Raw genomic sequence first — 56,118 nt, 5'->3', positions numbered from 1 at the left:
CGCTGATCTTGACCGTCAGCATCCGGCGCTTGCCAAAACTGATGGCGTTATGCAGCACTTCGCCCTGCACCGTCAGGTGCTGTCCGGGCTTCACTTCGGCAATCGGCCAGATCCGGGTGCGGTCTTCATAACGCAGCGGCAGGTGGAACAGCAGATCCTGTACGGTGTGAAGGCCGATTTTGCTCAGTTTCTCCGCCATTTTGGCGCCGACGCCTGACAGTTCTGTCAGGGCGATGGTGTCTAGCATCTGTCCGCTCATGCCTGCTTACTCTGTGTTCTGTCCGTTCAGGGTTATTTGTTGCGCCGGGGCTTATCCCTGGCTTGTATCGCCTGCCACCAGGCGTCATCTGCCACTATCTGGCCGGCGTCATCCAGCGGCGGGTAAGGCAGCTGTTTACGTTTGGCCACTTTCGCCAGTACAGGGTGGCCGCGTTCAAACAAGATGCGGTGCACTGTGTCTGCCGGCAGCGGGGTGGTTTCTCTGTCATACATACCGGCTAGCTGGCGTTGGCGCTGCGCTTCATACAGGATCAGCGCACTGGCCACCGAGACATTGAGTGACTGTACCATACCCACCATAGGAATGATGATATCCTGATCAGCCAGTGACAGCGCTTCGGCAGTGATCCCGTTTTTTTCGCCGCCCAGAATAATGGCGGTGGGTCTGGTGTAATCAATCTCGCGAAAATCCACCGCGCGATCAGACAGATGGGTCGCCAGTACCTGCATGCCTTGCTGTTTCAGCTGGCCGATAGCCTCCGGCGTGCTGGTGTGGGTTTCCAGCTCGACCCAGTTGCGTGCGCCGGCGGACGTGTGGGCAAGCACCCGCATTTTTTCCGGCCACACCGCGTGGACCTTGTGCACGCCAACGGCGTCGGCGGTGCGGATAATGGCGGAGACGTTATTGGGTTTGTGCACTTCTTCCAGGCACAGGGTTAAATCTGGCTGGCGGGTAGCCAGCACTGACTGGATCCTCTGGTAACGTTCTGGCGTCATGATTCTTGTCTTGTTTCAGTTCTGGCTGAACGGCTTACAATTCAGCACTCGGGAAAGCACAAACGCCCGGGACGGGCGTTTGAGTGGTCAGTGCTGCCGGGGTACGCAGGCACCTTAGTTCTTCTGCCGGGCAACCCGGACAACGTTCGGCATCACCCGGATCCGGCGCATGATGTTGGCCAGATGGACACGGCCTTTGGTCGTCAGGCGCACCGTAATGGTATACAGACGGCCGTCTTTCTCTTCCGTCGACAATCCCTGGATGTTGGACCCGGTATTGGCGATGGTGTTGGTGAGATCGGCCAGTGCCCCCTGGTGGTTCTGCATATCCACTTTGAGGTTGGTGACAAACTCCTGCTCGAAGTCACGGCTCCATTCGACCGGCATGTATTTGTCCGATTCTTTCTGGTAGCCGCGGATATTGGCGCATTCTTCGCGGTGAATGACCAGCCCTTTGCCCGGACTGACATAGGCCATGATCGGGTCACCGTGAATAGGATGACAGCAGTTGGCGAAGGTCAGCAGAATGCCGTCGGCACCCCGGATAGGCATGCGGCGTTTGTCATCCGCCTGGGTTTCTTCATCCAGCGTGCCCAGCAGGCGACGGGCAACCACCACACTCATCAGCTCACCCAGGCCAATGGCCGCCAGCAGCGAATCGACGTCCTTCAGACGCAGATCTTTGAGCACTTTGTCCAGCGTTACCGGTTCAATCTGACCGATGTTCAGCTCGCCCAGGGCATGATTGAGCAGACGTCGGCCCAGGGTGATCGACTCGGTACGGCGCATGGTTTTCAGTACCTGGCGGATCTTGGTGCGGGCCCGCGAGGTCACCACATAGTTGAGCCAGGCGGCGTTCGGACGGGCACCCGGCGCGCTGATGATGTCGACCGTCTGGCCGTTTTTCAGCGGCTTGCTCAGCGGATAAGGCTGGCGGTCAATTTTCGCCCCGACGCAGGTGTTGCCGACATCGGTATGAACGGCATAGGCGAAGTCGACCGCGGTCGCGCCGACCGGCAGTTCGACAATCCGGCCTTTGGGGGTGAAAACGTAAATCTCATCCGGGAACAGATCGGATTTCACGTTCTCAATGAATTCAAACGAGTTACCGGCGCTTTGCTGCAGCTCGATCAGGCTTTGCATCCAGCGCTGGGCCTTGACCTGTGCTGTAGTGCCTGAGCTTTCACCGTCTTTGTAGGCCCAGTGCGCCGCGACCCCTTTGTCAGCCATCTGATCCATGTCTTCGGTGCGGATCTGCACTTCCACCGGCACACCGTGCGGGCCGACCAGTGAGGTATGCAGCGACTGATAGCCGTTGGCTTTCGGGATGGCGATATAGTCTTTCATCCGGCTCGGACGAGGCTTGTACAGGTTGTGTACCTGACCCAGTACCCGATAGCAGGTATCCAGGTTATCGACCAGCACCCGGAACGCGTAGATATCCATGATGGAATGAAAACGCTGTTCTTTGTTCTTCATCTTGTTGTAGATGGAGTACAGGTTTTTCTCGCGGCCAAGCACCTGGCCGTTGATCCCCGCATCATGAAGGCGGCCTTCAATCTCGGCGTGGATGCGGTTGATCATTTCTTTACGGTTACCGCGGGCGGCAGCCACCACTTCTTTCAGCACCCGGTAGCGGTTCGGATACAAGGCCTCGAAACCCAGCTCTTCGAGCTCGGTCTTGATGTTGTGAATACCCAGACGGTGGGCCAGGGGCGAGAAGATTTCCAGCGTTTCGCGGGCAATGCGGCGACGTTTGTCAGGACGCAGCGCACCCAGGGTTCGCATGTTGTGGGTCCGGTCGGCCAGTTTGATCAGGATAACCCGGATGTCATTGGCCATGGCCATGATCATCTTGCGGAAGTTTTCCGCCTGAGCTTCCTTGCGGTCGCGGAACTTGAGTTTGTCCAGTTTGGACACGCCGTCCACCAACTCTGCCACGGTCGAGCCGAAACGACTGTCGAGGTCGTCTTTGGTGACATCGGTATCTTCGATCACGTCGTGGAGCAGGGCGGCCATCAGGGTCTCAAAGTCCAGGCGCATTTCGGCCAGGATTCGGGCAACGGCAATCGGGTGGATGATGTAAGGCTCGCCGCTGGAACGCGTCTGGCCTTCGTGGGCGTCTCTTGCTACCAAATAGGCCTGCCTGAGCGCCTCAATCTGAGTCTCAGGCAGGTATTCAATTACAACTTCTTTCAGGCTATCAAAGAGATACAAATTGCCCGCTTCCTTGAATTAGCGCTGGTTACCTGCAATAGCACTGACCGCCGCCAGTTCTGCGGCTTCCTGCTCTTGCATTTCCTGACGCTCACGTGCATCCAGAATGTCTTTCGTGATCAGGCCTTCTTCGATCTCGCGCAGTGCGATCACTGTGTACTTGTCATTCTCTTCAGGAACCAATGGATCCTTACCGCCAGTCTGCATTTGACGTGCACGGCGAGAAGCAATTTGGATCAGGTCGAAACGGTTGCCGATTTTATCAACAGCATCTTGAACAGTTACACGTGCCATCGAGGACTCCAGTGGGTTTAATAAAAAGACGGAAAATTGTACAAAATTACTTACTGTTGCGCCAGTAGCGCAGTCAACATGCTGCTATATTTAGCAGCTTGCTTGTCTTGCTTCAATCGCTCAGCGCGGATGATCGCTTTAAAATCGATTAATGCGACATCAAAATCGTCATTGACGATCACATAGTCGTACTCTGTGAAATGCGAGATTTCAGAGCGTGCTTCATCCATGCGTCTGGCGATAACGGCTTCGCTGTCCTGACCGCGGGCGTTCAGACGACGCTCCAGCTCATCTTTGGACGGCGGCAGTATAAAAATACTTTTGGCTGCTGGCATCAGCTGGCGGATCTGCTGTGCGCCCTGCCAGTCGATGTCGAGAAACACATCGATGCCTTTGTTCAGCTGCTGTTCGATCCACAGGCGTGACGTGCCATAGAAATTCCCGAACACTTCGGCATGTTCCAGAAAAGCACCCTGTTCAGCCAGCTCTTTAAATTCTTCCACGCCGATAAAATTGTAATGCACACCATGAACTTCACCCGGACGCATACCGCGTGTGGTGTGGGATACGGAGACTTTCATGTCATAGGTCGGATTGGTTTCCAGCAGGGCGTTGATCAGGCTGGATTTGCCTGCGCCGCTGGGGGCCGAAACTATGTATAGCGTGCCTTTGCTCATTACCATTGTCACTCAAGTGGAAGAAAGGGCGCGCAGGGTATCACGAACTGCGGCTAAATTGAATCGGCACGTGTAAGTTTCGCCTTCGGACCAAAAACCGCGTTCATCACCCTGCTCTTATAAAAAATAGCAGCTTGTTGCCGGGTTAGCGGATCGGGGCAGTGAGGCGGGTGAAATTCTCCAGCATGTTCTGGAAGCTGTAGTGCTGGCGGGCCTTCTGGCAATTGGCGGCGCCAATCGCTTGCCAGTGCCTGGGCTCAGACAGTATCCGGCGAAACGCGCTGGCGTAGTGAGCGGGCGGCACCACAAAAGGGGTGTTTTCCGCGGCCACTATGGTTTTTACATCGCCGACATCGGTGGCGACGACCGGCAGGGCGGCGGCCATGGCTTCCAGCACAGATAGCGGCATCTGCTCGGTATCGGATGACAGGCAAAAGATGTCGCCCTGGGCCAGAAACCCCCAGACATCCTCAATGCGTCCGGCCAGCCTGACACTGTTGGTCAGATTGAGGCTATCTATGTAAGTCTCCAGCTCGGTCAGCATTGGGCCATCGCCGCCAATCAGTAAGCGGCTGTGGGTGGCTTGGCTGGCAAAGGTGTCGATCAGGCGGTGCAGGTTTTTCTCGGCGCGCAAGCTCGCCAGGGTGATCAGTGTGGTGACCGCGGAAGGCGGCCTTTTGCAGATCGCCTCCGGCATGGCAATACCATTGGGGAAATAGTGCAGCCGCTGCGCGGGGATCTGCCAGTGCTGGCGGGCAATGGCCATTAAGGTGCGGGACGGCACCACGACCTGAGTCTGACCGCTGAGCGCATGGCGGCGGAACAGATTGCGGCGCCGGTACAGTCGGCTGGCTTCATCCGGGCTGAAGCCGTCTTCCCAGTGAATGCCGCGACACAGGCGCAGCAGGCGATTGCAAAACGCCCATTCTATCGCGCCCCAGTTGTAGGTCATCAGAATATCGGACTGATGATGGCTGAGCGTGCGGTGAATGGCATGCAACCGCTTCGGTAGGCTCATGGCTTTCAGTGTCGGCATCGGCAGGAACTCGGCCTGCACATCGGTTGCCAGCCGGGACATCGCCTGGCTGGCGCCGTCCAGCGAGATAATGGTGTGGTGATATTGGCCGGACAGGGCATTGGCCAGCTGTGCGAAGCGGATCTGCGGGCCGCCAACGGCAAAGGTTGAAAACACATGCAGTATGCGGGTCATTCTGATGCCACCTTGTCAGCTTGCATAGCGAGCGGGATGGGTTTTTCATTACGGGGGGCTTCTGCGGCTGGCATAGTCGCCGGCGGCGTTCTGTGAACCAGAATCGCGCGTTGATAGAAGCAGTCCCAGTCGCTGACCGGCTGCCAGTTCAGTAAACGCTTTTCGACACTGGTATCAAAACGCGCATTCAGGGCGCGGGAGCGCAGATCCCGCAGGGCGGGCAGCGTGGTGTTGCGGCCGGACAGGCGCTTGATGGCCCACTTACCCAGCTCCTGCAGATACAGCCAGAAGGTGAATTGCGGCACATAGCGGTAGGGACGGCCCAGTCCTTTGCTGATCATGGCCACATATTCGCGCGCGCTGGGGCGCACGTCGCCGACCAGATTCAGTGCTCTGCCGGCAATGCCCGGTGCTGTGAGGGCGGAAACCGTGGCGCTGGCGACATCCTCGGCCAGGACAAAAGGCAGGGGATTGTGGCCCAAGTTCCAGCCGATAAAGTACTGGTTGTTATTAAAAAAGCCGACACCTGTGTGATTGACCGGCCCGCCCTGGCCGACCACAATACCGGGCCGGAGTACGACCAGATCTTGCCCTTTGCTTTCATGCAGCAGCAGGTGATCGGCCATGGCTTTGGCGCGGGCGTAATGTGCCCGTTGATCAGCGGCGGGATCCGGCGGAGTGTCGCTGTGAATCATCGTTCTGTCGCGGCCGAGATAGAGCGAGGCGATGGAGCCCAGATGTACCAGCCGGGTGATCTGGTGTGTCTGGCAGGCCTGGGCAATCTCACGGGCCGAATCAACCATGGCGTGCTTGATCGCCTCCCAGTCACCGCTGGCGCCGCCGTGGGCCAGGTTGATGACGTAAGTGGCACGCTGCACCGCGGCATCCAGGGCGGCAGGGTCGCACACATCCCCCTGGATAAGCTGAACGGCCGGCTGGTGATAAAAAGCAGCTAAAGCCTGGATATTACGCGCCATGACACCCACTGAATAGTGCTTGGCCAGCAATTGCGCCACCACATGACGACCGATAAAGCCGGTGCCGCCAATCACCAGCACATCGAATGGCTGGTTGCTGTCTGGCTTAGCAGTGTGATTGACCGGCGGTGTGGGGGCTGTCAGCCGATCTGCGCCCTGGCTTTGGCTGGCCAGATGGTGACACAGGGCCACCAGATCGCGGCCGAACTCCCCATCATGCAGTAAGGGCTGCCCGGTAGCGATAGCCTGATAGAACTGGCCGATACTGGTTTTCATCGACAGCAAAAAAGGGTCCTGCGAGGCTTTGAGGCCGGCTGTGGCCAAGGCATAGTTGGTGAACTGCCGCAGCCCTTGCGACAGCAGGCTGCCTGCCTGGGCGCAGGCGGTCACCGCGGTATCGAGCGCCGGCAGAAAACGACTGCGGCTTTGCACTATGGCTTGCTGGCGGACAAAATCCAGCCTCAGGCAGCCGTCTTCGCCGGTGATCTGCATTTCCCACACCGGAAAGTCCTGGCCCATCGCAAAAGCAAAATGCACCGGGATGTCCAACTCGCCAATGGCATCCAGGCGCTGAATAAAAGGCTGGCCATGACTGAGCTGCTGGATCTGACTTAGCTTACCCAGCATCTTATTAGCCATCGGCTGTGCTGTCGGGCGTCCGAACAGGCTCATCAGCTGTGACAGCGGATGCACGGCCTGCTCCAGCAGTAAATTGACGGGCTGGCGGAACATCCAGTGGCTGAACTGACCGGCCGTCAGCTGGCGTAACGGCATTTCATAGCGCAGGGAAACCGATTTGACCGGGCCAATGTCATTATTGGCCAGATGCTGCTTTGCCCGCTCCATCACAGGGTGAAAGATGAAGTTCTGGTTAACGGCCAGGGTGACGCCCTGTTGCTGAGCCAGGCTGATCAGCGCCTCGCATTCCTCTTCGGTTTCTGCCAGCGGTTTCTCGACCAGTACATGTTTGCCGTGGCGGAGCAACTGGCTGGCCAGCGCATAATGCAGATTGGGCGGGGTCAGCACATGGGCGGCGGTAAATTCGGTTTCAGCCAGCGCCTGCTCCACAGTGCTGAAGTACAACGAAATGTGATGACGCTCCGCCAGTGCCTGCGCGGCAGAGAGATTGGGATCGACAACAGCACAGAGCCGGATACCGTCCAGCGACCGGATCGCCGCAGCGTGAATATCCGATATGTAACCCGCACCTATCAGGATGACTTTATTGTCTTTTTTTGCTGTCATGCTTTTGCCCTTCTGCATTATCCCTTGAAAATCAGTGGCTAGCTGCGGCTTTTAATTGAACTTTTATGCTACACTTTCGCCGCTATTGTTAACTATAGTCAGTGCAGGCAGGTACTGAGCGGCGACGTAGTAAATCATGCAAAAGTTGAGATAAGAAGACGAAAACAGCGGGAAGACGCGAGGAAAACTGCCCCGGCCTGATCGGGTTTGAGTCGGATCTGCTAACCTGATTATCAGGCTTATCTGTGATTTATTGCCGGGTTAGGTGGCCAGCACTCTTCATCATATTGTTATACGGAGTCCATCAAGATGCCGATTCGCCCCTTGTTGTTTTGTCTGCTCTTGCTGTTAACCGGATGCGGCAGCACTGGAGCCGGTCCATCGGGTCCAGCCAGCTACCATTACAGCAATGCGTGGTGGTACGACGATTACCTCTATTACTGGCACCATTATTATCCAAACTGCTGTCAGGGTGAGGGTGAATACAAAGAGGTGGTGACAGACTGGTGGCAAAGTCTGGATCCGGACAAGCAGCAGGAAATTAAAGATAAGTTCGACAACTGGCAGGGTGATCGTGCTGATATTGCCGACAACCTGCCGGCGGTCAAAGCTCAGCTTGATCAGAAATGGCAGAGTCTGCCGCCGGAGACGCAACAGCGCGTCCGGCAGCAACTGCAAACCCGCCGCGAGCAGGGGCCTGTCAACCGCTCAGCCATTCACGCGAACCGTCCGGCTGTTCAGCGCGGCATGATGAGCCACCCCCACATAGGCGCGGGTCAGCTGCGCGGTATGGGCGGTGGCGGACTGCGGGGCAGGATGTAACCCGGTCGTACTGTCTGTCCGGGTCATACAAGCCCTGCCTGTATCCATGCGATCCCTACAGCTGAGTGACAAATGTGCCCTCTGGCGTGACGGGTAGGTATGTGCGGTAGAAATCCAGATAAGCCTGCTCAGGGTTAAGATCGCTGAACAGTTCTGGGTACAGGGCTTTGGCATAAAACTGGATCATCGCGCCATCCATAATCGTTCTGCATGCCCCGTGGTAGGCGGCGTACATACGATTGTTCCGGACGGCGGAAATAGACCTCCAGCCAAGGCGGTTTTTAAAGCCGGCTAAACGTTGTCTGGCGAGCGCCGCTTGCACACCTTGTCCCATCACCATGGCGTCATCAACACTGCCTGATTCATAACCTGTCAGGACAATGACGTCTGGGTTCGCGGCAATGATCTGCTCCGGATTCAGTTTGCCCCACCACTCAACATAAGGCGCGGAAATGTTGTCGCCGCCTGCCATGGTGGCAATGGCGCCCCACATGTTTTTACCGAATGTGTAGCCAACTTCATTGATACCCGCCGCGCCGTATTCTGTATAGACTTTGGGTTTTGCCAGGTTGGCCGAAGCCAGGCGCGCATTGATCAGTTCGATATTACGGCGGTATTCACCGGCGATTTTTTCGGCTCTTTCTTCCTGACCGGTAATCACGCCTATCAGTTGGGTGCTTTGGGTGTGGCGTTCAATCGTCTGGGCGTTGTAATCGACCACAATCACCGGGATACCGGCGCTTTCGATGCGCGCTATTTCTGCGCCTAATGCTTTGTATTGCCAGTCTGCCAGCATCAGTAAGTCAGGCTTGAGACTAATCACTTTTTCAACGGAAAACGTATTGGTATCAACCCGGCCAATGGCCGGAATGTCCTGTAGCGAAGGGCGATGTTTGACATACAGCTCCCAGTTCGCTGAACGTGCCTGCCAGATATATTTAGACATGCCGACAACATGGTCATACGCCGCTTCTGTGCCGATTGCCATGTAATCTTCCGGGTAAAACCCGACAATGGCTCTTTTCGCAGGAGCGTCAAACGTGACTTCTCTGCCCAGTACATCCGTGACTGTGGTGATTTCTGCAAGCGTCGATGCACTGAACATCAGCGCAGCAATACTGAGTAACTTTTTATACATCAATGAGAACCCTGATTTTTGTTATCCATATCGGCCAGCACCGCCTGGTGCTTACTTAGCCAGCAATCATAATTCGTTAAATAACACTTATGCAAACTATTATCATTTCTGTTAATGTGCGTACGGAATAAAACCAGCCAGTCAGCCTGATCATGGCAGGCGCCTGGTCGCAATTGTTAACAAATCAAACACAGAATCGGGTAATGTCAGATGCAATCTGCAGCAGTATTACAAGCCATTGAGATACAAAGAAAACACGAATATCGTCGCATGATTGTGCTCATCATGTTTTGTCTTGTTTTGATGGCATCCTTTGTGCTCGACATTATGAGTGGCCCCTCCATGCTGGATGCCACGCGCGTCTTGCATGCCATCTTTCAGTTTGTCGGCTTACCTTTTCAGGTAGACAGCTCGACACAGATCATAGTCACTGATTTACGACTACCGATTGCATTGATGGCGATTGTGGTTGGCGGCGCTTTGGGGGTCGGCGGGGCGGAGATGCAGACCCTGCTCAACAACAATATGGCCAGCCCGTATACGCTGGGGATGGCGGCGGCGGCCGGGTTTGGCGCGGCGATTACGCTTTACTTCGGCTCATTGGGCATAGACAGCGACTACGCCGTCCCGATTGGGGCGTTCGTCTGTTGCATGTTGGCGGCCTGTTTCCTGTTCGCTCTGGCCTCTATGCGGCATATCAGTTCCGGCCAGCTCATCTTAGCGGGTATCGCCTTACTGTTCCTTTTCCAGTCTCTGCTTTCATTGGTGCAGTTTGTCTCGTCGCCGGAACTTAGCCAGCAGATCTTATTCTGGCTGTTTGGCAGCCTGTCAAAAGCGACCTGGGGCAATCTGATGATTACTGCTGCTGTGGTGATCTCGGGATTCTGCTTTTTAATGAAAGATTCCTGGAAACTCACTGCGTTACGTTTAGGCGAGGAGCGTGCGAAAAGCGTCGGGGTGAACGTGAAGCAGCTGCGTCTTAAAACACTGTTTATCGTCGCTCTGATGACGGCAACGATCACCAGCTTTGTGGGGATCATTGGGTTTGTGGGGATTGTTGCGCCCAATATCGCCAAAATTCTGGTGGGGGAAGATCAGCGATTTTTTCTACCGCTCTCTTTTTTGATTGGCGCCTTTCTGCTGTCTACGGCTTCGGTGCTGTCTAAAGTGATTGTGCCCGGCGCTTTGTTTCCTATCGGCATCGTTACCGCCATTATTGGGGTGCCTTTTTTCTTTTGGCTAATCATCGCTAAGCGGGGCTAATGCATGTTGATTGTCGACAAAGTAAATATTCAGCTCGGCTCACTGACCTTAGCTCGCGATATGCGCTTTGAGTTAAAGCCGGGGCAGATTACCGCGATTCTCGGCCCCAACGGCACCGGCAAAAGCACCCTGCTGAAGACATTATTTGGTGAGATTAAACTGAGTAGCGGAGAGATCCGCTACAGCGGTAATCTCTTGTCCTATAAGTCGCTGGCACAGTGGCGCAATAAGTTTGGTTACATGCCGCAGGATATTAATCTGGATGTCAATTTAACTGTCATTGAAGTGATCCTGCTGGGGCGACTGGACGCCCTGAGTCTGCGGGTCGACGACAGAACGCTCAATCAAGCGCTGCATATTCTCGATAATATCGGGATTTCTCATCTGGCAAACCGCAGCGTTAATACCCTCAGTGGCGGTCAGTGCCAGATGGTGCTGTTTGCGCAAGCTTTAATGCGTGATCCGGCGATCATGATGCTGGATGAACCTGTCAGTGCGCTGGATCTGCATCATCAGCACGTCTTGCTGGAGCATCTGGTCAGTCAGACCCGGGAGAAGCAATGCATCACTCTGATGGTCTTGCACGATCTCAACCTGGCCGCGCAGTATGCTGATAACTTGTTGGTGCTCAAGCAGGGCGAACTTGTGGCGAGCGGGCATCCTAAACAGATTCTGACATCAGAGCTGGTCCAGGACATTTATAATGTGGAAGCTCAGGTGATCACTGATGACAGCGGCGTACCTTTTGTGCGCACCCTGCGTTCGATAAAGGCGGCTTAAGTGAGGTGGCACCATCTCATCAGTGACTGGCGGCTGCTGTCGGCCGCCGGCCGCGTTCTGGTGTTTAACAGTTTCAGCTTTAATCTCGGCTTTTACATGCTGCTGCCGTATCTGGCTGAGCATTTGCAGTCGCTGGGATTTGACGGCTGGTATATTGGATTGATCATCGGCCTGCGTGTGCTCAGCCAGCAGGGCTTGTTTTTAGTCGGCGGCACCTTAGGCGACAGGTTTGGCTATAAACCTATGATACTGTGGGGCTGCGCCGTACGTATTGTGGGCTTCCTCCTGCTGGGGATCAGTGACAGCTTTGCCGCGATTATCCTGGGGGCCTTCTGCACCGGGTTTGCCGGTGCGCTGTTCACCCCGAGCAGTCAGGCGTATTTGTCGTCCGAGTACCCCAATGCGAGCGATCGTCATCGAGTCTTTGCCTTGCAGAACCTGGCCAAAGAAGCGGGCATGCTGCTCGGGCCGCTGATGGGGCTGACACTGTTTTACGTCAGTTTCAGCTGGGTCGGGTTGTCTGCCGCCAGCGTGTTTGGTCTTTTGTTTGTGCTTCAGTGGCGCTACCTGCCCAGAGATGCCCGGATTTCGGCCCGCATGGAGAAACAGGGGTTTCTGCTCGACTGGTGGTTAATGCTGAAACATAAAGCCTTTATGCACTTCGTGCTGGCCGCCAGTGTCTACCAGGTTCTGTTTCATCAGCTTTATCTCTCCATTCCTCATCAGGCGAAAGTGCAAACAGGTGTACCGTCCGTTATCACCTGGGTGTTTATGGTATCGTCCTTCATGGGAGTGCTGTTGCAATTGCCCGTCAGTCACTGGGTGAATAAAACACTCGGTGTTGCCAAAGGTATGGGCATTGGGATGGCGCTGATGGGCAGTGCCTTTCTGGCCCTGAATCTGCACTTTGAACCCTGGTTGCCACTGCCGTTTGTGCTGTGTGCCATGCTGCTCAGTGCCGGCTCTATGATGGTTTACCCGCTGATTGGCGCTTATGTGCCGCGCTTTGCTGATCCGGCCAAACTGGCGAGCTATTACGGCCTGCATTCCTGTATCGGTGGATTGTTTGCGTTTGCAGGGAACTGGGGCGCAGGCTGGTTGCTGGACTTACCTGAGTTTCACTCTGGCTGGCTGTGGCTGACGTTCGCAATACTCGGCGCACTCTCCGGCATCGGTTTGTTTGTGCAGGTCAGCAAGCAGGAGAGAAGCGAGCAGCAAGCGCTGGGTGTGTCTTGATTTTCTCGATCGGCGTTACTTACTGACAAAACCAAAACCAGAACAAGTCGCGCTTCTGTGCCAATCAGCATTGATTAAGTGCTCAAAGATGAGTATTAAAAGGTGTGAGAAAACACGCTCCAAGAACGATAGTTGAATGACGCACCGGCTTTGTTCTATCAGGTGAGCGAAGGTAACAGTAAAAAAGAGTGAATAATCATGAAACCAGGACGAAACGAGCCTTGCCCTTGTGGCAGTGGTAAAAAGTACAAGCATTGTTGTATGAACAACGTGTCAAAACCGCATGCTGAAGTGTTTGATGATATTGAATCCATGATGGCCATGAATCCTGATTTGACGCTTGATGAGCTCAATGTGGTGATGCAGCATAAAATGCAGGAGCGCAACAATCGCCCTCATTCAGATTTTTGCGGCTTATCACCCACGCAAATGGCCAATTGGCTTTATGCACCGTTTGATGAATTAAATTGGGTGACTATCAGTACGCCAGATGATTTATCTGGCAGCCCTGTGATGTGTTATCTAGCGCTCATTTTAGACGAAGCGATGCAAAATGACGGCGCGTTTAAAGCCACCAGTAAAGGTAATTTGCCGGCTAAGTTGGTCAAGCAGGCCAGTGATTTATTGCCTGAGTTTGCTGTGTCACAGTTTGAACGCCACATTAGCATCAGTGAATTTGCCGGCAGTAATGAAGATAAATTCAATGCCTTGCACTATGCCCGTATTTTGGCAGAAACCGCCGGTATTATTTATCGCCGTAGTGGTCGGTTCCATGTGAAAAAGGCCGCACAGAAGTTGTACCAAACACAAGGTGTTCAGGCGTTCTTTAAACCTATGCTCGAAACCGTTATCACCAGATATAACTGGGGCTATTTTGATGCCTTTAAGCAAGATGTCGATTTACGCGCCTTCTGGCTCTTTATGTTGTGGCGCTTGCAAAGCCATGCCAGCCCGGATCAATTAATTGATGATATCGTCACGGCCTTCCCTGATTTATTGCGCCAGCTCGAGCCAGACGATTACTACTCGCCAGAAAAAAGGCTTGGCGTGTTAATTGAATCGCGCTTTATTGAACGCTTTTTACAGTTTTGGGGATTTGTCACTGTCGATCCTAAACGGTTTGCTGCAGAAGATCGCAAACCGCCAAAAGTGCAGCTTCAGCCGTTGTTAGCGCAAACATTCCAATTCACACTTTAGCACTAATAAAACGTTAAACAGGTTACCGTGAGCGAATATCAATCCTACCGATTTGAGCGTCTGGACGGGGTTTTAGACAGCAAACAACGCCAAGCTCTGAGGCAAATTTCAAGCCGTGCTGAGATCACCGCCACGTCTTTTCAGGTGTATTATCACTACAGCGGTTTAAAGGCTGAGACGGCTGATGTTGTACTCAACTACTTTGATATTGGGTTTTATTATGCCGATTGGGGTTTTATTGAGGCGTACATTAAGCTGCCAATTGGCACCATACCTGAGGACTTATTGCAGAGCGGTGATCATGGCTTCTATGTTCATGCAACTGACCAATGGCAGTTGTTGGTATTCTCGTTAGAGGAATACGACGACTATTTAGATGATGAACAGGCGGATGATTTTTTTCAGCATTTGGCCAGCTTGCGGAGTGAATTGATACAAGGTGATTGGCGGCTTTTGTATTTTATGTGGCTCAGAGAGTTAGACAGCAATGATGAGCTTGCTGCTGTGCCGATGATTAATTTTGATTTCAATCACCTAAGTGATGCGCAAACCGCTTTTGCTGGCTTATTTGGTGTTCCTTTAGGACTGGTGAAAGCGCTCGCATTGGCGCTGGAAGAAAAGCCCAGTCATAGTGCAAAGCACAATCGTTTTCATATAGATGATTGGCTTAGTCAGCTTTCTGAAAAAGAAAAAGATCAGCTGTTAACCGCCTTGTTTGAACAGGGGCAGTTATCTCGTCACCAAGCTCTGGCAATGACAAGGAAAGAGCAAGTTAACGAGCCAGTTAATTATCAACATTGGTTGAGTGCGCAAATTATCGAGCCTTATATAGCCATTGCGCAGCAACAATTAAAGCAAGAACAAGCGATTGCGTTAGCGACAAGACTGGCAGCAGAAAAAGCTGCAAAGGAAGCAAAGCTCTCAGAAGTTTACAATCAGCGTGATCAAGTTTGGCAACGCGCGCAAGAGCAAGCAAGCCGAACGTGTGCCAGTGGCTACGATCAAGCGTCTCGTTATCTGCATCAACTCGCAGAGGCTTACCAATTCAAAGGAGAAGCCTTGGATTTTGAGTGCCGTTTTGAGCGATTTATCTCTAGTAATAACAGCCGTAAAGCGCTGTTAAACCGGTTGCAAGACCTGTTACCAAGGGCGTAATGCTACGCCTCTTGCCTCAATACAAAAATTTGATAGCTGGAAAGCTAACAGTGAGGTGGGCATAGACCCTGCTTTGGAGCATTTAATACGTTTTCGCGCATTAAGGTGTTGGGTTCAGTTTTCAATACATTTGTGTAATCAAGGCAGGTCTACAAAACATGACCAAATACGCTAGGGTTTGTCGATCTTTTCAGTAAAGCTTTACAAGCTGCTCACTATATTGGGCAGTACCGGAAAGACTAACCCTGGCATTCCGTTCTAATCCCGCACCTTGAGTGCTAAAAGTTTGTCGCTAGTGATAAATCACAATGAAAGTAGGACTATATTCCCAGTTTTTAATTAAAGGTGGGAATATAGTCCTACTCTGTTCTGCGTTTAGATTTGTCAAATGATCAAAGTGGGACTATATTCCCATTATCTCTTCAAAAATAGGAATATGGTCCTATAGGTGGCGGTATGGCAAAGCGAGATTTACACAATGTACTGTTTCCTAAGCAGCGCAAAATTCTCACGCATTTTGGTGAGGATTTATTGCTAGCAATGAAGCGTCGGGGGTTAACCAAGAAGATGCTCTGCGAGCGAACGGGGTTTGATCATAAAACGGTAAATAAGGTATTTGCTGGCGATCCTGGTGTAGCTATAGGTACTTACTTGAAAATTATGGCTGTGCTGGGAATGGAGAATAACTTTTCTGAAATGGCTGCCCATGACGAACTAGGCATTAAGTTGCAAAACATCAAACTACTGGAAGGTTCAAAATGAGCCGTGAATTGGTAGAGGTTTATGCGAATTGGCACCCCATTGATCAGCCATTATTAATTGGCCATTTGGCTTACAGTGACTCAAGTCGTGGTGGTGTGTTTAGCTTTGCTTATGACAAGGCATTCCTAAAATCATCGTATCGTTTGCAAATTGATCCTATGCTGACACTGCATGCGGGTGAATTATACAATGACGAAGCGGATAAAAACTTCCGTGCTTTTTTAGATTCATCCCCAGATCGTTGGGGACGTATTTTGATGCAGCGCCGGGCAGCGATCGAATATCGAAAGGGTATTAGGTCGAGTAGTCGACTTACTGAACTTGATTATTTGCTTGGTGTACATGACTCCTACCGAATGGGTGGTATTCGTTTTAAGCGATCCGGCTTAGCTGATTTTCTTGACCGTGATTTTTTAGACAATAATGCTGAATTTGCAGCTCCTCCCATGGCATCGCTGCGTGAGTTAGAGCATGCCGCCATCCAAATTGAAAAAGACGACAACATCGACAGTGACGAATATTATCGCTGGTTGAAAATGTTGATTTCACCTGGTTCATCATTAGGTGGTGCAAGGCCAAAGGCCTGTGTTACTGATGAGTCTAACCACTTGTGGATAGCTAAGTTTCCCAATTTAAATGACACCTATGATGTCGGTGCATGGGAGATGGTGTGTTATGAGCTGGCTTTAGCGGCGGGTGTTGACATGTTTCCGAGTGAAATCCGAAAATTTTCGACACAGCACCATACCTTTTTAACCAAGCGCTTTGACCGAGAGGGAAACAAACGTCTGCATTTTTCATCGGCAATGACGCAGCTCCAGTACTATGATGGTGAGCATTCGCACGGTGCCAGTTACCTGGAGATTGCCGAATTTCTCTCGAATCAGGGGGCACAAACTAAAGCCGATCTGGCGCAGTTATGGCGACGGATCGTGTTTAATATCGCTGTGTCTAACACCGACGATCACCTGAGAAACCACGGTTTCCTGCTAACCAATAAAGGTTGGAAATTATCACCGGCTTATGACTTAAACCCGATTGTTGGCAAGCATGGGCTTCATCTGAATATTACCGACACTGACAACGCGCTTAACTACCAACTGGCTTTTGACGTGAAAGATTTTTTCAGGCTCTCGCAGATCGAGGCAACGCAAATTTATGATGAAGTGCTAAACGCAGTTAAGCAGTGGCAACAAGTTGCGCAGCGATTGGGGATCAGCCGAGCAGAGCAAGCCGTAAAGCAAGTAGCGTTTAATGTTTAAGCCACGGGTCAATGCCGTCTCTTATTTCTTATGAAACAGGATGCAAAATCTCTGGCGTCCGCAAGGGACATTAAATGGAATTTTGCCTATCATTTAATCAGCAACTGGCAACGGACAACTGCAAACCTTTTTGGACGGGAAAAATAAAAAAGCCCTGTATTTACAATGCTCTTAACAAGGGAATACAGGGCTTCTGAGACGTGCTTGGATGGATGAAGAACTTATTCTATATTCTGGATCTGCTCGCGCATCTGCTCAATCAGCACTTTGAGTTCAACGGCTGAGGCGGTGATCTCTGTGTTGATAGATTTGGAGGCCAGGGTGTTCGATTCGCGGTTAAATTCCTGCATCATGAAGTCCAGGCGTCGGCCACAGGCGCCGCCTTTTTTCAGGATTTTGTGGGTTTCTTTGACGTGGGAATCCAGGCGATCCAGCTCTTCGGCGACATCGCTTTTTTGCGCCAGCATAATCAGTTCCTGCTCGATGCGGTTGGCATCCAGCTCAACTTTGGCTTCTTCCAGGCGATTGAGAATGCGATCGCGTTGCCATTGCATGACTTCAGGCATCAGGGCGCGCACCTTGCCGGCTTCTTCTGAGATAGCGGCCAGGCGCTGGTCAATCAGATCTTTCATATTGGCGCCTTCGCTGGCGCGTGCCGCCAGGAAGTCGTCCACCGCGCCGTCAAATGCCGTCAGCAGCTCTTGGTTGATGGTGTCCATGTCCTGCTCAGGCGTTTCCATCACGCCGGGCCAGTTCAGCACCTGAAACGGACCGATATTGCCTTCACCTGCGGCTTCTTTTACCCAGCTTGCTGCCTTGATCACCTGCTTGGCCAGCTGCTCGTTGATACGCAGTTCGCTGCTGGAAGCCGGATTGGCTTCAAAGCGCAGGCTGCACTCGACTTTGCCCCGGGCCAGACGTTGGCGGAAGCGCTCGCGCAGGACAGGTTCCAGGCTGCGGAACTGTTCTGGCAGACGCAGGTAAGTTTCCAGGTATCGTTGGTTTACCGAGCGGATTTCCCAAACGGCGCTGCCCCAGTCGCCTTTTACTTCGCGACGGGCATAGGCGGTCATACTGTGAATCATTGGCTATCGGCCCTTAAGAAATGATGGCTTGATTATACGCGCCGGTACGAATAATGGAAATCTATCCTCGGTGGGAGCTTGCTGCCAGGCGTGCACTGCGACGCAGATCTGGCTATAATCGCCGGTTAATGTCTGCCGGCCGCATAGCGGCTTTGTTTTCAGCACTCAATATCAGCCAAGGTGAAACCCGATGCGTCCAAGTGGAAGAAGTGCCAGTCAAGTTCGTCCTATTACTATCACCCGTCATTTCACCGCCCATGCCGAAGGGTCGGTATTGGTTGAGTTTGGCGATACCAAGGTCATATGTACTGCCAGTGTTGAAGAAAACGTGCCGCGCTGGCTGAAAGGCAAAGGCCAGGGCTGGGTGACGGCGGAATACGGCATGCTGCCACGCGCGACCCATTCCCGTAACCGTCGCGAGGCGGCTAACGGTAAGCAGGGCGGCCGGACACTGGAAATTCAGCGTCTTATTGCCCGCAGCCTGCGCGCGGCGGTGGATCTGGAAGTGCTGGGTGAGCAGATGATCACGGTCGACTGTGATGTGATTCAGGCCGACGGCGGCACGCGCACCGCGTCTATCACAGGTGCCATGGTGGCACTGACAGATGCGCTCAATCTGATGATGGAAAAAGGCCAGCTGAAGAAGAACCCGCTGAAAACCACTATCGCTGCCGTGTCTGTGGGCATCTACCAGGGTACGCCAGTGTGCGATCTGGATTACGCGGAAGATTCGAATGCCGAGACCGATATGAATGTCATCATGAACAGTGACGGCAAGATTATTGAGATTCAGGGGACGGCTGAAGGGGATGCCTTCAGTACTGAAGAATTAATGGAGATGCTGTCGTTAGCCAAAGACGGCATTGCCGAGATCATCACTATCCAGCAGGCGTCGCTGGAAAGTTAATGTTTTTGGAGCGGTTCCTGTCGGAGCCGCTTTTTTTTGCCTGCAGCAAGCGAAGGCTGTGGGGGATTGACCGGCCAGCGCCCGTGTCTGGCTGAAGCATGCGACCAATCGCTCGAGGAGAAACAATGAAAGCATATCAGCGTCAGTTCATCGAATTTGCTTTGGAAAAAGGCGTATTGAAGTTTGGTGAGTTCACCCTGAAGTCTGGCCGTCAGAGCCCGTATTTCTTTAATGCCGGCCTGTTTAATACCGGTCGCGATCTGGCGCGTCTGGGCCGCTTTTATGCCGCGGCACTGGCAGATTCCGGTATTGAATTTGATGTACTGTTTGGTCCTGCTTACAAAGGCATTCCGATCGCCACCACGACTGCGGTCGCACTGGCCGATCACCATGATGTGGACACGCCTTACTGCTTTAACCGTAAAGAAGCCAAAAACCACGGTGAAGGCGGCAATCTGGTGGGCAGCCCGCTGGAAGGCCGCATTATGCTGGTTGATGATGTGATTACGGCTGGCACGGCAATCCGCGAGTCGATGGAAATCATCCAGGCCAATGGAGCAGATCTGGCCGGTGTGCTGGTGGCGATTGACCGTCAGGAAAAAGGCAAAGGCGAACTCTCTGCGATTCAGGAAGTGGAGCGTGACTTCGGTTGTGCAGTGATCTCTATTGTCTCGCTGGGCGATGTGGTGAGCTATCTGGAAGAGCAGGATGGCATGGACGCGCACCTGGAAGCGGTGAAAGCGTATCGCGCTCAGTACGGTATCTGATTCTGCTTGTTGCAGGGCAGAGCGTGCAATGAAAAAGGGTTGGCAATGTGCCAACCCTTTTTTCTGTGTTCTTAATGCAGCTGTGTGCTGAGCCCGATACAAGAGAGGGGTGAAATGAAAAGGTTAGCTCAGTTGACCGGTCAGCAGTTCCCAGTAAGCATCGAAATTGTCATTCGGCTTGTGACGGAAGCTGGAGCGCACAAAGCGGTTATAACTGCCTTCTACCTGGCCCAGCAGCTGGGCGGATAACAGGTTTTCATCAATCGGGAAACCACGGCCTTCGCGCAGTTTGCGCTCACGCAGGATCTGACGCAGCTGGGTTTCAATGCGCTCGAACAGCTGGTTGATACGCGACTGTAACCTGTCTTGCTCAAACATCAGGGCATGGCCTGTCATGATGCGGGTGAGCCCGGGATTGCGCTCGGCAAAGACCAGCAATAACTGCAGCACCATACGCAGGCGGGTCATGGTGTCTTTTTCGTCATCCAGGATACGGTTAATACGTGTAGTGATCGAGTCTTCAATAAATTCGATCAAGCCTTCAAACATACGGGCTTTGCTGGGAAAGTGGCGATACAGTGCCGCTTCGGAAACGCCCACCTGGGCAGCCAGTTTAGCGGTAGTAATGCGCTGACTCCCCTGGTTGGATTCCAGCATTTCAGCCAGCGCTTGTAAGATTTCTTCGCGGCGGTTGTTTTTTTTATTGCCAGCCATGAATAACCGTTCCTTTTCGATATAAGACTGTGTCCGGACAGAAAAAGCCTGACTATCTTAGCCATGCGCACAGGGCATGGAAAGTGTCTGGATCAGGCAGTGTTATCTGTATCGACAGCCAGAGTGTAAGCTTGAGAGCTGGCTGCCAAAAATGAATGAACCGCTGAGTATTTTGCCTGTTTCGCTGAGAGTTCAACGAAATAGGCTTAGTCTTGTGCTTTGTAGCGGTCGATGATCTCAGTAATTAATTGTCGCCCCAGTGATGTTTTGTCTGTCAGGGGCAGTGCCTTGTCACCGTTCTTCCAATACAGGTGGAGGGCATTGGTATCACTGTTAAATCCTTGTCCCTGCTGCGCGACATCATTGGCACAAATCAGGTCGAGGTTTTTACGCTGCAGCTTGTCCTGCGCATAGCGCGCGACGTCTTGCGTTTCGGCGGCAAAGCCTACAGTAAACGGACGTTGTTCAGTCAGGGCAGCGACGCTGGCGATAATATCCGGATTTTTCACCAGTTTCAGTGCCAGATCGTCCTGTCCTTGCTGCTTTTTCATTTTTTGTGACGCTATTTCCGCCGGGCGGAAATCGGCCACCGCCGCGCAGCCAATAAAAATATCATGCGCCTTTGCCTGCTCAGTGGCGGCCTGGTGCATGTCTACAGCACTTTCTACGTCGATACGGTTAACGCCGGCCGGGGTAGCAAGGTTGACCGGGCCACTGATCAGCGTGACGCTTGCACCGCGTTGTGCCGCGGCTTGTGCAATGGCAAAGCCCATTTTGCCTGAGCTGTGGTTGGTGAGATAACGCACCGGATCCAGCGCTTCCCGGGTCGGGCCGGCCGTAATGGCGATGCGGACACCGGCCAGATCCTGCGGCTGGAAGGCGTTTTCCATCTCCGCAATCAGCGCCATAGGCTCCAGCATCCGGCCCGGGCCGATATCGCCACAAGCCTGCTCGCCGCTGGCAGGGCCCCAGATCTGATGTCCCCGGCTCGCCAGTACGGCCAAATTTTCCTGGGTGGCAGGCTGGCGATACATTTGCTGGTTCATGGCCGGTGCCACAGCAATCGGCGCGCTGGTGGCCAGACATAAGGTTGTCAGCAGATCGTTACCCATGCCAGCGCGAAGGCGGGCGATCAGATCGGCAGAAGCGGGAGCCAGCAGAACCAGATCGGCCCATTTCGCCAGCTCAATATGGCCCATGGAGGCTTCGGCGGCGGGGTCGAGCAGGCTGTCGGCCACCGGGTGACCAGAAACGGCCTGCATGGTAAGCGGGGTAATGAATTCCTTGGCGGCCGGGGTCATGACGACGCGAACCTCTGCGCCTCGTTCAATCAGACGCCGTGTCAGCTCCGCACACTTGTATGCTGCGATGCCGCCGCTGATCCCCAGAAGTATTTTCTTTCCTGCCAGAGTTTTCATTCGCTTGCCTGTGTCGTGAAAAAACTGGCAACAAGATATCACCAAAGCGATGAGGTTTCATCGCTTTAGTCGTGAGAAAAATGCCGTCAGGCTGTGATGGAGGGCAGAGACCGGGTTATCGCTCGACACGGCAAGGCCGGAGCGTTGTAACACGACACCAGAGCTGCGCCAGCCGCCGCATTTTCAAGTATCGGGCTTTGTCTCGGGAGCAATATATGCGTTTCTTTGGCGCAGACACAGTGAAAGGGTTGAAGCGCCATGGTATTGAAACATTTGCCTGCGGAATCGCGTCCCAGGGAAAAATTGCTGCAGCGCGGGGCCAATGCGCTGTCGGATGCGGAGCTGCTGGCGATCTTTTTACGCACTGGCCTGCCGGGCATGAATGTGATTGAGCTGGCCGGCCAGCTGCTGGAAGAGTTCGGTTCTCTGCGTGCGTTACTGGCGGCTGATTGCAAAACCTTTTGCCAGCACAAAGGGTTGGGACCGGCTAAATATGTCCAGTTACAGGCGGTGCTGGAGATGAGCCTGCGTTATTTATCAGAGAAACTGGCAAAAGGGGATGCCCTCAGCAGCCCGGAATACACGCGGCAATATTTAAGCCAGATGCTGCGTGATCGCCACCGTGAGGCATTTTATGTGTTGTTTCTGGATAACCAGCACAGGGTGATTAGCGGTGAGGTAATGTTCGAAGGAACGATTGATGCCGCCAGTGTTTATCCGAGAGAAGTGGTAAAAAGATCACTGGAACTTAATGCAGCGGCGTTGATTTTAGCGCATAATCACCCCTCAGGCGTGGCGGAGCCAAGTCAGGCCGATCGGCGAATTACTCAAAGGATCAGCGATGCGCTGGCCTTGGTAGATATTCGGATCCTCGATCATTTTGTCGTCGGAGACGGGGAAGTGGTTTCTTTTGCTGAAAGAGGATGGCTGTAACTATCAAGCTGATTATTGTGCAGCTTGATGTCAAACTAGGCCGAAATTGATCAAAAAGACGAGAAAGGATCTGCTCGGGACTTGAGCAACTGGTTTTGACTTAGTATAATGCGCGACCTTTGATAGCTTCGGTTAGGTGGAATGCTTTTTGCGTTCGGTTAATCGCGGTTGATATCGAGCTGAAACGATTTGGAGAAGACAGTAATGTCCCGAGTATGCCAAGTAACTGGTAAACGTCCTGTAACGGGTAACAACCGTTCACACGCACGTAATGCCACCAAGCGTCGTTTTCTGCCGAACCTGCAAACTCATCGTTTCTGGGTAGAAAGCGAAAAACGCTTCGTTAAACTACGTCTTTCTGCGAAAGGCATGCGTATCATTGACAAGAAAGGTATTGATACCGTTCTGTCTGAAATGCGTGCTCGCGGCGAGAACGTTTAAGAGGATTTGAAGAATGGCTAAAGGCATTCGTGAGAAGATCCGTCTGGTATCATCTGCCGGCACTGGACACTTCTACACTACCGACAAAAACAAACGTAACATGCCAGGCAAATTTGAGATCAAGAAATTTGATCCAGTTGTTCGCCAGCACGTTTTGTACAAAGAAGCAAAAATCAAGTAATTGGTTTATTCTGCTTTTTGATAAAAACCCAGCCAAGGCTGGGTTTTTTTATGGCTGTCGGTCAGGAAGCGGATTATGATCACTGACTCATACTTAGTGCTGGAGAGACGATGAAACTGTCGCGCAAGGGATGGAACAACATCATCATCATTGGGGTTCTGCTGTTTTTAGCTATGATTCAGCTGCCGGAATTGATTCAGCAGCGGATGATGCAGGCCACCCCGGCCGAGCAAGCGTCCGCCGGACTAGTGCGCTTACTTCCTGCTGACAGCAGCATTGAAAAGCTGGTGCTGCCCAATATTATTTTCAGCCGCCATCAGCAAGACTGGCAGTCCGAGCCCGTCATAGCCGGCGATCCGTCGGCCATAGTGGCAAACTGGCAGGATGTCGCCGGTACTAAAATCGACTCAGAAACCTTCGCCCAGCTCAATGATAAGCTGGCATCGCCACGTAGCGTGGAAGTGTGGCTGGACAATCATGAAGAACCTTACCGCCTGACTGTGTATCAGCTTCCCCAGTTCTGGCTATTGCAAAACTGGCAGGGAGAATGGCTGGCGATTACTGTCGAGGCCAGCTACCTGTTCCCTGAAATCTGATATCCTGCACTGAACACAGCAAAGATTAATCAGAGAGAAGATGCCTGAATTACCTGAAGTTGAAGTCAGCCGCATGGGGATCACGCCTCATGTGGTGGGTCAGACCGTCATCAGTGTGACGGTTCGCAATGCCAGCCTGCGTTGGCCCGTCCCCGCGGAATTACAGCTATTGCAGGGGCAGACCATTCGTGGTGTGACGCGCAGAGCCAAATATTTGCTACTCGAAACCGATGCCGGGTTTGCCATTATCCATCTTGGGATGTCAGGCAGCTTGCGCATCTTGCCCGCCGAAGTGCCCCCGGTGAAACACGATCATGTTGATGTGCTGCTCGCCAGCGGTGAAGTGCTGCGCTATAACGACCCCCGCCGGTTCGGTGCATGGCTGTGGCAGGAACGTGACAGCGAACATCCTGTGCTGAGTAAGCTCGGGCCGGAGCCTTTGGCTGAGGGCTTTGATGCCGGCTATCTGGCGAAAAAAGCTCAAGGTAAGCGCACTGTGATTAAACAGTTCATCATGGATAACCAGGTGGTTGTCGGGGTCGGGAACATTTATGCCAATGAATCCCTGTTTGCGGCGCGCATCCATCCGCAGACTCCGGCAGGGCAGCTTACGGCTGAACGGCTGGCTGGGCTGGTGGATGAAATCAAGCGGGTGCTGAGTAAGGCGATTGCTCAGGGCGGCACGACACTGAAAGATTTCAAGCAAAGTGACGGTAAGCCGGGCTATTTTGCCCAAGAGCTGCAAGTGTACGGAAAAGCGGGGAAACCCTGTCCGAACTGCGGACATATCCTGAATGAGGTCAAAATCGGTCAGCGTGCTACAGTCTATTGTAGTGAGTGCCAACGATAATAAGTTTGTCAGAGAGATAGGCCCTCATATCTGTCTTTAGGGAAGAGCAGGAGGGCTGCAATACGCCTTCTTCGGGGGTGTGGATGCGCTTTTTGGTAACAGGAGTGGCCGGTTTCATTGGCAGTGCAGTGGCTCAGCGTTTGTGCCATATGGGCCATCAAGTGGTGGGCATTGATAATTTCAACAGCTACTACGATGTGAAGCTGAAACAGGCCAGAGTCAGGCATATTGCCCATCCGGCGCTCTTGGTGCTGGATTGCGATATCGCAGACAGGGAAGCCATTGCCCGTCTGTTTCTCACCCACAGATTTGAGAGAGTGATCCACCTGGCCGCGCAGGCCGGGGTTCGCTATTCGCTGGATAACCCCATGACCTATGCCGACAGTAATCTGACTGGCCATCTGACCATTCTGGAAGGCTGCCGCCGCCATCAGGTTGAGCATCTGGTGTACGCGTCTTCCAGCTCTGTGTATGGTCTCAATCGCAAGCAGCCTTTCTCGACCACTGACAGTGTCGACCACCCGGTATCCCTGTACGCCGCCACCAAAAAAGCCAATGAACTGATGGCGCATACTTATTCCCACCTCTATGGCCTGCCTACCACGGGCTTGCGCTTTTTTACTGTGTACGGGCCGTGGGGCAGACCCGACATGGCATTATTTCGTTTTGCCGAGGCGATCATGGCCGGTCAGCCTATCGAGGTATATAACCACGGCGATATGCGGCGCGATTTCACCTACATTGATGATATTGTCGAAGGCGTGGTCAGAATTCAGGATATTGTTCCTGCCCCTCAGCCCGACTGGAGCACCGAAGAGGGCTCTGCAGCCAGCAGTTCAGCGCCGTACCGTGTGTACAATATCGGCCATGGTCAGCCGGTTAAGCTGATGGACTTTATTGTCGCGCTGGAAAAGGCACTGGGCAGAGAGGCCAGCAAAGACTTCCTGCCGATGCAGCCGGGCGACGTATACGCCACCTTTGCCGACACCGACGATTTATTTGAGGCTACAGGATTCAGGCCACAGGTGGGTATTGAGCAGGGGGTGCAGCAATTTGTGGGCTGGTATCTGGGGTATTACGGGCAACCAGCGAAGGCAAATATAGCGGCACGCTGAGTGGCGAGCCGCCGGATTTGAGTGTTACTTGGTCAGTTTGTCTTTCAGTGCCTGTGCCACAGTCGGGTGAACGAACTGATCTACCTGCCCTTTGTGCAGCGCCACTTCTTTGACTATGGTGGAGGAGATAAAGGAATTTTCCTCGGCCGGTGTCAGGAAAACCGTTTCCAGCTCCGGCATCAGGCGGCGGTTCATGTTCGCCAGCTGAAACTCATATTCAAAGTCTGATACCGCGCGCAGGCCACGAACCAGAATCGTTGCTTGCTGCTCACGGGCAAAATCGACCAACAGACCAGAAAACCCTACCACTTCAACATTACTGAGATGACTGGTGATGGCTTTGGCGAGATTCACCCGCTCCTGCAGGTCAAACAACGGCTTTTTGCTCGGGCTGAAAGCGATACCGACGACTACCTGATCGAACATGGCGGCTGCGCGCTCAATCAGATCCTGATGGCCGTTGGTGATAGGGTCAAAAGTGCCGGGGTAAATGACTCGGGTTGTCATGATTTTTCATCCAGAAATTTATCAATGCCGTTTTCGCAACGTGTCAGTTTCTGACGGACGGTATTTTCCAGTATCTCATCGTTCTTGGCTAACGATGCTCTTGAACTTTCATCATGGTAGAGGTGGTAGCCTACGCCGGCAAACTTGAGATACAGCCTTTTTTTACCGCTATTGAGCATGCGGTGAACAAACTCACTGTCTTCACGGCCCCAGCCGACAAAGTCTTCGTTAAAGCCGTTGACCTCGATCAGATCGGCTCGCCAGAATGCCATGTTACAGCCACGCGTTGAGGCATCGTTATTGCGTTCGTACGAGCACAATTTGCTGAGCCAGGTACTGCTGATGCAGTTGTGGCGGTTTTTAATGCCGGGAGAAAACAGGTTGGGTACCACATGCTGATGCATGATCTGCTGGCTGATGTCATCGTTAGCCAGCACGCGGCCACCCTGAACGAAATAACCGGCTTTTGCTGCCTGCTTATGAGAGCGAATAAAATCCGGAGACATGACAATGTCGCCATCAATCATAATGATATAGTCCGCCTGCGATTTTGCCATGGCACGGTTACGGCTCATGGCGAGCTGGAAACCGTCATCGGGTTGCCAGGAATGTATCAGGGGGCAGGGGAACTGCGCTTGGTAGGATTGAACCAGTTCAGCAGTATCTGCTCGGGAGCCATCATCAGCGATGATCACTTCATCAGGTAACTCAGATTGGCGCTTCACGCTGTCCAATACGGCCTGTAGTGCTTCTTTCCAGTTGTAAGTCGTAATAATGAGAGCGACTTTCATTGATTTCTCTCTTTTTGATAATCCCGTAGCCAGAGATCAATATATTTGACGAAGGTCGAGTGCATGCTGAGCCACGCCAGAATAAAACCATGGCGACCATCGAGAAAACCGAGCTTAAGAATGTACATTTTCAGAAAACTGGCAAGGGCATGCAGCAGAGCGGTGCCCAGTCCGGCTTTTTTCCGGCCTTCGCGTTCATCCGTCCAGGCTTTGAGGTATTGGGTGGTTTTGCCTATGTAATGGTGCAGATTGTCATAGGTAAAATGCAGTAACCGGCCTTCTAGCGGGCGGACAGTCAGGCCATCCGTCAGCACTTTTTCATGCACCAGGGCATCGTTGTAGCGGGTTTCGTCGCGGCGGTACAGGCGGATCACCCAATCCGGCGACCAGCCAGAATGGTGGATGGTTTTGCCAAAGGCGTCGCTCAGCCGGTTTATCTTAAAGGCAACCCCGCTCGGGTTGCCGCTGACTGCAGACTGTATGGCCGCTTTCAGCTCAGGAGTGACCCTTTCATCGGCATCCAGCACCAGCACCCAATCTGTGGTTGCATGCTGCTGGGCGCGCTGGCGTTGCGGGCCAAAGCCGGGCCAGTCGTCATAGCGGAAGAATTTATCTGTGTAACGACGGGCAATGTTTTCTGAATCATCGGTACTGCCGGAGTCAATAATCACGATCTCGTCGACCCAGTCTTTCACCGTCTCCAGACAGGCAGCCAGATGCTTGGCTTCGTTCTTGATGATCATCAGCACACCCAAAGTGGTGTTGGAGGTGTTAGGCGCCATTAGGTGTCCAGTTTTCAGATAGATGAGTAGTGACTGTCAATGCAGTGATATGCCAACGATTATGCCGACCGGGGTGGTGAATGTAAAACCCCGGCCCTGATTCAGGGATCAATCTATCGCTTTCATTTTGTTTGAAATGCATACGATCACAGTTCAGAGGTGATTTTGTCGAACATGGCAGTGACGCGCTCTGCCGTGATGCGTTTCATCGCCTCGTTATCTTTAACCCGGCTGCGCCAGGGCAGCTGTTCAGGTGCCTTGCCCGTTTCGGCCGCAATGCATTCATCGTATACGCTCACTACATACTGCCGCGACAGGTAGGGGCCGGTACGTTTGGGGTTATGGTGGGCATACAATCCCAGCACAGGGGTACCGACAGCCACCGCCATGTGGGCCGGGCCGGTGTCCGGCGCGCACACCAGCGCCGCTTTTTGCAACAGGGCCAGCAGTTGTTTCAGGCTGCTCTGGCCAATCAGGTTGGTGATCGGGAAATTCAGCTTTTCTTCAATAGCATTGCCCAAATCAATTTCAATTTTTGCCGGGCTGCCGGCCAGAATGATCTCATAGCCCTGCTGGTGGGCATGGCGGGCTAACTCGGCATACCCTTCCGGCGTCCAGTTTTTATAGCCTTTACTGGCCGCGGGTGTGATGACGAATGTTGCGTCCTGATGGATTTGCTGATCGGCCCAGCGGTGGTCGTCTTCAGATAACGGAATATTCCACTTAGGCGTCAGATCGCTGACGCCCAGAGTGGCGGCGAACTGCATGAAGCCATCCAGCACATGCGGTGAATCCGGTGACGGGACTTTCACATTAGTGAACAGCTGCTGAAGATCACTGCTGCGGGCGGCATCAAATCCCAGTTTGTATCTGGCTTTGATGCCGAGACTGACGATACTGGCACGAATGGCGGTTTGCATATGCAAAAGCGCATCAAAACGCTCTCCTTTGAGTGCCTGCCAGACGGCTTTGTAACCCTGCCAGCCCTGCTTTTTATCGAAGATGATCACCCGGATGCCAGGCAAATCTTTCAGCAGCCGTGCCTCTGCTTTGCCGCAGATCCAGGTCAGGCGCGTTTGAGGCCATTGCCGCTGAATAGCCTGTGCCATGGCAATACTGTTGCAGACATCACCAATCGCCGACAGGCGCAGGATGCACAAAGACTGGGGAGCGGAGTGGAATAATGTCATGACACCTGCTTTCAACGGAATAGATGTGATTGTGTGTTGGGAATTATATACATATAGCATGCCGGAATCAGCGTGATTGCGCGAACACTGTGCAAAGATTCTGTCTATCTCATGACGGGCACGGACAAACCTGTATAAAATAGATCTTTTCAGTAGTTTGGGGTACCGCGCGATGGAAATACGGGAGCAAGATAACTGTCAGGTCATGTTTGACCCTGCTTTGCTGGCAGAAGATCCCTGGCAGTGCTTTGAGCCGGATTTCTGGCAGCGTCAGCAGGCTGTGCTGGGCAGTGCCAAAGGGCGGGGAACCACCTGGTTTGTGCGTGGCGAACGGGTCGATATGGCATTGCGGCATTACTTCCGTGGCGGGCTGTTCGGCAAACTGGTGAAAGATCAGTATTGGTTTAACACCTGGTCAGCTTGCCGCAGCATGGCTGAATTTTCCCTGCTGCAACATCTGGTGGAGCAGGGCGTCAGAGTGCCTAGGCCTGTCGCGGCAAGGGTGTGTAAATCCGGGCCTTACTATCGGGCTGATCTGCTGACGGAAAAAGTGCCGCAGGCCACTGACCTGGTGGCGCGCTTGCAGCAGGGTGCTTTATCGTCAGAACAATGGCAGGCGGTGGGCGATATGATTCGTCGTATGCATGACTGCCGGGTCGATCACACTGATCTGAATGCGCATAATATTTTGCTGGATGACCAGGAGCAGATCTGGCTGATCGATTTTGACAAATGCAGTATTCATCGTGGCGATGATGGCTGGCAGGAGGACAATTTGTCCCGGCTGCACCGCTCTTTTGTCAAAGAAGTCGATAAAGCCGGTATTCACTGGCAGGAAAGCGACTGGCGGCAGTTGTTGTCAGGTTACCGCCGATCGCCTGCCGATTAATTGAAGCTGGCAGAGAGTGCGTGCAAGGTGCGTGCAATGGCCCCCTGATTGGCTTTGACCACGCCAAGGGCGGCCTGGCCTGTCTTGGCTTGTTCTGTTTTATCCGCCATCAGCCGTGACACGGCGCGCGCTAATTCCTCACTGTTGCCGACGATTTTTGCGCCACCCGCGTTTAACAGCTGAGTGGTGATGTCGGTAAAGTTGTAATAGCTCGGGCCACTCAGAACAGGTTTTGCCAGTGCGGCAGGCTCAAGTAAGTTGTGACCGCCGACTTTGTCGCCCAGCAGGCTGCCGCCGACAAACGCGAGATCGCAGGCGCCGAGCAGCAGCATCATTTCGCCCATAGTATCGGCCAGATAGACCTGTTTACCGGCCAGCGGCTCATTGGCCTGAGTGCGGCGGGCGGCGGTAAAACCCTGTTGGTCAATCAGCGCGTAGACAGAGTCGAATCGCTCGGGGTGCCTTGGCACCAGAATTAGCAGCGCGTCAGGATGGCGGCGTAAAATCTGTCTGTGCGCCTCAAGTACCTGCTCATCTTCGCCCTGATGGGTGCTGGCGGCAATCCACACCGGACGCTGGCTGCCCAGCTCATCTCTCAGTATCTCGCTGGCCTGTTCCAGCCCTTCGGGTAAAGCAAGGTCAAACTTGATAGAACCGGTAATCTGTACCGCTTCCGGCGCAACGCCCAAACGAATGAAACGCTCGGCATCATCCTGATGCTGGCACAAGACCTGATCCAGATTATGGGCAAGCAGGTTAAACAGGGGTTGTACTCTGGCATAACGCTGGCAGGAGCGCTCAGATAAGCGGGCGTTAAATACAGTGACGGGCAGGCCGGCATGTTTGGCTTCGGCCAGCGTGTTGGGCCAGAGCTCGGTCTCCATGATGCAAAGCGCACGCGGCTGCTGCGTGCGGATGAAGCGGCGCAGTGCCCAGGGAAAATCGAGCGGCATATAGCGATGTTCAACCAGTGCTCCGAGGCGTGCGGCCTGCTCTGCTCCCGTGGCTGTCGTGGTTGTCAGCAGTATCGGTAAATCGGGATATTGGGTTTTCAGTGCTTTGATCAGCGGCGTGACAGCCAGGGTCTCTCCGACGGACACGGCATGTATCCAAAGTGGACGCTGGCCCTGCACCTGAGGGCTGACTCCGAAATGCTCTTTCCAGCGCTGACCAATAGGCGGGACACCCGGCCGCTTTTTATAGAGTGACACCAGCAGCAACGGGGCTGCCACAGCGAGCAGGCAAGTGTAGAGAAAGCGTAGCATTAGTGATTCGGTTCCTGCTGCCATTGGCCGGACAGTTCGAAATATTTCTTCAGTACCAGCAGACCTATCAGTTTCTCCTGCCGCGGATGACAGAACTGGTGGACGTGCTCATGAGCATTGGCAATGATAGCTTCGGCCGCTTCAGGGTGCTGGCTGTAGTAGCGAATTTTTTCTTCAATATCAGAAAAGTCATCCTGCAGCTCGACATAATGAACACCAGCCTTGAGCGAGCCTTCCATAAACCATGTCTCGTATTTAGGTTTGGGCATCATACACAGAGAGTTCGATGACATAGCCCACTTTAGGTTAGTGGCGACATCGTTGCCTTCGATACAGAGAATAAATTTATATTCGAGCTGCTCAGCAATCGACATGAAGCCTTTATCCCACGGCTGCGGAGTGTCGCCGGAGTTGGTCTGGCCGATATCGCAGAGGGGATGGTTGTAGTATTGCCTGACGAAGCTGGCACGATGGGGCTGGTAGGCGGCTCCGCGCCAGACGGCCTTGTCTGTTTTCTCACGAAAGCTCAGCGAATCTTCTATGAAATTGAAGTGACGGACTTTATTGAGTTTAAATAAAACGGCGTTGGCATTGTCACCGTCGATAGGCCTGGCTTTGACCAGGAACGGGTAAGGTTCCAGGTGGGTGTCATCGCCAAAGCGGTAGGTGACTTTGAAGTGGCGATCAAAGTAGTGCAGGTATTCTTTCAGATCGTAATAATAGGCACTCTGGCCTTTCTTGCGATAGCGCTTGATGGATACGGCTTTATCGTCGGGCAATGAGAATGCGTTATTGTGCCTGAGGTAATAATTGACTCTGGACGTAATGTATTGCCTGTCATATTTGTCCAGTGAATTCAGAAGGTACTGTAATCTGCGATGGTAGATTACTTTAGGCGTCAGAGAACGCAGTATGTTACGACTGTAGAAAGCGACTTTGTTATTTTTATGTCGATGTATCAATGTCATCATAGATCTGTTTTGGGAGTCGTTAGGCCGTCAATGGCTTGAATGACACGTTCAGCCGGTAAATCTTTCAGGCACTTAAGGTGTCCGTAGGGGCATTCTCGCTTAAAGCACGGACGGCACTCAATATCTGTATATACGATGGCGACCTGTTCTGCCAGTGGCGGGGTATAGTCTGGTGACGTCGAGCCATAAATGGCGACCACGTTACAGCCAACCGCCGCGGAGACATGCATCAGACCCGAATCGTTACTGACAACCGTATGGCAGGCAGCGAGCAGGTCAACTGCTTCAATCAGGCTGGTTTGCCCGGCTAAATCGTGACAGAAAGCTTGTAAGTCAGCGGGAAGCGCTTGTTTGATGGCGGCGGTGACAGGCTGATCTTTTACTGAGCCGAACAGCCAGACTTGCTTACCCTGCTCAATCATTCTCTGCGCGACCTGGGCAAAATAGGCGTCTGGCCAGCGCTTGGCAGGACCAAATTCCGCCCCCGGGCATAGGCCAATCACAGGGCGATCATTATCCAGTGCCAGACGTTTCATCGCGCTGGCCTGATTGTGGCTGTCAACCGTCAGTGACGGCTTGGGAAGTAGCGGCAGCGCCGCACTGCCTGTCATGTCCGCTTTGGGATAAGCCAGTGCGCAGTAGCGTTCGATCATCAGGCCGAAATCACGCTTGTTGCCACGCAGATCAGTGAGCAAACCGTAGCGGCTTTCTCCTTTCCAGCCGGTACGGACCGGAATGCGGGCAAAAAACGGGATCAGCGCAGATTTCGCCGAATTGGGCAGGATATACGCCTGATCATAGCTATGTTCACGCAAAGAGCGTCCAATCCGATAGCGACCTTTGAGGTTAAATTCACCGTGGCCGATGGGCATCTCAAGTGCGCGGTGCACCTCGGGCATGCGCTCTAAAATGGGCCGGCACCAGGCCGGTGCCAGTACATCAATCTCAGCCTGCGGATACTGCTGCTTCAGACTGGTATACAGGCATTGCGACATCACCATATCGCCAACCCAGGATGGACCGATAATAAGAATTTTCATACGACGCTGCTCATTAACTTCAGTAGGGTTTACTGCCATCAGGGCGTGTTTTCAGCAATTGCAGATTCCACATGTACTGCTCAGGATAGGGGGCGACCATTTTTTCCAGAGCATTTGCCAGCAAATTTGCATCATGTTGCGCATCAGGGCCCGGAAGTGGTTTCAGTGCCGGGGAGATATGAATCTCAAATTTACCGTTTGTCGTGTTGTATACAGGGATCATAGGCACTACGGAGGCGCCTGTCAGTTTGGCAATCTTACCCAGACCAGAAAATGTCGCTTTTTGGGTCGCAAAGAAATCAGTAAATTGACTTTGTTCTGGCCCGAAGTCCTCATCAGGCAGGTAATAGCCGAGAAACCCTGATTTGATTGCACGAAAATAAGGCTTTAATCCGCCTTCTCGTGCATAACAAATTCCCCCATACTGCAGACGCTGACAACTGATTAACCAGTCAAAAACGGGTTGGCGGTGCTGAGGTTGCATCAAAGCGGCGACAGGCAGACCCAGTGATGCCCAATAGATAGCCGGAAAGTCAATGGCCCAGCAGTGAGGGACTAAAATAATGACAGGATTGCCTGCTTCAACTTCTTTATCAATATTTTCCTGACCAAAAACTTCAGTGCGCTGCTGGAGATGGCGGCGACTTCTGAACAACAATTCGCCCATGGCCAAAACCACTTTGGCGGCGACTGTGAACATGGCGTCGATTTTCTCTTCCCGCTCTTGATCGGTCAGTTCCGGAAAGCACAGTGTCAGGTTAACCCTGGCACGGTGCCGTGCTTTCTTGACTTTCCTGCCTATGTGCAAACCCAGAAAGCCAGCGATTGGGTCGCGGATTTTCCAGGGCAACAGTGCCAGCAGGCTTAACAGCAGAATACTGATCCAAGTTCCCCAATGACGGGGGTGCAAAAATGACCACTGGAAAGACGGACGATAGCCTGGTGCCAGTTCATCCTGTGATACGCGGGTTCGGACTGTAGTCAAAAGATGCTCTCTCTTTTTGCTGTAAACTCTAATCAACCGGTTGGAAACAGGAGCGGCATGATTATGTACGGAAAAAATACTTCTGCCAGACGTAGAATTTCCCCAGTAGTCCCATGTGCTTGGATTTTAAAAACACCAGTCCTTTCGACTTTTTCCAGCTGTGCTGAAACCAGTGTGTCAGATAAGCATTGGCGGGCTTTTCAAAATGCATGGGTTCACCCTGATAGTTATAAAAATAGGCTACCGGGTAAAGCTGGCTGTTTTCTGTGTTGCTGAGTGCTTTCTCGATCAGGAAGTGAGTCATGATATCAGGGCCCATATACAGCGGGGACTGATAAATGTCATTCTCATAGAATTGAATGAGTTGATTCAGAATCGTCGAGTGTGGCTCTGCATAGATAGCTGCGGTGCCCAGCAGTGTCTCCGTTTCATAACCTACTGAAAACAGGCAATTGTCAAATAACGGGAAAGGATCCTGCTGGATGGTGACATCCACATCCAGATACAGTCCGCCCTCATGTTGCAGAATTTTCAATCGCAGGTAATCAGTGACAAAGGCCAGCAGGCCTTTATCGTAACACTCTTTTGCAAACCGGCATTCGCTGATCCATTGCTGAAGCAGCGGATTGTTTTCCGTCCAAAGGGTGTAGTCAAAACCTTGTTTTTTCCAGTCATCAATACAGACGAAGGCTAATGGTGGCATTTTATTGCCAAGCCAGATGGCGTGGATTTTTTTAATCATGAGCTCGCTTGTTCTGAAGGCGGTAAACGGTTCAGTTTATACGTGAGGTAGAAGGTATAACAACTGCCTAACATCACGTTATGGATCCACTGGCCATTATTGGAAAAGAAGAATGATTCGAACAGATTTACCGTCAGCCAGTAAACCGTAAACAGTAAAGAAATCAGCAGAACTTCATTAATACCGCGTTTTTCTGGGGCAACTTGAGTACTTCGTATGACCCATCCGAAGACAAAATACATTAACGCCAGGCCAACGATACCGTAGGAGACCAGCAGTTCGATGTGCGAACTGTGCAGGTGCGTGAAATACTTATGGATATTAGGTGGAAAATGCGTTGCCTGCTTAATGACCGTCTCACGGGTGTTGTAGCCGCTGCCCAGCAGTGGCCTTTCTTTGATCCATTTGATGGATTCATACCACAAATGCAGGCGCGTACCGGCACTGTTGAACGGTATTTTAGACATGTCGCCATTAGTGACTATGCTGGTGGCTGTGCCCATCTCTCTTTGGACTCTGTCATGGACTAAAGGCATGCTGGCATAGGAGTAAAAGGCAAATCCCAACAGGGACAATGAACCAGCCAAAATGATCTTATTGAGTTTTTCTTTATGCAATATGGCATAAAGAACCGTGCCTATAACATAGGCTGCCAGCAAACCGACCCAAACCTGACGGGACTGAGTAGTGATCACCACGAAAACAAAGGCAATAAACAGCAGTAATGCAGAGAAGAAGAGAGCAATATATTGAGCCTTTCTGGTCCGGATACTGAGGCACAGGTATTTCACCAGGAAGAAGGAGGAGAGCAGAAAGCCGACTCCGCTGTACATGGCCGGATACTGGGCATTAATGATATTGAAATCGATGCGAACACCCTGGAGCCCCAGTTGCACCTGCTGAACAATGTCGGAATGGCTGTAAAACGCCAGCAAAATACCCAGGCACATAGCCCACCAGATCAGGTAAACATTGTTGAGTGATCCTTTCAGCCAATACGCAACAAAAATAAAGACAAACAGGTCAGCTAACACACCAATATGCGGGCTGGAATAGGCGAGTTCAGGTATGTCTATCAGCGAATTGGCCCAGCTGAGCACCTGAATGACGAGAGCGAATAATAATGCCCACAGCATTTTATCTTTGAAAAATTGTTTTCTGTCGATAAACAGGGCCGCGACTGAAGCCAGCAGAAAGACCGACTGGAAGATGTCTCCCATTTCGCGGTAAGAGCGCTTGAACAGCACATAGCCCACAATGCAGCACAGCATCGCCAGACAAAAGCCCCGAGAGTTGATGAGTCGTTTTATTTGCGCGTTAAATTGCATTGCTGATTGCTCTGAAATAGTGGTTCATATTGATAAGGCTGATTATTTTTATTTTATGCTTTTCAGCTTTCTCATAATAGTTTCATAGGTTCTGAAACCTTCGATGTACAGTTTGTGGGAGAATCCCACAGATTGTTTCTGTTTGCGGGTGGAGCCAATCGTAGTCGCGGTTTGCGAGCGTTCAAACACTGACGGATAGACATGGTAGGCATGAATGCCGTGTCGCCAGGGCTTTTCCATATAGTCATCGACCGGCTCGATAAACAGCTGGGCATTGTCCAGGAAACTTTTTGCGGCAACCGGTGTAATGATATAAGCGCTGGTACCGCAGGTGCCTTTTTGGTAAACACCGATTGAGTGGGTATCTGAGACAGCAAACAGAGCTTTAAATGTGTTTGGCTGATGCGCTGACAGTTTAATGTAATGGTATTGTTCAATGTATGGCTGAATGTCAGCCAGCACGGAGTGAACGTCAGCCAGCACGTTGACATTGTCTTCGAGGATCAATATTGGCGTATCCAGTTCAAGGCACTTTTCCCACAGGGCATAGTGACTGGCAAAACAGGCAACTTCAGCCGGGACCAATTGATAGCCTTTTCGTTTGAAGGTTAGCGCTGGTGTGGCCTTTTCACTGTGCAGGAAATGCTCAGAGTCAATGCCATCAACGGCATCAAAAAACTGGAAAGGGATTCCAGCCTGAGCCATTAACGTTTGCATGTGCTCACGGCGATGAGAAGACCGCGCTAAGCTGACAACGAAAGTTGGTATAGTCATCAAATCAATCTTTTTATACAAGTCAGCGACACCCAGAGCGAATCAGGGTGTCGCTGAAAGGTTTGTTAGTATTAGTCGTTCAGAATCGCCATATACTCAGCGACGCCTTCGGCAACGGTTTTAAACGCTTCGTTATAACCGGCGGCACGGACTTTAGTCAGATCTGCCTGAGTATAGGCCTGATAGCGGCCTTTCAGGTGCTCAGGAAATGGGACAGATTCTACCTGACCTTTGCCGTGATGCTTAATAACGGCATCTGCTACGGCCTGGAAGCTTTCTGCCCGGCCTGTACCGCAGTTGAAAATGCCAGAGACGCCATTTTGCCAGAACCACAAGTTCACTTTGCAGACATCGCCAACATAAATGAAGTCGCGTTTAAAGGTATCTGACCCTTCAAATAACTTCGGCATTTCGCCTTTTGCAATTTGTTCATTCAGGTGGAACGCCACCGAGGCCATGCTGCCTTTGTGCTGCTCACGCGGGCCGTAGACGTTGAAGTAACGGAAACCGGTAATTTGTGACAGCGTTTCGCCGTGCGCTTCGGCGTCTTGCCACAGGCGGCGGACATAGTTGTCAAACAGCTGCTTGGAGTAACCGTAAACGTTCAGTGCACCTTCGTAGGCTTTTTCTTCAATGAAATCACGGTCACGGCCGCCGTAAGTTGCGGCGGAAGAGGCATACAGGAACGGGATCTCGCGCTCCAGGCAGAAGTGCAGCAGCTCTTTGGAATACTCGTAGTTATTGAGCATCATGTATTTGCCGTCCCACTCTGTGGTAGCAGAGCAGGCGCCTTCGTGGAAGACGGCTTCGATCGGGCCAAAGTCATCACCCGCCATGATTTGGGTGATGAAATCTTCTTTGTCCATATAATCGGCGATATCTAAATCGACCAGATTGGCAAACTTGGTACCGTCTTTGAGGTTGTCGACGACCAGAATGTCGCTATAACCTTGTTCATTGAGCGCTTTTACAATGTTGCTGCCGATCATGCCGGCGCCACCAGTCACTATAATCATGGCACTTCCAGTTTTGTCAGATGGACCCGGTGGTAAGAGGCCTGAAGCGTAGCAGAAGAACTGCACCACCGCGTCAAAATTTAGTCAGTAGTTATGATAACATCATCAGGGTTTGTTGATCTTGATTTTGACCCACATAAGATAACAAACCGAGACTGCCCAGGGCGACGCAAGTGAGAGGCTTATGAAAACCCGCGATAAAATCATCCATGCTGCATTGGAGTTGTTTAATGACGGAGGGGAACCCAACGTCACCACCAACCATATTGCGGCACATATGGGCATCAGCCCAGGCAACCTGTATTACCATTTTCGTAATAAAGAAGAGATTATACACAGTATTTTTGATGAATACGCTCAGGATTTGCGGGTTCGCTTCCAGCCGCGGGAAGAGGCGGTGTTGTCGGCTGACAGCCTGCTGCAATACCTGGATGCGGTATTTATGCTGATGTGGCGCTACCGTTTCTTCTACGCCAATCTGCCCGATATTCTCAGCCGGGATCCAGTGTTGCAGCATAAGTATCTGGAAGCGCAGGAAAACCTCCATCAGGATATTATGGTGGTGATGCGCCATTTTCGTTCCTTAGGGCTGGTCACTCTGAACGATGACGATTTGCTTAGCCTGGCAACCACCCTCAAGCTGGTGGCAACCAGCTGGATCAGTTACCAGACCGCCCAGGCACCTGGGGCTAAAATTACCAAAGCTGTCATCTATCAGGGGGTGCTGCAGATGCTTTCAGTAATAAGACCTCTGACCAGTACGGAGGGGCGGGATGTCGTTCTTCAACTTGAATCACATTATTGTGATCAAGTGGAGCGGGATGTTTCATAGTTGTCGACTGAGTAGAGTTTAGCTCTTAGAATTCGGCAAACTTTGTAACATTGTGGCGAATGATTGCTAATTTAATAGTAGGTTGTTCGCTAAAAGTGGCAAATACGCCTTTACATGTTTGGAGAGCAAGATGTCAGCTGCCTTTTATCAACAGATCGCCGATCAGATTCAGGAAGTGAAAGCAGAAGGATTATACAAAAGTGAGCGTGTAATCACTTCTGCTCAGGAAGCCAATATTGCGATTGCCAGTGGCGATCAGGTATTGAATTTCTGTGCCAACAACTACCTGGGTCTGGCTAACCACCCGGCGTTGATTGAGGCTGCCAAACAAGGCATGGATGAGCACGGTTTTGGTATGGCTTCAGTGCGTTTTATCTGCGGTACGCAGGACGCACATAAAGAGCTGGAGAGTAAGCTGTCGGCCTTCTTAGGCATGGAAGACACTATCCTTTACTCTTCGTGTTTTGATGCAAATGCAGGTCTGTTCGAGACCATTCTTGGCCCTGAAGATGCCATTATTTCAGATGCGCTGAACCACGCTTCTATCATCGACGGTGTGCGTCTGTGTAAAGCCAAACGCTTCCGCTACGCCAACAATGACATGGCCGAGCTGGAGCAGCAGCTGATCGCCGCCAATGACGCCGGCGTGCGCCACAAGCTGATTGTGACCGACGGTGTTTTCTCTATGGATGGCGTAGTAGCAAACCTGCCGGCTATCTGTGATCTGGCGGATAAGTATGATGCGCTGGTAATGGTCGATGATTCCCACGCCGTTGGCTTTATGGGTGACAATGGCCGTGGTACCCATGAATACCACGACGTGATTGATCGTATCGACATCATCACAGGTACGCTGGGTAAAGCCCTGGGCGGCGCGTCCGGCGGTTATACCTCAGGTAAGAAAGAAGTGATCGACTGGCTGCGCCAGCGTTCTCGTCCTTACCTGTTCTCTAACTCGCTGGCCCCGGCGATTGTCTCTGCCTCTATCCGCGTGCTGGATCTGCTGGCAGAAAGCAGCGATCTGCGTGCTACGCTGTGGAAAAATGCTGAGCAGTTCCGCACCCGTATGTCTGACGCCGGTTTCACGCTGGCTGGTGCTGATCATGCCATCATCCCGATTATGCTGGGTGATGCCAAGGTAGCCGCCGAGTTTGCTGAGCGTGCCCTGAAAGAAGGCATTTACGTGGTGGGCTTCTCTTACCCTGTGGTGCCGAAAGGCCAGGCGCGTATCCGTACTCAGATGTCTGCCGCGCACAGCGCAGAACAGCTGGATAATACTATCGATGCGTTTATCCGCATTGGTAAAGAGATGGGCATCATCTGATAATCACCGACTTTGCTGCAGGAGCGGTGTGATACCGCTTCTGGGCTACTTGTGGAAAGCATCATGAAAATTAAAGCATTAGCAAAACTGAAACCGGAAGAAGGCATCTGGATGACAGAGGTCGACAAGCCTGAACTGGGCCATAACGACCTGCTGATCAAGATTAAGAAAACCGCTATCTGTGGTACTGACGTCCATATCTATAACTGGGACGAATGGTCACAAAATACGATTCCAGTCCCTATGGTGGTGGGTCACGAATACGTGGGTGAAGTGGTCGCGATTGGCCAGGAAGTCCGTGGTTTTGACATCGGTGACCGTGTTTCCGGTGAAGGCCATATCACTTGCGGCCACTGCCGCAACTGCCGTGGCGGCCGCACCCATCTGTGCCGTAACACTATCGGTGTGGGTGTTAACCGTGAAGGGGCCTTTGCTGAGTATCTGGTGATCCCGGCGTTCAACGCCTTCAAGATCCCGGACAACATTTCTGACGATCTGGCGTCGATTTTCGACCCGTTCGGCAATGCTGTGCACACTGCGCTGTCTTTCGACCTGGTGGGCGAAGATGTGCTGATCACAGGTGCCGGCCCTATCGGTATCATGGCGGCGGCGGTTGCCAAGCACGTAGGTGCCCGTCATGTCGTGATTACTGACGTGAACGAATACCGACTGGATCTGGCCCGCAAGATGGGTGTGACCCGCGCGGTCAACGTGGCAGAGCAGAAGCTGGAAGATGTGATGGCGGAGCTGGGCATGACAGAGGGCTTCGATGTCGGTCTGGAAATGTCGGGTGTGCCTGCTGCGTTTAACAGCATGCTGTCAAGCATGAACCACGGCGGTAAGGTCGCTATGCTGGGCATTCCGCCATCGAGCATGGGTATCGACTGGACTCAGGTGATTTTCAAAGGCCTGGTGATCAAAGGTATCTATGGCCGTGAAATGTTCGAAACCTGGTACAAGATGGCGAGCCTGATTCAGTCTGGTCTGGATCTGAGCCCAATCATTACCCACCACTATAATGTGGATGACTTCCAGCAGGGCTTTGATGTCATGCGCTCCGGCCAGTCCGGTAAAGTCATTCTGAGCTGGGACTGATTTCCCCCTCAGATACAAGCAAACGGAACGGTGTGCCTCGGCACACCGTTTTTTTTGGTCAGCTGCCGGCGGGAAACAGCTCAGACAGGCGAACCAGGGTGACCTGCTGCTGAATTTCGGGCAGCATGGCAGTGAGTGTCGACAGCGTGATTGGGTGCGGGTGGCCTATCGCGATCACAGTGCCTTGTTTTTTCGCCTGCAAGACGGCCCGTTTCAGCTGACGGCGGATGAAGGTTTCGGTCGGGACATGATCCAGGAAAACATGGCGGCGCAGGGCGGGAATGTGTGCCGCCTGGGCTTGTGACTGCGCGACGGACCTGGCCGTGGTGCGGCTGTCGAGAAAGGCCAGATGCTCTTGTTTGAGCACTTCCATCACCCAGCCCATAGCGGTCGGATTCTGGGTCAGGGCGCTGCCCATATGATTATTGACCGCCACCGCGCCCGGCACGCGTGTCAGCGCAAAGCGGAGCTTGCTCTGAAGCTCTTCCTTGCTCATGGCCTCGGTCAGGGTGGTCATTTCAAGCGGCGCCGTCCTGCTCGGCTGCATCGGCATGTGGAGCAGCACGTCTCTGAATTCCTGCCGGGCCTGACGGGCGGTCAGCTGGTCATAAGGGGTCTCGGGCAAGATGGAGACACTGATTTGCGGCGGGAGTGCTGATAACGGGGAAGGCATATGCTGATAACCCAGATCATCAATCACAATCGCCAGTCTGGCCGCTTGTGCCGGCGATGCCAAGAGCCACAGCCAGACCAGACCTACACTGAATAACCCCTTCATTCGAACCATCCTTGTTCTGCTAATGGGTGCTGCGTGTCATAAAATGTGGTTAACGGGTCAGCCAGGGCTGCGGATTGGTTGGCGTGCCTTTACGGCGGATTTCAAAATACAGTCCCGGTGATTCCTGCCCGCCGCTGTCGCCAACTAAGGCAATGGCTTCGTTACGCTGCACAGTATCGCCCACTTTTTTCAGCACAGTCTGGTTATAACCGTAGAACGTCATGTCACCTTGGCCGTGATCCACGGCAACCATCAGGCCGTAGCCGCGCAACCAGTCGGCAAAGACCACTTTCCCGCCATGTACGGCTTTTACTTCGCTGCCCACAGCTTGACCGATCACCATGCCTTTCCAGCGCAGCTCACCCTGAAGCGGGCTACCGTAGGCGTGGCGAATTCTGCCCGAAACCGGCCAGGGCAATTTGCCTTTGTATTTGCCCAGTCCATCCATATTGACTCTGGCCTGGCGCGCCGCTTCCTCGGCGGCTTTGCGGGCTTTGGCAATTTCGGCGATCAGGCGTGATTCATTGCTTTTCAGTTCGGTTAAGTAGCGTTTATCTGCGTTCAACTGGCCCTGTAATTCCCTGACCGTGCTTTTACGCGCCTGCTGGCTGCCCAGCAGTGTCGCCCTGTCTTTTTTCAGCTGGCTCAGCAGGGTTTGCTGCTCATTACGCTGTTCGCTGAGCTGATGTTTTTTGAGCTGCAGTTCGGTATCCGTGGCGGCCAGTTCATCCAGCGCATGGCTGCGAGCCTGGCTGAGGTGCGAGGCGTAGATGGCCATTCGGTCTAACCGGGCAGGGTCGCTTTCGCCCAGCAAGTTGGCGAGCGGCGAGGATTTGCCCATTTTGTACTGGCTGGTGAGCAGTTCTTTCAGCAGCTCACGCTGGCCAATCTGGCGTTGTAGCAGCGCCTGCTGTTCTTTTTCCAGTTGGCTGATAGAAAGTGTCAGGCCGTCGACCTTTTGCTCGGCGGCGTGAATATTGCCGGCCGCTCTGGCGATGGCCAGTTCCTGTTGTTTCAGGGTTTTCTGGACATCGTTGAGTTGCTGTTTTTTATCGCTCAGCTGTTTTTGCTGCCGTGCGATTTCCTGCTTCATGCCATCAAGCTGATTCTGACCGTCAGCATACACGGATGCGCTGAACACCAGGCATAACAAAGCGCCAGTGCCTAAGGCACTGGCGCGGAGTGTACCGATGACACAATAAAATAATTCCCGCATGGCAGGGATTATTTCAGATCGTACAGCACCTGACCAGTCATCTCTGACGGGATTTGGAGCCCGGTCAATGACAGCATGGTTGGCGCCAGATCAGACAGCTTACCGCCGTCTTTCAGGCTGATCTGCTTGTCGCCGACATAAATCAGCGGCACAGGCAGGTTAGTGTGGGCGGTATGAATGCCCCCGGTTTCCGGGTTCACCATCATTTCAGCGTTACCGTGGTCAGCGGTGATCAGCAGCTGTCCGCCCGCTTCTTTAATGGCTTCAACCACGCGGCCGATACTTTCATCAATCGCTTCACAGGCTTTCACCGCCGCATCGTACACACCTGTGTGGCCGACCATGTCGCCGTTCGGGTAGTTACAGATGATCATATCGAATTCGCCGCCTTTGATGGCCGCGACCAGCTTGTCGGTCAGCTCAGGGGCGCTCATTTCAGGCTGCAGATCATAAGTGGCGACCTTAGGAGATGCCACCAGGGCGCGGGATTCGCCGTCAAACTCGGTTTCGACACCGCCGTTGAAGAAGAAGGTCACGTGGGCATATTTCTCGGTTTCAGAAATGCGCAGCTGGGTTTTGCCTTGTTTCGACAGCCATTCGCCCAAGGTGTTGGTCAGGCTTTCCGGCGGGAACGCGGATGGCAAATCGATATCGGCGGCATATTGGGTCAGGGTCACGAAGTGCAATGCCGGGAACTGTTTGCGTTCAAAGCTGCTGAAAGCAGGCAGGAAGGCGCGGGAAATCTGACGGGCCCGGTCGGCACGGAAGTTCATGAAGACAACTGCATCACCGTCCTGCATGGCAGCATCAGGCTGGCCGTCGGCACGCAGCACAGTGGCTTTGACGAATTCGTCGTTTTCTTCGCGGGCATACGCAGCCTGCAGGCCTTCGACGGCAGAGGCGGCGGTGAAATCCCCTTTGGCTGCGGTCAGCAGCTCATAGGCAGACTCGACACGCTCCCAGTTGTTATCCCTGTCCATGGCGTAGTAACGGCCAATCAGAGAGGCGGTGCGGCCTTTGCCCAGCTGGGCAAACAGCGCGTCGAAACGTTCCAGAGAGGCTTGTGCGCTGCGCGGTGGCGTGTCACGGCCGTCCAGGAAACAGTGCAGGTAAATATGCTCGGCACCGCGGTCTGCCGCCATTTTCACGGCCGCTTCAATGTGATCTTCGTGGCTGTGAACACCGCCCGGTGACATCAGGCCCATGATGTGAACGGCTTTCCCCGCTGAGATAGCGCTGTCCATGGCTTTGACCAGTGTAGGATTATGCTGGAATTCACCGTCGGAGATGGATTTGGCTATGCGGGTCAGATCCTGATACACCACGCGGCCGGCACCGATATTGGTATGGCCCACTTCTGAGTTACCCATCTGGCCATCAGGCAGACCCACGTCCAGCCCGGAGGCCTGGATCAGGGTGTTGGCTTCATGCGCCATCAGGTTATCCAGTACCGGGGTGTTGGCGTTGGCAATCGCGTTATTTGCGGTATCTTCGCGGTATCCCCAACCGTCCAGAATCACCAGAGCCAGTGGTTTCTTAGCAGACATAAGCTGTCCTCTCCATAAATGTGAACAATCTGAAAATGTAGACCAATTACCTCAACATCCGGCGCTAAAGTCGCTTCAAGGCGCTCAGGTAAGTAGTCAGGTCGGTAATTTTACTACAAAACTACCGCTGCTTTGTAGTTCAGATCAAACATTGCTGTAAATGGTTTGTTATCTTTACTCCCTAGAATATATTCATTTCTACTGTGTAACGTAAGATCTGAGAATGCGTTTTTTTCTATTGTAGTTATAGGCGGCGCCTTGCGATATGTGGTTTATTGCGCAGAAAGCAGTGAGCCGTAACGCGTAAATGTGGCGGGTGGCTGTACATCATTCCGGCCACAGGTATACTCAGTTTCCTTAATTTTGGTTGAATCTTGCCACTGTGCGGGAATCCGGCAGGCAGTAAAGGTTAATAGAGCGAAAATCATGCAGCAATTCATAGAGTTTGTTACGAGTAATCCCATTTTGTCACTGGTCTGGGTTGGCCTGGTTCTGGCCCTGATCGCTTCCATGGTGAAGCAAAAAACCGCGGGTTATGCCGTTGTTACCCCTAATCAGGCGACAGTGCTGGTCAACCGTGAAGACGGCGTTTTTGTCGATATTCGCAGCAAAGATGAGTTCCAGCGTGGCCACATTGCAGGCGCACTTCACATTTTACCAAGCGAAATTAAAGCCGAGAACTTTGGACTGCTTGAAAAGTATAAGTCAGCCCCCATCATTGTGGTATGCAAAACAGGTCAGACGGCGCAGGAAAGTGCCAGCCTGCTGCACAAAGCGGGTTACGCTAAAGTTAGCCTGCTGAAGGACGGATTGATTTCCTGGAATGAGGCCAATTTGCCTCTGGTGCAGGGAAAGAAGTAAGTTCTTGAACTCTCAGGTGGCTGACGGTGTCAGCTGCCCTTTATTTCAGGCCGGAAGCTTCCGGTAAAAATGACAGATTTCTTAACGAAATCATCAAAAAAGGACAATAACATGGCTGAAGCAGCGACCAACGAAGCGCAACAGAACTTCCAAATCCAACGCATTTTCCTGAAAGACGTGTCTTTCGAGGCGCCAAGCTCGCCGGAAATGTTCCAGAAAGAGTGGAACCCGGAAGTGAAATTGGATCTGGATACGCAGAGTCGTGAGCTGGCGGAAGGTGTGTACGAAGTTGTGCTGCGCCTGACAGTCACAGTGAACAATGCGTCAGAAGCGGCGTTCCTGTGTGAAGTTCAGCAGGGCGGTATTTTCTCTGTCGCCGGTATGGAAGCGCCACAACTGGCCCATTGCCTGGGTGCATTCTGCCCGAACATCTTGTTCCCATACGCACGTGAAACTATCTCCAGCCTGGTTGTCAAAGGCACTTTCCCGCAACTGAACCTGGCGCCGGTTAATTTTGACGCCCTGTTCATGAACTACCTGCAAAGTCAGGCGGAAGGTAACCAGGAAAGCACTCAAGCCTGATTGGCGACACAGCATGACCTCAATCACTGATAACGCAATAACGATGACAGTGCTGGGTGCCGGTTCTTACGGCACCTCGCTGGCCATCTCGCTGGCCCGTAATGGCGCTAATGTCATTTTATGGGGCCATAACGCTGCGCATATGGCGCAGCTGGAAACAGATAGGGCCAACGAGGCATTTCTGCCTGGCGTGGCCTTTCCGGACTCGCTGATCCTGAGTGTGGATCTGGAAGCCGCCGTCAAAGCCAGCCGGGATTTACTGCTGGTGGTACCCAGCCATGCTTTTGCCGATGTGCTGAAACAGATGAAGCCTTTTCTGCGTGATGATTCGCGGATCTGCTGGGCCACGAAAGGGCTGGAGCCGGAAACCGGACGTCTGTTACAGGATGTCGCCCATGAGATCCTGGGTGAGGAGGTGCCTCTGGCTGTCCTCTCCGGGCCGACGTTCGCGAAAGAGCTGGCCGCCGGTTTGCCCACCGCGATTGCGGTGTCGTCACCGGATGCCGGGTTTGTTAAAGATCTGCAGGATAAGATTCACTGCGATAAAAGCTTCCGGGTCTACAGCAATAACGATTTTATCGGCATGCAGCTGGGTGGCGCGGTGAAGAACGTGATTGCTATCGGTGCCGGTATGTCGGACGGTATTGGTTATGGTGCCAATGCCCGCACCGCCCTGATCACCCGCGGACTGGCCGAGATGTGCCGTCTGGGTGCGGCGCTGGGTGCGCAGCCGGAAACCTTTATGGGTATGGCCGGGCTGGGCGATCTGGTGCTGACCTGTACCGACAACCAGTCGCGCAACCGCCGTTTTGGCTTGGCGCTGGGGCAGGGCAAACAGGTTGATGAAGCGCAGCACAGTATCGGCCAGGTGGTTGAAGGTTATCGCAATACCAAGGAAGTCTGGGTGCTTGCCCAGCGCTTCGGGGTGGATATGCCGATCACCGAGCAGATTTACCAGGTGCTTTATCAGGGTAAAGATGCGCGTGAGGCCGCCAGAGATCTGCTGGCGCGGGCCAAGAAAGACGAGTGATCGGCTGGAAAAGGGGCCTTACCGGAATGACACAGCGCGGGCAAAAAAGCCCGCGTTGTTTTTTTTGCTGAGAAGTTTAAAGTTATAACCATTATCAGCAGTCGATGCTCATCAGGTGAGTAGGGTGCAGGCTATGGTGCAAACACATAAAGGATATACAGGGGACGACGTGAGGGAGTGTCAACAGCAAGCCGTCTGGGAGACGATTAAGCAAGAGGCCAAGGTGCTGACTGAGCAGGAGCCCATGCTGGCCAGTTTTTACCATGCCACCATCATCAAGCACGATAATCTGGGTGCCGCGCTCAGTTATATACTGGCGAACAAGCTGGCCACCCCTTCGATGCCCGCAATGGCAGTACGGGAAGTGGTGGAAGAGGCCTATATCGCGGACAGTATGCTGACGGAATCGGCCGCGTGCGATATTCGCGCCGTCGTAGACCGTGACCCTGCTATCAACAAATTTTCTGTGCCGCTTCTGTATCTGAAGGGCTTTCACGCTTTGCAGGGCTATCGGGTCGCCAACTGGTTGTGGAAACAAAAACGCGAAGCACTGGCCATTTATCTGCAAAATCAAATTTCAGTCACCTGTCAGGTGGATGTGCACCCGGCGGCCCGCATCGGCCAGGGCATCATGTTTGACCACGCCACCGGTATAGTGATTGGCGAGACGGCAATTATCGAAAACGATGTGTCTATCTTGCAGGATGTGACGCTGGGCGGGACAGGCAAAGAGTGCGGCGACCGTCACCCTAAAATCCGTGAAGGGGTGATGATAGGCGCCGGTGCCAAAGTGCTGGGGAATATTGAAGTGGGCGAAGGGGCCAAGATTGGTTCGGGTTCAGTGGTGCTGGCACCTGTGCCGCCTCATACCACAGTGGCGGGTGTACCGGCGAAAATTGTCGGCCGTCCGAGCAGCGACAAACCTTCCATGGATATGGATCAGCAGTTCAATGGCATTTACCAGACCTTTATCGCCGGTGACGGTATCTGAGTGCCAATCGTCTTCAATCTCTCATCGTGTAAAAGGGGTCGGCAGACCCCTTTTTTGTCTTTCTGCCCGGGCTATCTGGCGCCGGCAAAATCAAACTGACGCCAGGCCTCATAGGCAATGATGGCGGCTGCGTTGGAGAGGTTCAGGCTGCGGCTGTCCGGATGCATAGGGATGCGCAGCCGCTGCGCCTGGGGCAGGCTTTCAATGATGTCTGCCGGCAGGCCGCGGGTTTCCGGGCCGAACAGCAGTATGTCGCCGTCCTGAAACCGGGCCTGGGTGTGGTACTGGGTGGCTTTGGTGGTGCAGGCAAACAGGCGGCGACCGGCAGTGGCGGCCAGGAAAGCCTCAAAGTTGGCGTGACGATGCACATGGGCCAGATCGTGGTAATCCAGACCGGCACGGCGTAGTTTTTTTTCTTCCAGATCAAAGCCTAACGGCTCAATCAGGTGCAGATGCGCACCGCAATTGGCGCACAGGCGAATAATGTTGCCCGTATTGGGCGCAATTTCAGGTTCGTACAGGGCGATATCAAACATGGTCAGGCTACAACAGCGGCAAAAACACTATTGTAGCCTGCATTCATGGCCAGGAACCAGTGTTGAGCGCTGCCCAGGAAAACAATGTGTTGGTCATCAGAATCAGCCCGACGACCAGCAGGACACCAAACACCAGCTTGCTGAAGTGCGCCTGATCGATACTGTGATGCAGCTGGTTACCGATAAATGCCCCTATGCCGACACAGGGCGCCAGCCAAAGCAAGGTTTCCCGGTAGGGTGCCAGTTCGCCGGCCAGGATAAAATACAGGGTCAGGCAACCATTGAGGCTGAGCCAGACCGTCAGCAAGGTTGCCCTGAACTGGGTTTTATCCAGCGAGGTGCGGGCCAGCGCATAGACCAGCAGCGGGCCGCCGGAGGCGAACAGGCCGTGGGTGATCCCGGCCGCGGTGATGGTGGAGTGCCGCCGCAGTGCCGGCATCTCAACCGCCGCCGGTTGCAGCAGGGCTCGGGCGGCGAACCAGATGATCAGGCCGGCAAACAGGGTTTTGCTCAGCAGTTCGGGGACATAGGGAGTCAGCACAACGCCGACGGCTGTGCCAACCAGCATCATGGGCAACACGGTACGCAGCAGGAATGAAACCTGTATGTGCTGTCTGAGCTGCCAGGCCAGCGGCACCGTCATCAGCAGATTGAGCGGCACCAGAATATGCACCAGTGATGCCATATCCATCACCAGCGCCCCCAGCGACAGCGCCAGCACTATACTGCCAAACCCCGTCATGGCTTCAATACCAAAGGCCAGAATAATCGCCAGGCCCAGCCACACCAATGTCATGATTTCACCTCAAGCTCAGTGGCAAATTTCTGGCTCATCAGGTGCAGAAAAACCCGCGGCAGCAAGCGGTACAGCAGGCTGGAAAAATGGGTAAAGGCATCCGGGAACAGTCGTTCTCTCTTTTGCTGGATGGCAGTGACAATCTGCTCGGCCATCCATGAGCTGGTGCGCATTTTGCCAACCATAGAGCGTTGATGGCGGCTGCGTCCCCCGTCGCCATTAAGGGCGTTGTGCTCTATAGGGGTGTCGAGAAAGCTGGGGTAGACCATCAGCACCGTGACGCCGTCGCTGCGCATTTCGGCCCGGAAGGTTTCGAAATACTGGTGCAGGGCCGATTTAGAGGCGCAGTAACCGGCCCGGCCCATAACCGGCATCCAGCCTGCCATCGAGCTGATGTTGACCACTTTGGCCTGGTGTTGCACCAGCAGCGGCAGCAGCCCCTGGGTCAGGCGGACCGGCGCGAAGAAGTTCACCGCCATGACTTTTTCTATCACTGCCGGTTGTGTAATACGGGACAGCGAGCGGTGGGTAATACCGGCATTGTTGATCAGCAGCGCAATCTCAGGCTCGCGCTGCCGGATATCAGCCATCAGGGTGTCTATGGCATGGCTGTCAGCCAGATCGCAGACAAAAAAACGGCTGTCTTCCAGCGTGGCGGCCAGCTCCGTCAGCTTAGCCTGGTCCCTGTCTATCAGATACAGCCGGTAGCCATATGACAGACGAATGGCCAGATCGCGGCCCAGCCCTGAGGCGGCGCCGGTGAGGATGGCGACAGGTTTGTGTTCAGTCATGCTGGCACCCTCTGGCCGGGATCAACCCTTGCTGGCTGGCATAATATTCGAACACCTCCAGCGAGGTTTTCTTCGGGATATAGCCAAAATCAAATTTCAGCGCGTAGTTTGCCAGTACGGGGCGATAGCGAAGAAAGTCCAGTTGCTCGGGGCCGTATTGGGTCAAACGCAGCAGCTTGCCAATGCGCAGGGCGGTTTTCAGCAGCCAGGCCGGCAAGTCCCGGGTGTCTTTCCCGAGAATGTTGGCGATCTGGTGAACGCTGAGGGCGCCGTCTCCCGCCAGATTAAATTGCCCCGATTTATTTTGGCTGACCCCCTCGGTGATGATATCGACCACGTCCTGATCCCAGATGAAGACAAACGGCGACGGCGAGCCTTTAACGGCCAGCAATTTGTCTTTGCGGAACAGATCCGTGATCAGATTGTTGGTCTCAGCGCCCAGCACAGTGCCCGGGCGCAGGATCAGCTGTTGCAGTTCCGGGTAGGCGACGCGGTAGCTGGCCAGCAGCTCTTCCACCAGCCGTTTGTGGTAGCTGTAGGAAAAATGCCGGTTGCCCCGCAGCGGGTCGGACTCTCGCAGCCACTCGGCATTGTCGGCATGATAGCCGTAAGCGGCGCCGCTGCTGGTCACTGTCAGATGGGCGACCTGGTTGGTGATACAGGCTTTGAGCAGGTTTTCCGTCCCGTTGACATCAATGTCATAGTCTCTTTGCCGGTCACGGGATGGCTGCACAATACTGGCCAGATGGATGACATGGCTGATGTGGTGACGTCCGATGAACTCGCTCAGCGCGGCAGAGCGAATGTCCATTTTCTGGTAGGTGATGCCCTCAGGCTGAGCATCCTGAATATCAATACCAAATACCTCGGCGTGCCGGGCGAGGCGCGCACTGAGCTGCCGGCCCAGATAGCCCTGGCAGCCGGTGATTAAAATTCGCTGCGTCATAAGGTCCCTTTATGCTGTTCGCGCGTGGATGAAACGGGTGAGGTGAGGGCGGCGTGGCGGTTATCCAGCCGGTGCCAGCAGTAGCACAGTCCCATGCCACTGATCAGATGCCAGATCCCCCAGCCTGCGGCAATAATGGCCATACCGGTCAGATCGCCGAAAAAGGTGAAAATGATGCCCAGTCCCAGGCCGGAGTTCTGCAGCCCGACTTCGAGTGTGATCGCCCGGCGATCGGCAACCGGCAACTTCATGGCCCATGCACAGAGCCAGCCGATAGCCAGCGCCAGGGCATTGTGGAAGATAACGGCCAACAGGAAGACACTGGCGCCGGCGATAAAGCGCGGCCAGTTAGTGATCAGCGCGATGGCGACAAAGCCGAACAGGGTGAGCAGCGAGATGATGCGGAAAAAGGGTTCGCTCCGTTTGGCAAAGCCGGGGGCCATCTGGCTGCAGATCAGTCCGAGCGCCAGCGGCAACGCCAGTACCAGTGCCACCACAATAAACAGGCTCTCCGGTGGCACGGCAATTTGCTTCAGCAACTGGGCGGTGTGCGGGTTCATGCTGGCATAGAACATGAAATTAAAGGGGGTCATGAAGGCCGCGGCGACACTGGCGATTCCAGTCATACTGATGGACATGGCCGTGTTGCCTTTGGCCAGATAGGTGACGATATTGGAAAAGCTGCCGCCGGGGCAACTGGCGACCAGGATTAATCCCAGCGCCACTTCGGCGGGCATGGGCACCAGCAGGGTGAGCAGCCAGGTCAGCGCCGGCATCAGCACAAACTGGGCGGCCAGCCCGGTCAGGGGGCCTTTGGGCTGACGGACGACCTGGCGGAAGTCGGCCGGTTTGAGACTCAGGGCGATGCCAAACATCATCATCGCCAGGATCAGATTCAGTAACAGCAGGCTAGTGCTCGACATTCAGCTCTCCCATTGCAGCTGGCGAATTTCGTGGTTCAGCGCCGCCAGATAATCGGCTTTGTGTACATAGTAGGCCATCCGCTCTACGTTCAGGTACGCAATGCCGCCATCAATTCTGCGGCTGGCCTGCTGGCGGACTTTGTGCATGAATTTTTCCGCTTCGGCCGGTTTCTCATGGCGGGCCCGGATAAAACGGGCCACCAACTGCGCCTGATCATCGCGTCCCTGCCAGCCAAGACCTGAGGCTTCCACCATCCCCATCACAAACAGGTTGTCATGCTGTGGCGTGAAAATATTGAGGTACAGGCCAGGTGCATCACCGTCCCAGTTCAGGTGCTGGCGGTCAATAAAGGGATAATGCAGAGAGTAGCCGGTGGCCTCAAGGATCAGATCATACTCTGCTTCCTGCCCGTCCTGAAAACGCGCACCAGTCGGCAACAGTTGCTCAATCGATGGCCGCACGCCAATATCACCGTGCCCTATGTGGTGCAGGAACATGGAATTGACCACAGGGTGGGATTCATACATACGGTAGTCGGGGTCTGGCAGGCCAAACTGGCTGGGTTTGCCGGAGATCAGCCGGACCAGGGTGCCGTCGACCATTTGCTTCAACCGGTTCGGTAAGCGCACTTTGCCGCCCAGGGTATCTGTGGGGACGCCCGCCACAAATTTCGGCAGGAAGTAATACCCGCGGCGGATCACCATGTCAACCGAGCGGGCGCGATGCACGGCATCCACCGCAATGTCGCAGGCACTGTTACCGCAGCCGACAATCAGTACCCGTTTTCCGGCAAAGACCTCGGCGCTTTTATAATCGCTGCTGTGAAATTGCTCACCCTGAAAGTCACCGCCAAAGTGGCCCCGTCTGGGGTGATGCAGCGTACCATTGGCCAGCAATACCCCGGATGCCATCAGGGTAAAGGTTTCATCATGCTGACGGTAAGTGACCAGCCAGTTGCCCTGACAAGGTTCCACCTTCTCCACCCAGGCGTTAAAACGATAGTGGCCATACAGATTAAAGTGCCGCGCATAATCCTGAAAATAGCGGCAGAGCTGATCATGTTTCGGGTAGGTGGCCACATGATCCGCCATGGGAAAATCAGAGAACTCTGTCATTCGCTTGGAGGAAATCAGGTGAGCCGATTGATACATGGTACTGGTCGGGCTGCTGATGTCCCACAGCCCGCCGACATCGGCATGGGCTTCCAGCCCGATGACAGGCAATCCTTGTTCGGCCAGGCGGCGCACTGTGCACAGACCCATAGGCCCGGCTCCAATCACAATGTAGGGATGCATACTGAATGACTCTCTGTTTAGGTCCTGAATATTATCATTAACTTTTTGTTAACACTTTGCTATGGCCCAGACGGGACGTAAACAGGTTAATTCGGGACCTGATGACCCGAAATAACAGCCGGGTTCCGAGCCGTATCACAGTGCCCGCAGACGGGCCTGTGGTATAAACGACCGCAGTATGAGGAAGCATAACCCGGGTCAGCACTATGTATGCCAGCACTGTTACATCAGGATTCAGCAAAGCGATTCTTAAATTTCTGCCGTCTTTGGGGATAGCTCTGCCGGACGCGCTGCGACGTCAGGTGGCTGCCTGTCCGGCCGGTGAGCGCTTGCCGCTGTCGCTGCAGGATCAGCTCTGGCAGGCGATAGCGGATCACGCCGATTGTGACGGGGTCGGGTTGCGAATTGGCCGCCACCTGCAGATCGATCAGTTTGATATGCTGGGCTTTTTGTTACTCAGCAGTGTTAATCTGGCCGGTGCAGTGGACAATCTGCTGCGGTTTTCCGACCTGGTCGGAGAAGGGGGACGCTTTGCCCGGTTCCACAGTCAGGAAGGCTGGCATCTGGTCTACCGTCCTCATTTTGAGGCGGCCAGAGCCGCGCGGCTGGAAGCCATTTTTGCCAGCGTGATGCAGGGCGCTGCCGTGGTCGCCAGCGGCCCGGTGATCCCTAAGCTGGTCGCGTTCGAGCATTCGCCTCAGGCGCCGCTTGCCCTGTACCGCGAGGTGTTTGGCGATACCCAGATCGGTTTTGCCCGGACAGGGAACTACATGGTTTTCAGTGATCAAGACTGGCTGTGCAGCCGGCGCGACATCCAGCCGGAATTGCAGGCTCAGCTGATACGGCTGGCCCAGCAGCAGATGAAACGCCTGGCCCCCGCCTCGTTTCTGGAGCAGATCAGCCATCTGCTGACACAGCAACCCGGCCTGACCCGAGCCCAGACCGCGGCCTTGTGCAATCTCAGCGAGCGCCACCTCAACCGCAAGCTGGCGGATTTTGGTTTCAGCTTCAGGGCATTGTCTGAGCAGATAAAAAAACAGCAGGCCCTGCAGATGCTGAACCAAAAGGGCAGTACCCAGGCTAACCTGGCGCTGCATTTTGGCTATGCGGATGACAGTGCCTTTGCCAAGGCGTTCAAACGCTGGACCGGCATGGGGATCCGGGACTACCGTGCTTCCGGCTGCGACAACGAGTGACGTTGGCTTTTCTGTGCCAGCGGCAGCATCAGGGTCACTCTCAGTCCGCCCAGCGGGCTGTGGCTGGCGGTGATGCTGCCATTATGCTGACGAATGGCATTTTCTGTGATCGCCAGCCCCAATCCGGTGCCGCCGCTGTGGCGATCCCGGGCGGTTGAGACCCGGTAGAAAGGCCGGAAAATGTCTTTCAACTGATCATCGGGCACCCCTTCGCCGTTATCGTCTATGGTCACGGTCAGCGAGTGGTCATTGGCGCTGAACTGGACTTCGATGCGATCTTTGCTGTAGTAGATGGCATTACGAACGACATTTTCCAGTGCGCTGATCAGCAATTCTGCGTTGCCTGCCAGCGGCCAGGGCAGCAGCGGGCTGCAGGCCAGCGATTTCTTATGCTGGCTGGCCTCGAATTCGGCATCATCCAGCATCTCCTGCCACAGACTGACTGCATCGCTGTATTCGCGGGTTTCCTGCCCGTGTATCTGCATTCGCGACAGTTCCAGTAGTTTGGCAATCATGGCTTCCAGCCGCTCCGCTTCGGTATCAATCCGTTCCAGCTCTGCGCTGTTGCCCTGCTTGCGCTGGGCCAGGGCGGTCGCCATGCGAAGCCGGGTCAGCGGAGAGCGCAGCTCGTGGGAGATATCCGACAGCAGCCGCTGTTGCCCGCCTATCATCTGATTGACCGAGCTGACCATCTGATTGAAGCTGGCACCGGCCTGGCGGAATTCGCGCGGCCCGGAGGATTCGAGCGTCGGATCCTGAGTGAATTGTCCGCTCGCCACCCGTTGTGCCGCTTCCTGCAGTTTGCGCGCCGTTTAACGATGATATTCGGTACGCCAGTGCTTCTCTGGCGAGCTGTAAAC

Annotated in this window: 57 protein-coding genes and 1 pseudogene (1 of these 58 only partly in view); 25 read left to right on the top strand and 33 right to left on the bottom strand. The window is 53.5% G+C overall.

Translation table 11 applies throughout. The features are described 5' to 3' along the window. From recG to P0Y67_RS05625, 7 genes are all read right to left on the bottom strand, one after another. Positions 1–259, bottom strand: the 5' end (the start) of a protein-coding gene (gene recG / locus P0Y67_RS05655; RefSeq protein ID WP_342391083.1) for an ATP-dependent DNA helicase RecG. It extends 1,823 nt beyond the left edge of the window; only the first 259 of its 2,082 coding nucleotides appear in the window; its start codon is at positions 257–259; the stop codon falls past the left edge of the window. A gap of 32 nt (positions 260–291) precedes the next feature. Then, positions 292–996 (bottom strand): tRNA (guanosine(18)-2'-O)-methyltransferase TrmH, encoded by a 705-nt coding sequence (gene trmH, locus P0Y67_RS05650; RefSeq protein ID WP_342391082.1) that lies wholly within the window; start codon positions 994–996, stop codon positions 292–294. Positions 997–1,110: 114 nt separating this feature from the next. Continuing rightward, the gene (spoT, locus tag P0Y67_RS05645; protein WP_342391081.1) at positions 1,111–3,213 is read right to left on the bottom strand and encodes a bifunctional GTP diphosphokinase/guanosine-3',5'-bis pyrophosphate 3'-pyrophosphohydrolase; all 2,103 of its coding nucleotides are present in this window, start codon (positions 3,211–3,213) and stop codon (positions 1,111–1,113) included. Positions 3,214–3,231: 18 nt separating this feature from the next. After that, complete coding sequence (gene rpoZ, locus P0Y67_RS05640) at positions 3,232–3,507, bottom strand: DNA-directed RNA polymerase subunit omega (RefSeq protein ID WP_027250547.1); 276 nt, start codon at positions 3,505–3,507, stop codon at positions 3,232–3,234. A gap of 50 nt (positions 3,508–3,557) precedes the next feature. Further along, positions 3,558–4,184 carry a guanylate kinase gene (gene gmk, locus P0Y67_RS05635; RefSeq protein ID WP_342391080.1) on the bottom strand — a complete coding sequence of 209 codons (627 nt, stop codon included), beginning with the start codon at positions 4,182–4,184 and terminating at the stop codon, positions 3,558–3,560. Between the two features lie 145 nt (positions 4,185–4,329). Further along, positions 4,330–5,394 carry a glycosyltransferase family 4 protein gene (locus P0Y67_RS05630; RefSeq protein WP_342391079.1) on the bottom strand — a complete coding sequence of 355 codons (1,065 nt, stop codon included), beginning with the start codon at positions 5,392–5,394 and terminating at the stop codon, positions 4,330–4,332. Then, positions 5,391–7,616 carry a Gfo/Idh/MocA family oxidoreductase gene (locus tag P0Y67_RS05625; RefSeq protein ID WP_342391078.1) on the bottom strand — a complete coding sequence of 742 codons (2,226 nt, stop codon included), beginning with the start codon at positions 7,614–7,616 and terminating at the stop codon, positions 5,391–5,393. Before P0Y67_RS05625 ends, P0Y67_RS05630 begins: the two co-directional genes overlap by 4 nt. A 309-nt stretch (positions 7,617–7,925) precedes the next feature. Here P0Y67_RS05625 and P0Y67_RS05620 point away from each other — a divergent pair, with 309 nt between their 5' ends. Further along, complete coding sequence (locus P0Y67_RS05620) at positions 7,926–8,438, top strand: hypothetical protein (RefSeq protein ID WP_342391077.1); 513 nt, start codon at positions 7,926–7,928, stop codon at positions 8,436–8,438. A 55-nt stretch (positions 8,439–8,493) separates the two neighbouring features. On the opposite strand, the gene P0Y67_RS05615 is transcribed toward P0Y67_RS05620, so the two are convergent. Then, the gene (locus P0Y67_RS05615; RefSeq protein ID WP_342391076.1) at positions 8,494–9,576 is read right to left on the bottom strand and encodes an ABC transporter substrate-binding protein; all 1,083 of its coding nucleotides are present in this window, start codon (positions 9,574–9,576) and stop codon (positions 8,494–8,496) included. A gap of 210 nt (positions 9,577–9,786) precedes the next feature. Between P0Y67_RS05615 and P0Y67_RS05610 the strand changes: the two genes are divergently transcribed. The 7 genes from P0Y67_RS05610 (at position 9,787) to P0Y67_RS05580 (ending at position 17,231) form a co-directional block, all read left to right on the top strand. After that, positions 9,787–10,839 (top strand): FecCD family ABC transporter permease, encoded by a 1,053-nt coding sequence (locus P0Y67_RS05610; RefSeq protein ID WP_342391075.1) that lies wholly within the window; start codon positions 9,787–9,789, stop codon positions 10,837–10,839. A gap of 3 nt (positions 10,840–10,842) precedes the next feature. Next, a complete protein-coding gene (locus P0Y67_RS05605; RefSeq protein WP_342391074.1) occupies positions 10,843–11,619 on the top strand; it encodes an ABC transporter ATP-binding protein in 777 nt (258 codons plus the stop codon). Beyond that, entirely contained in the window at positions 11,620–12,855 is a 1,236-nt protein-coding gene (locus P0Y67_RS05600) for an MDR family MFS transporter (RefSeq protein WP_342391073.1), read from the top strand. Between the two features lie 198 nt (positions 12,856–13,053). Continuing rightward, the gene (locus tag P0Y67_RS05595) at positions 13,054–14,052 is read left to right on the top strand and encodes a YecA family protein (RefSeq protein ID WP_342391072.1); all 999 of its coding nucleotides are present in this window, start codon (positions 13,054–13,056) and stop codon (positions 14,050–14,052) included. 27 nt (positions 14,053–14,079) lie between these two features. Then, positions 14,080–15,207 carry a hypothetical protein gene (locus P0Y67_RS05590; RefSeq protein WP_342391071.1) on the top strand — a complete coding sequence of 376 codons (1,128 nt, stop codon included), beginning with the start codon at positions 14,080–14,082 and terminating at the stop codon, positions 15,205–15,207. A 456-nt stretch (positions 15,208–15,663) separates the two neighbouring features. Beyond that, positions 15,664–15,969, top strand: coding sequence for a helix-turn-helix domain-containing protein (locus tag P0Y67_RS05585; RefSeq protein WP_027250557.1), 306 nt, complete (start codon positions 15,664–15,666; stop codon positions 15,967–15,969). Then, positions 15,966–17,231: a type II toxin-antitoxin system HipA family toxin gene (locus tag P0Y67_RS05580; RefSeq protein WP_342391070.1), complete on the top strand. Its 1,266-nt coding sequence runs from the start codon at positions 15,966–15,968 to the stop codon at positions 17,229–17,231. Before P0Y67_RS05585 ends, P0Y67_RS05580 begins: the two co-directional genes overlap by 4 nt. 221 nt (positions 17,232–17,452) lie before the next feature. Here the strand turns inward: P0Y67_RS05580 and P0Y67_RS05575 are convergent, their stop codons facing one another. Continuing rightward, the gene (locus tag P0Y67_RS05575; protein ID WP_192016003.1) at positions 17,453–18,316 is read right to left on the bottom strand and encodes a YicC/YloC family endoribonuclease; all 864 of its coding nucleotides are present in this window, start codon (positions 18,314–18,316) and stop codon (positions 17,453–17,455) included. A gap of 190 nt (positions 18,317–18,506) precedes the next feature. On the opposite strand from P0Y67_RS05575, the gene rph reads away from it, so the two are divergent. Beyond that, positions 18,507–19,223, top strand: coding sequence for a ribonuclease PH (rph, locus tag P0Y67_RS05570; RefSeq protein WP_342391069.1), 717 nt, complete (start codon positions 18,507–18,509; stop codon positions 19,221–19,223). A gap of 125 nt (positions 19,224–19,348) precedes the next feature. Continuing rightward, a complete protein-coding gene (gene pyrE / locus P0Y67_RS05565; RefSeq protein WP_192016001.1) occupies positions 19,349–19,990 on the top strand; it encodes an orotate phosphoribosyltransferase in 642 nt (213 codons plus the stop codon). 123 nt (positions 19,991–20,113) lie between these two features. On the opposite strand, the gene slmA is transcribed toward pyrE, so the two are convergent. Both slmA and coaBC read right to left on the bottom strand, forming a co-directional pair. Continuing rightward, positions 20,114–20,704 (bottom strand): nucleoid occlusion factor SlmA, encoded by a 591-nt coding sequence (gene slmA / locus P0Y67_RS05560; RefSeq protein WP_027250562.1) that lies wholly within the window; start codon positions 20,702–20,704, stop codon positions 20,114–20,116. Positions 20,705–20,910: 206 nt separating this feature from the next. Next, positions 20,911–22,122 carry a bifunctional phosphopantothenoylcysteine decarboxylase/phosphopantothenate--cysteine ligase CoaBC gene (gene coaBC / locus P0Y67_RS05555; RefSeq protein ID WP_342391068.1) on the bottom strand — a complete coding sequence of 404 codons (1,212 nt, stop codon included), beginning with the start codon at positions 22,120–22,122 and terminating at the stop codon, positions 20,911–20,913. A gap of 258 nt (positions 22,123–22,380) precedes the next feature. Between coaBC and radC the strand changes: the two genes are divergently transcribed. The 6 genes from radC to P0Y67_RS05525 all read left to right on the top strand — a co-directional run bounded on the left by radC (position 22,381) and on the right by P0Y67_RS05525 (position 26,238). Continuing rightward, positions 22,381–23,055, top strand: coding sequence for a RadC family protein (gene radC, locus P0Y67_RS05550; RefSeq protein ID WP_342391067.1), 675 nt, complete (start codon positions 22,381–22,383; stop codon positions 23,053–23,055). A gap of 204 nt (positions 23,056–23,259) precedes the next feature. Continuing rightward, entirely contained in the window at positions 23,260–23,496 is a 237-nt protein-coding gene (rpmB, locus tag P0Y67_RS05545) for a 50S ribosomal protein L28 (RefSeq protein WP_027250565.1), read from the top strand. A gap of 13 nt (positions 23,497–23,509) precedes the next feature. Continuing rightward, positions 23,510–23,677, top strand: a complete 168-nt coding sequence (rpmG, locus tag P0Y67_RS05540) for a 50S ribosomal protein L33 (protein ID WP_005371942.1) — start codon at positions 23,510–23,512, stop codon at positions 23,675–23,677. A gap of 110 nt (positions 23,678–23,787) precedes the next feature. Beyond that, positions 23,788–24,273, top strand: a complete 486-nt coding sequence (locus P0Y67_RS05535; RefSeq protein ID WP_342391066.1) for a hypothetical protein — start codon at positions 23,788–23,790, stop codon at positions 24,271–24,273. Positions 24,274–24,313: 40 nt separating this feature from the next. Then, on the top strand, positions 24,314–25,123 hold the full coding sequence (gene mutM / locus P0Y67_RS05530) for a bifunctional DNA-formamidopyrimidine glycosylase/DNA-(apurinic or apyrimidinic site) lyase (RefSeq protein WP_342391065.1): 810 nt from the start codon (positions 24,314–24,316) through the stop codon (positions 25,121–25,123). An 83-nt stretch (positions 25,124–25,206) separates the two neighbouring features. After that, positions 25,207–26,238: an NAD-dependent epimerase gene (locus P0Y67_RS05525; protein WP_342391064.1), complete on the top strand. Its 1,032-nt coding sequence runs from the start codon at positions 25,207–25,209 to the stop codon at positions 26,236–26,238. Between the two features lie 24 nt (positions 26,239–26,262). Here the strand turns inward: P0Y67_RS05525 and coaD are convergent, their stop codons facing one another. The 4 genes from coaD to P0Y67_RS05505 form a co-directional block, all read right to left on the bottom strand. After that, positions 26,263–26,745 (bottom strand): pantetheine-phosphate adenylyltransferase, encoded by a 483-nt coding sequence (gene coaD / locus P0Y67_RS05520; protein WP_342391063.1) that lies wholly within the window; start codon positions 26,743–26,745, stop codon positions 26,263–26,265. Further along, a complete protein-coding gene (locus P0Y67_RS05515; protein ID WP_342391062.1) occupies positions 26,742–27,536 on the bottom strand; it encodes a glycosyltransferase family 2 protein in 795 nt (264 codons plus the stop codon). The genes coaD and P0Y67_RS05515 overlap by 4 nt, the downstream gene beginning before the upstream one ends. Further along, a complete protein-coding gene (locus P0Y67_RS05510; RefSeq protein ID WP_342391061.1) occupies positions 27,533–28,318 on the bottom strand; it encodes a glycosyltransferase family 2 protein in 786 nt (261 codons plus the stop codon). Before P0Y67_RS05510 ends, P0Y67_RS05515 begins: the two co-directional genes overlap by 4 nt. A 146-nt stretch (positions 28,319–28,464) precedes the next feature. Continuing rightward, positions 28,465–29,508 carry a glycosyltransferase family 9 protein gene (locus P0Y67_RS05505; RefSeq protein ID WP_342391060.1) on the bottom strand — a complete coding sequence of 348 codons (1,044 nt, stop codon included), beginning with the start codon at positions 29,506–29,508 and terminating at the stop codon, positions 28,465–28,467. A 172-nt stretch (positions 29,509–29,680) separates the two neighbouring features. Here P0Y67_RS05505 and P0Y67_RS05500 point away from each other — a divergent pair, with 172 nt between their 5' ends. Further along, positions 29,681–30,397 (top strand): 3-deoxy-D-manno-octulosonic acid kinase, encoded by a 717-nt coding sequence (locus tag P0Y67_RS05500; RefSeq protein WP_342391059.1) that lies wholly within the window; start codon positions 29,681–29,683, stop codon positions 30,395–30,397. Here P0Y67_RS05500 and waaA read toward each other — a convergent pair. From waaA to rfaD, 8 genes are all read right to left on the bottom strand, one after another. Further along, on the bottom strand, positions 30,394–31,662 hold the full coding sequence (gene waaA / locus P0Y67_RS05495; protein WP_342391058.1) for a lipid IV(A) 3-deoxy-D-manno-octulosonic acid transferase: 1,269 nt from the start codon (positions 31,660–31,662) through the stop codon (positions 30,394–30,396). The two genes, P0Y67_RS05500 and waaA, sit on opposite strands and share 4 nt — an antisense overlap. After that, a complete protein-coding gene (locus P0Y67_RS05490; RefSeq protein WP_342391057.1) occupies positions 31,662–32,630 on the bottom strand; it encodes a glycosyl transferase family 90 in 969 nt (322 codons plus the stop codon). Before P0Y67_RS05490 ends, waaA begins: the two co-directional genes overlap by 1 nt. Further along, positions 32,630–33,673, bottom strand: coding sequence for a lipopolysaccharide heptosyltransferase II (waaF, locus tag P0Y67_RS05485; RefSeq protein ID WP_342391056.1), 1,044 nt, complete (start codon positions 33,671–33,673; stop codon positions 32,630–32,632). Before waaF ends, P0Y67_RS05490 begins: the two co-directional genes overlap by 1 nt. 19 nt (positions 33,674–33,692) lie before the next feature. Further along, positions 33,693–34,658: a lauroyl-Kdo(2)-lipid IV(A) myristoyltransferase gene (lpxM, locus tag P0Y67_RS05480; protein ID WP_342391055.1), complete on the bottom strand. Its 966-nt coding sequence runs from the start codon at positions 34,656–34,658 to the stop codon at positions 33,693–33,695. Positions 34,659–34,719: 61 nt separating this feature from the next. After that, entirely contained in the window at positions 34,720–35,400 is a 681-nt protein-coding gene (locus P0Y67_RS05475; RefSeq protein ID WP_342391054.1) for a glycosyltransferase family 32 protein, read from the bottom strand. Further along, entirely contained in the window at positions 35,397–36,728 is a 1,332-nt protein-coding gene (locus P0Y67_RS05470; protein WP_342391053.1) for an O-antigen ligase family protein, read from the bottom strand. The genes P0Y67_RS05475 and P0Y67_RS05470 overlap by 4 nt, the downstream gene beginning before the upstream one ends. A 48-nt stretch (positions 36,729–36,776) precedes the next feature. Beyond that, complete coding sequence (locus P0Y67_RS05465) at positions 36,777–37,502, bottom strand: glycosyltransferase family 25 protein (protein ID WP_342391052.1); 726 nt, start codon at positions 37,500–37,502, stop codon at positions 36,777–36,779. A gap of 71 nt (positions 37,503–37,573) precedes the next feature. Beyond that, positions 37,574–38,518: an ADP-glyceromanno-heptose 6-epimerase gene (rfaD, locus tag P0Y67_RS05460; RefSeq protein WP_342391051.1), complete on the bottom strand. Its 945-nt coding sequence runs from the start codon at positions 38,516–38,518 to the stop codon at positions 37,574–37,576. A 184-nt stretch (positions 38,519–38,702) separates the two neighbouring features. Between rfaD and P0Y67_RS05455 the strand changes: the two genes are divergently transcribed. The 3 genes from P0Y67_RS05455 to tdh all read left to right on the top strand — a co-directional run bounded on the left by P0Y67_RS05455 (position 38,703) and on the right by tdh (position 41,769). After that, a complete protein-coding gene (locus P0Y67_RS05455; protein ID WP_342391050.1) occupies positions 38,703–39,350 on the top strand; it encodes a TetR/AcrR family transcriptional regulator in 648 nt (215 codons plus the stop codon). A gap of 130 nt (positions 39,351–39,480) precedes the next feature. Continuing rightward, complete coding sequence (locus P0Y67_RS05450; protein ID WP_342391049.1) at positions 39,481–40,674, top strand: glycine C-acetyltransferase; 1,194 nt, start codon at positions 39,481–39,483, stop codon at positions 40,672–40,674. Positions 40,675–40,737: 63 nt separating this feature from the next. Further along, a complete protein-coding gene (gene tdh, locus P0Y67_RS05445; RefSeq protein WP_027250583.1) occupies positions 40,738–41,769 on the top strand; it encodes an L-threonine 3-dehydrogenase in 1,032 nt (343 codons plus the stop codon). A 58-nt stretch (positions 41,770–41,827) separates the two neighbouring features. On the opposite strand, the gene P0Y67_RS05440 is transcribed toward tdh, so the two are convergent. Genes P0Y67_RS05440 through gpmM form a run of 3 tightly spaced genes read right to left on the bottom strand, consistent with a single transcriptional unit; the run spans position 41,828 to position 45,310 of the window. After that, positions 41,828–42,547 carry a divergent polysaccharide deacetylase family protein gene (locus P0Y67_RS05440; protein ID WP_342391048.1) on the bottom strand — a complete coding sequence of 240 codons (720 nt, stop codon included), beginning with the start codon at positions 42,545–42,547 and terminating at the stop codon, positions 41,828–41,830. 49 nt (positions 42,548–42,596) lie between these two features. Beyond that, on the bottom strand, positions 42,597–43,763 hold the full coding sequence (locus tag P0Y67_RS05435) for a peptidoglycan DD-metalloendopeptidase family protein (protein ID WP_342391047.1): 1,167 nt from the start codon (positions 43,761–43,763) through the stop codon (positions 42,597–42,599). Positions 43,764–43,771: 8 nt separating this feature from the next. After that, positions 43,772–45,310 carry a 2,3-bisphosphoglycerate-independent phosphoglycerate mutase gene (gene gpmM, locus P0Y67_RS05430; protein ID WP_342391046.1) on the bottom strand — a complete coding sequence of 513 codons (1,539 nt, stop codon included), beginning with the start codon at positions 45,308–45,310 and terminating at the stop codon, positions 43,772–43,774. Between the two features lie 426 nt (positions 45,311–45,736). Here gpmM and P0Y67_RS05425 point away from each other — a divergent pair, with 426 nt between their 5' ends. From P0Y67_RS05425 to cysE, 4 genes are all read left to right on the top strand, one after another. Continuing rightward, positions 45,737–46,171 carry a rhodanese-like domain-containing protein gene (locus tag P0Y67_RS05425; protein WP_342391045.1) on the top strand — a complete coding sequence of 145 codons (435 nt, stop codon included), beginning with the start codon at positions 45,737–45,739 and terminating at the stop codon, positions 46,169–46,171. Positions 46,172–46,282: 111 nt separating this feature from the next. Next, a complete protein-coding gene (gene secB / locus P0Y67_RS05420) occupies positions 46,283–46,753 on the top strand; it encodes a protein-export chaperone SecB (RefSeq protein WP_027250588.1) in 471 nt (156 codons plus the stop codon). Positions 46,754–46,766: 13 nt separating this feature from the next. Continuing rightward, positions 46,767–47,783 (top strand): NAD(P)H-dependent glycerol-3-phosphate dehydrogenase, encoded by a 1,017-nt coding sequence (gene gpsA, locus P0Y67_RS05415; protein WP_342391044.1) that lies wholly within the window; start codon positions 46,767–46,769, stop codon positions 47,781–47,783. A gap of 169 nt (positions 47,784–47,952) precedes the next feature. Next, positions 47,953–48,774, top strand: coding sequence for a serine O-acetyltransferase (gene cysE / locus P0Y67_RS05410; protein ID WP_027250590.1), 822 nt, complete (start codon positions 47,953–47,955; stop codon positions 48,772–48,774). Between the two features lie 71 nt (positions 48,775–48,845). Here cysE and trmL read toward each other — a convergent pair whose 3' ends face one another. Genes trmL through P0Y67_RS05380 form a run of 6 tightly spaced genes read right to left on the bottom strand, consistent with a single transcriptional unit; the run spans position 48,846 to position 54,062 of the window. Continuing rightward, positions 48,846–49,310, bottom strand: coding sequence for a tRNA (uridine(34)/cytosine(34)/5-carboxymethylaminomethyluridine(34)-2'-O)-methyltransferase TrmL (trmL, locus tag P0Y67_RS05405; protein ID WP_342391043.1), 465 nt, complete (start codon positions 49,308–49,310; stop codon positions 48,846–48,848). Between the two features lie 43 nt (positions 49,311–49,353). After that, positions 49,354–50,106 (bottom strand): sulfite exporter TauE/SafE family protein, encoded by a 753-nt coding sequence (locus P0Y67_RS05400; RefSeq protein WP_342391042.1) that lies wholly within the window; start codon positions 50,104–50,106, stop codon positions 49,354–49,356. Next, a complete protein-coding gene (locus P0Y67_RS05395; protein ID WP_342391041.1) occupies positions 50,103–50,897 on the bottom strand; it encodes an SDR family NAD(P)-dependent oxidoreductase in 795 nt (264 codons plus the stop codon). Before P0Y67_RS05395 ends, P0Y67_RS05400 begins: the two co-directional genes overlap by 4 nt. After that, positions 50,890–51,843, bottom strand: coding sequence for an SDR family oxidoreductase (locus P0Y67_RS05390; protein WP_342391040.1), 954 nt, complete (start codon positions 51,841–51,843; stop codon positions 50,890–50,892). The genes P0Y67_RS05395 and P0Y67_RS05390 overlap by 8 nt, the downstream gene beginning before the upstream one ends. Next, a complete protein-coding gene (locus P0Y67_RS05385) occupies positions 51,840–52,766 on the bottom strand; it encodes a bile acid:sodium symporter family protein (protein WP_342391039.1) in 927 nt (308 codons plus the stop codon). The genes P0Y67_RS05390 and P0Y67_RS05385 overlap by 4 nt, the downstream gene beginning before the upstream one ends. Further along, positions 52,767–54,062 (bottom strand): flavin-containing monooxygenase, encoded by a 1,296-nt coding sequence (locus P0Y67_RS05380; RefSeq protein ID WP_342391038.1) that lies wholly within the window; start codon positions 54,060–54,062, stop codon positions 52,767–52,769. Positions 54,063–54,268: 206 nt separating this feature from the next. Between P0Y67_RS05380 and P0Y67_RS05375 the strand changes: the two genes are divergently transcribed. Next, entirely contained in the window at positions 54,269–55,258 is a 990-nt protein-coding gene (locus tag P0Y67_RS05375) for an AraC family transcriptional regulator (RefSeq protein ID WP_342391037.1), read from the top strand. On the opposite strand, the pseudogene P0Y67_RS05370 reads toward P0Y67_RS05375, so the two are convergent. Further along, positions 55,228–56,067, bottom strand: a pseudogene (locus tag P0Y67_RS05370) (ATP-binding protein); the annotation flags it as partial. The gene P0Y67_RS05375 and the pseudogene P0Y67_RS05370 overlap by 31 nt on opposite strands. Positions 56,068–56,118 lie beyond the last annotated feature (51 nt).

The organism is Photobacterium sp. SP02 (genome assembly GCF_038519165.1).
In the GTDB taxonomy this organism is placed as follows: Bacteria; Pseudomonadota; Gammaproteobacteria; order Enterobacterales; family Vibrionaceae; genus Photobacterium; species Photobacterium halotolerans.
This window is presented reverse-complemented; position numbering and strand designations above follow the sequence as displayed.

Bases quoted from the DNA above. Each gene is read 5' to 3' on its own strand.
- trmH (WP_342391082.1), bottom strand. From the start codon at position 996: ATGACGCCAGAACGTTACCAGAGGATCCAGTCAGTGCTGGCTACCCGC.
- rpoZ (WP_027250547.1), bottom strand. From the start codon at position 3,507: ATGGCACGTGTAACTGTTCAAGATGCTGTTGATAAAATCGGCAACCGT.
- gmk (WP_342391080.1), bottom strand. From the start codon at position 4,184: ATGAGCAAAGGCACGCTATACATAGTTTCGGCCCCCAGCGGCGCAGGC.
- P0Y67_RS05630 (WP_342391079.1), bottom strand. From the start codon at position 5,394: ATGACCCGCATACTGCATGTGTTTTCAACCTTTGCCGTTGGCGGCCCG.
- P0Y67_RS05625 (WP_342391078.1), bottom strand. From the start codon at position 7,616: ATGACAGCAAAAAAAGACAATAAAGTCATCCTGATAGGTGCGGGTTAC.
- P0Y67_RS05620 (WP_342391077.1), top strand. From the start codon at position 7,926: ATGCCGATTCGCCCCTTGTTGTTTTGTCTGCTCTTGCTGTTAACCGGA.
- P0Y67_RS05615 (WP_342391076.1), bottom strand. From the start codon at position 9,576: ATGTATAAAAAGTTACTCAGTATTGCTGCGCTGATGTTCAGTGCATCG.
- P0Y67_RS05610 (WP_342391075.1), top strand. From the start codon at position 9,787: ATGCAATCTGCAGCAGTATTACAAGCCATTGAGATACAAAGAAAACAC.
- P0Y67_RS05605 (WP_342391074.1), top strand. From the start codon at position 10,843: ATGTTGATTGTCGACAAAGTAAATATTCAGCTCGGCTCACTGACCTTA.
- P0Y67_RS05595 (WP_342391072.1), top strand. From the start codon at position 13,054: ATGAAACCAGGACGAAACGAGCCTTGCCCTTGTGGCAGTGGTAAAAAG.
- P0Y67_RS05585 (WP_027250557.1), top strand. From the start codon at position 15,664: ATGGCAAAGCGAGATTTACACAATGTACTGTTTCCTAAGCAGCGCAAA.
- P0Y67_RS05580 (WP_342391070.1), top strand. From the start codon at position 15,966: ATGAGCCGTGAATTGGTAGAGGTTTATGCGAATTGGCACCCCATTGAT.
- P0Y67_RS05575 (WP_192016003.1), bottom strand. From the start codon at position 18,316: ATGATTCACAGTATGACCGCCTATGCCCGTCGCGAAGTAAAAGGCGAC.
- rph (WP_342391069.1), top strand. From the start codon at position 18,507: ATGCGTCCAAGTGGAAGAAGTGCCAGTCAAGTTCGTCCTATTACTATC.
- pyrE (WP_192016001.1), top strand. From the start codon at position 19,349: ATGAAAGCATATCAGCGTCAGTTCATCGAATTTGCTTTGGAAAAAGGC.
- slmA (WP_027250562.1), bottom strand. From the start codon at position 20,704: ATGGCTGGCAATAAAAAAAACAACCGCCGCGAAGAAATCTTACAAGCG.
- coaBC (WP_342391068.1), bottom strand. From the start codon at position 22,122: ATGAAAACTCTGGCAGGAAAGAAAATACTTCTGGGGATCAGCGGCGGC.
- radC (WP_342391067.1), top strand. From the start codon at position 22,381: ATGGTATTGAAACATTTGCCTGCGGAATCGCGTCCCAGGGAAAAATTG.
- rpmB (WP_027250565.1), top strand. From the start codon at position 23,260: ATGTCCCGAGTATGCCAAGTAACTGGTAAACGTCCTGTAACGGGTAAC.
- rpmG (WP_005371942.1), top strand. From the start codon at position 23,510: ATGGCTAAAGGCATTCGTGAGAAGATCCGTCTGGTATCATCTGCCGGC.
- P0Y67_RS05535 (WP_342391066.1), top strand. From the start codon at position 23,788: ATGAAACTGTCGCGCAAGGGATGGAACAACATCATCATCATTGGGGTT.
- mutM (WP_342391065.1), top strand. From the start codon at position 24,314: ATGCCTGAATTACCTGAAGTTGAAGTCAGCCGCATGGGGATCACGCCT.
- P0Y67_RS05525 (WP_342391064.1), top strand. From the start codon at position 25,207: ATGCGCTTTTTGGTAACAGGAGTGGCCGGTTTCATTGGCAGTGCAGTG.
- coaD (WP_342391063.1), bottom strand. From the start codon at position 26,745: ATGACAACCCGAGTCATTTACCCCGGCACTTTTGACCCTATCACCAAC.
- P0Y67_RS05515 (WP_342391062.1), bottom strand. From the start codon at position 27,536: ATGAAAGTCGCTCTCATTATTACGACTTACAACTGGAAAGAAGCACTA.
- P0Y67_RS05510 (WP_342391061.1), bottom strand. From the start codon at position 28,318: ATGGCGCCTAACACCTCCAACACCACTTTGGGTGTGCTGATGATCATC.
- P0Y67_RS05505 (WP_342391060.1), bottom strand. From the start codon at position 29,508: ATGACATTATTCCACTCCGCTCCCCAGTCTTTGTGCATCCTGCGCCTG.
- P0Y67_RS05500 (WP_342391059.1), top strand. From the start codon at position 29,681: ATGGAAATACGGGAGCAAGATAACTGTCAGGTCATGTTTGACCCTGCT.
- waaA (WP_342391058.1), bottom strand. From the start codon at position 31,662: ATGCTACGCTTTCTCTACACTTGCCTGCTCGCTGTGGCAGCCCCGTTG.
- P0Y67_RS05490 (WP_342391057.1), bottom strand. From the start codon at position 32,630: ATGACATTGATACATCGACATAAAAATAACAAAGTCGCTTTCTACAGT.
- waaF (WP_342391056.1), bottom strand. From the start codon at position 33,673: ATGAAAATTCTTATTATCGGTCCATCCTGGGTTGGCGATATGGTGATG.
- P0Y67_RS05475 (WP_342391054.1), bottom strand. From the start codon at position 35,400: ATGATTAAAAAAATCCACGCCATCTGGCTTGGCAATAAAATGCCACCA.
- P0Y67_RS05470 (WP_342391053.1), bottom strand. From the start codon at position 36,728: ATGCAATTTAACGCGCAAATAAAACGACTCATCAACTCTCGGGGCTTT.
- P0Y67_RS05465 (WP_342391052.1), bottom strand. From the start codon at position 37,502: ATGACTATACCAACTTTCGTTGTCAGCTTAGCGCGGTCTTCTCATCGC.
- rfaD (WP_342391051.1), bottom strand. From the start codon at position 38,518: ATGATTATAGTGACTGGTGGCGCCGGCATGATCGGCAGCAACATTGTA.
- P0Y67_RS05455 (WP_342391050.1), top strand. From the start codon at position 38,703: ATGAAAACCCGCGATAAAATCATCCATGCTGCATTGGAGTTGTTTAAT.
- P0Y67_RS05450 (WP_342391049.1), top strand. From the start codon at position 39,481: ATGTCAGCTGCCTTTTATCAACAGATCGCCGATCAGATTCAGGAAGTG.
- tdh (WP_027250583.1), top strand. From the start codon at position 40,738: ATGAAAATTAAAGCATTAGCAAAACTGAAACCGGAAGAAGGCATCTGG.
- P0Y67_RS05440 (WP_342391048.1), bottom strand. From the start codon at position 42,547: ATGAAGGGGTTATTCAGTGTAGGTCTGGTCTGGCTGTGGCTCTTGGCA.
- P0Y67_RS05435 (WP_342391047.1), bottom strand. From the start codon at position 43,763: ATGCGGGAATTATTTTATTGTGTCATCGGTACACTCCGCGCCAGTGCC.
- gpmM (WP_342391046.1), bottom strand. From the start codon at position 45,310: ATGTCTGCTAAGAAACCACTGGCTCTGGTGATTCTGGACGGTTGGGGA.
- P0Y67_RS05425 (WP_342391045.1), top strand. From the start codon at position 45,737: ATGCAGCAATTCATAGAGTTTGTTACGAGTAATCCCATTTTGTCACTG.
- secB (WP_027250588.1), top strand. From the start codon at position 46,283: ATGGCTGAAGCAGCGACCAACGAAGCGCAACAGAACTTCCAAATCCAA.
- gpsA (WP_342391044.1), top strand. From the start codon at position 46,767: ATGACCTCAATCACTGATAACGCAATAACGATGACAGTGCTGGGTGCC.
- trmL (WP_342391043.1), bottom strand. From the start codon at position 49,310: ATGTTTGATATCGCCCTGTACGAACCTGAAATTGCGCCCAATACGGGC.
- P0Y67_RS05400 (WP_342391042.1), bottom strand. From the start codon at position 50,106: ATGACATTGGTGTGGCTGGGCCTGGCGATTATTCTGGCCTTTGGTATT.
- P0Y67_RS05395 (WP_342391041.1), bottom strand. From the start codon at position 50,897: ATGACTGAACACAAACCTGTCGCCATCCTCACCGGCGCCGCCTCAGGG.
- P0Y67_RS05390 (WP_342391040.1), bottom strand. From the start codon at position 51,843: ATGACGCAGCGAATTTTAATCACCGGCTGCCAGGGCTATCTGGGCCGG.
- P0Y67_RS05385 (WP_342391039.1), bottom strand. From the start codon at position 52,766: ATGTCGAGCACTAGCCTGCTGTTACTGAATCTGATCCTGGCGATGATG.
- P0Y67_RS05380 (WP_342391038.1), bottom strand. From the start codon at position 54,062: ATGCATCCCTACATTGTGATTGGAGCCGGGCCTATGGGTCTGTGCACA.
- P0Y67_RS05375 (WP_342391037.1), top strand. From the start codon at position 54,269: ATGTATGCCAGCACTGTTACATCAGGATTCAGCAAAGCGATTCTTAAA.